Here is a 41,917-nt window from a genome sequence, read left to right on the forward strand (position 1 = left end):
TTCTCCAACAGCCTCACCGAGACGATGATATAGCCGAGCGGGATCGAGATCACCGCTGCCATCAGGAAGCCGAGCACGATCTCGTTGGCCGTGACCAATGTGTGCTGGAAGATCAGGGCGCGGTCGGTCCAGAGCCGCTCGAAGAAGGCGCTCGGCACGGGCAGGATGTATTCCGGCACGCCGGCCAGCGGCACCAGCCATTCCCAGGCGAGCAGCAGCACGGCGAAGCTCGCCAGCGGCCAGGCGATGGCCGAGGCCCATTCGGCGGCCTGGCTCGGAGCGGCATCGGGCCCCATGACGGGCCTTGTCGCAGGAGTGGGAGCGGCGTTGTCGGTCATGAGATCGTTCCCGGCCGGGTTTCGGGCTGAGGCCGCCCTTTCGGAACGAGGCCCAACGGGGATTGCATCTGCCGCCGCCGCAACGGCCAGATCTCGGCCATGTCCCGCGCCGCGTCCCGCAAGGCGTCGGCAATCGGCCCGCGCCGGTCTTCAGTCATGCGCGGCAGCGGGCCGGCGACGCTGAGCGTCCCGGCGATGGCCGCATCGGGCGCAGGCCCGGCGCGGAAGGCGATGGCCATGGCGACGGTCCCGATCTCGCCCTCCTCGACCGCCAGCGCGACGCCGCGCTGCCGCGTCTGCGTGAGATGGGCACGCAGCGCATCGACATCCGACAAGGCGTTGGGCCCCCCCGCCCGGAAACCCCGGGCACAGACGATCCGCAGCGCGTCCGACTCGGGCAGGGAGGCCAGCCAGGCCTTCCCGGTCGCGGTCGCATGCAGGACGATCTCGGCGCCCATGGGCGGGTCGTAGCGCAGGCCTGCGGTCGCGCCCTGCGCGCGGGCGATCCAGACGAGGTTCTCATCCTCGACGACCGCGAGCCGGCAATATTCACGGGTTCGCTCGGCCAGGGCATCGAGCACGATCTGTCCTGCATCGGGCAGGCCGCGCAGATCCAGGTCGCGGAAGGCGAGCTGCGCCAGCTTCAGCGTGAGCCCATAGGCGCCGGTCGCGCCATCCTGGCTGACGAAGCCGCACTCGCTCAGCGTCGCGAGCAGCCTGTGCGTGGCGCTGACGGGCAGGCCGAGCCGCGCCGACAGCACGCCGAGATCGACGCCACCCGGCTCGCCCGACAAGGCCTCCAGCACTCTGAGCACACGCTCCGCAGCCGCGATCGTCACGCTTCCCGTCCCCGCTTCTCTTATTTTGGAAATCATTTCCAATTCGGAATTGGATTTCGTATATGAGCCCTCAGCGGCGGAGTCAACGCGCTGTGCCGAGCGAGCCGGGAGGGACCATCGTGAGTTTGTCTGGAGAAGGCGCGGTTGCCATCTGGCACGATATCGCGGCCGAGGGGCGCGACGAATTCTATGCCTGGCACGGCCAGGAGCACATGCCGGAGCGCGTCGGCATCCCCGGCTTTCAGCGCGGCCGGCGCTATGTCGCGATCGAGGCCGATCTGGAATTCTTCAACCTCTACGAGGCGCTGAGCGTGGAGGTCCTCAAGAGCCAGGACTATACGGCTCGGGTCAATGCGCCGACGCCGTGGACGCTGTCAGCCGTGAAGCATTTCCGCTCGGTGGCACGCTCGATCTGCCGCGTCGCCCATAGCGCCGGGCCGGCTCAGGGCGGGCTGATCGCGACCTTGCGCTACGATGTGGCCGTTGCGGATGCGGCGCGCCACCTGGCAAACCTCCGGCGCAAAGCCATCCCCGATCTGCTGGCGCTGCCAGGAATCGCGGCCGTGCATCTGCTGACGGCGGATGCCGAGGCGAGCGGCGTCGCAACCGCCGAGCAGAAGGCGCGCGGCGTCGCCAATGCCGTGCCCCGCTGGGTGCTGCTGGTCGAGGGCTGGGGCGACGAGTCAGCGTTCGTCGCGACGGCGAAAGCCGAACTCACGGCCACCCGTATCGACGCCATCGGCGGCCAGGGTCCCTATTCGCTCGGGCTTTATCGCCACCAGATCACCCGCACCAAGACGGCCTGGAGCGCCGGCTGATGAGCGCGCGCTATGATCTGTCGGGCCGCCTGGCGATCGTCACCGGCGGAGCGGGCGGGCTCGGGCGCGGCATCGCCGGCGCATTCATCGACGCCGGGGCAAGGGTCGAACTCTGGGACGCCAACGCCTCCGCGCTGGCAGACTCTGCCGCGGCGCTGGGACCGCACGCCACGACCCGCACGGTCGATATCACCGACGCGGCAGCCGTCGAGCAGGCGGCCGATGCAGCTTTCACCACCCATGGCCGTGTCGACATCCTCGTCAACAATGCCGGTGTGCTTGGCGAGGTGAAGCCGATCTGGGAGACGTCGCCGGAGAACTTCCAGCGCGTGCTGCAGGTCAACCTGTTCGGCTCCTATCTGGTCACGCGCGCCGTGGTCGGGCGCATGCGCGACCAAGCTCCTCGGCCTTCCAAGCTGACACCGCATCCCCTACGCGGCCATGTCGTCAACATCGCCTCGATCCAGGGCAAGGAGGGCATGGCCCGGGCCGCGGCCTACAGCGCCTCCAAAGCCGGATTGATCGCGCTGACCAAGAGCGTCGCCAAGGAAACCGCGCAGGACGGCATCATCGTCACTGCGATCACCCCGGCAGCGGCCGAGACCGCCATGGCGAAGGAAATCTCGGCGGAACGCCGCGCCGACATCCTCGGCCGCATCCCGATGGGTCGATTCGTCGAGGTCGAGGAGGTGGCGCGCATGGTGCTCTGGCTGTCCAGCGACGAGTGCTCGTTCTCGACCGGCGGCATCTTCGACCTGTCCGGCGGTCGGGCGACCTATTGACGGCTCGCTGCGCTTGACCTGCCATCTGACAGGATCGTGAAAGACGCGACTGGGGAACTCTTCCAAAACAGAGGCAAGGCTTCATCATCGCACCTTGCGGCTCTGCCGATCTCTGCGGCGGGCGAATGATGGACGATCGCTACGGGAGAGCCCGGCTTGGGCAGGCACAGGATGAGATGGCTGCATGCGCGGCGTCCCGCAGAGTTCGCCCTGACGGGCGTTGCGGCCTTGCTGATGGCCGCCGCACCCGCCGGGGCTGCGGGCGACCGGGCGCTTGGCGCGTATCTCGCCAGCGAATGTACCGGCTGCCATCAGATTTCGGGCCGCAGCAGCGGCGGCATTCCGCCGATCATCGGCTGGCCCGAGGAGCAGTTCGTCGCCGCGCTCGACGCCTATGGCCGCAAGCAGCGCGACGGCACGACCATGCAGACCATCGCCGCAAGGCTGAGCCGGGACGAGATGACCGCGCTCGCCGCCTATTTCGGCGCGCTGGCGGCAAAGCCGTGACCGCGTGGAGGAGAGCCCGATGACAGCGACGCGACGCGACCTGATGGCAGGCTTCGGCACGGCACTGGCGGCGGGAACGCTGTCCGCACCCGCCGTTCTCGGTCAGGGCCGGCCGCGCGTGGTCGTCGTCGGCGGGGGGCCGGGCGGCGCCACGGCCGCCAAATACCTCGCCCGCGACAGCCGAGGCGCGATCGCCGTGACGCTGGTCGAGGAGAACGAGACCTACCAGAGCTGCTTTCACTCCAACCTCTATATCGGTGGGTTCAAGCGCTATGAGGAGATCGTCCATCGCTACGACGCACTCGCCTCAGCCTATGGCATCGCGCTCGTGCGCAGCCGCGCCACCCAAATCGACCGCGACCGCAAGGAGGTCGTGCTGGGAGATGGCCGCCGGCTGCCTTACGACCGGCTCGTGCTCTCGCCCGGCATCGACCTGAAATACGACTCGGTTGCCGGCTGGTCGAAGGAGGCGGAGGAGGCCATGCCGCATGGCTGGAAGCCCGGCCGGCAGACGCAGCTGATCCGCGAGAAGCTCGACGCGGTGCCAGACGGCGGCACCATCGTGATGATCGCCCCGCCCAATCCCTATCGCTGCCCGCCTGGGCCCTATGAGCGCGCCTCGATGTTCGCGCATGTGCTGAAGCAGAGCGGCCGAAGCAAGGCCCGGATCGTCATCCTCGATCCCAAGGAGAGCTTCTCCAAGCAGGGCGTGTTCATGCCCGATTGGGAAAAGCGCTACGGTGCCATGATCGAATGGCTCGGCCCCAAGGTGCATGACGGCATCACATCGGTCGATCCCAAGACCGGTACCGTCGTCACCGGTTTCGAGACCTATGAGAACTGCGCCTTCGTCAACGTCATCCCGGCGCAGATGGCCGGTGCGATCGCGCGCGATGCGGGGCTCGCCCCGGCCGGGGGCTATTGCACGATCGATCCCGCGACGATGAAATCCGTGGTGGACAGCGACATCATCGTGCTCGGCGATGCCTGCCATGCCGGCGACATGCCGAAATCGGCCTTCTCCGCCAACAACCAGGCCAAGGTCGCGGCGATGGTGCTGCGCGGCGAACTGACCGGAAGCCCGACCTTCCCGGCACGCTACTTCAACACCTGCTGGAGCCTGGTCGACACCGACGACGCGATCAAGGTCGGCGGCCGCTACGAACCCCGGGACGGGCGCATCGCCGCTGTCGAGACCTTCATCTCCCAGCCCGGCGAAAGCGCCGAGATCCGCCGTCAGACCCAGGCCGAGAACATCGCCTGGTACGACGCCATCTGCGCGGACATGTTCACCTGACGGCGGCGCCTTGTCTCCGCTTGCGCGTGACAATGCGGTCCACGCAACGCAGCGGGCTCCAGATCTAGCGCCGCATCCCAGGCGTCTCGACCGGCAGCCCCCTTGCCCGGCCGGCGAGATAGAGTTCCAGCGCGAGATACTCCGGCGAGCCATAATCGAACTGCGTCGCGCGCACGCCGAGCGAACAGGCGCGCAGGCGCCGGTGCAGCGAGCCGACATCGTTCCATTCGAGGCGGTAGGCCGGGTAGCCCGTGCCGGCGCCGTGGCTGACGGTATCGCCGCGCAGCTTTTGGCCGACGAGCCCGTCATGGCATTGCTGGCAGGACAGGTTGAGCTGGCCCTGCCGGCGTTCGAAGAAGGCCTTGCCCGCCTCGTAGTAGGGCTTGGCCGCACCGTCGGTCTTCACATCGACAGGCAGCCCGCGCGAGAGCGAGCCGAGATAGGCGGTCATCGCCAGAAGCTCGGAGCTCTCATAGCCGAAGGCGGGCTGTCCCTGGCGCTCGACACGGCATTGCTCGATGCGGCCTTCGAGGTTGAGCAGCTTGCCGGTGGCCGCGTCGACCTGCGGATAATGCGTCGCGGCGCCGCGCAGGCTCTGCTGCGGCTCGGCATGGCAGGAGGCGCAGGCCTGCCCGTCCGGTGAGGGCTTGCGGCTGAACAATTCGCGGCCCTGCTCGACCCAGAAGAAGGCCGGGTTGCGGGTCTCGTCTGCCTGCTGCCGGCGCATCTCGGGGGAAAGGAATTCGGTGCCGGACTTGATCTGCGCCTGCGCAGGCGCGGGCTGGACGACGAGGCATGCGAGCGCGACGGCCAGCTTGATGACCCCTGAGATATGTGGGTCATCCCGGACGCAGCGAAGCGGAGATCCGGGATCCATTCCGGAACCTTTCCGGGCAGGCGTTCCGGCATGGATCCCGGGTCTCCCTGCGGTCGCCCGGGATGACCCGCGAGGTGAGGGAGCGAGCGTGACCAGGGATGCCTTCTCCCTCACGTCACGGTCAGCCGGCTCGTGCGCGTGTAGGTTGCGCCGCCGTCCTCGCGCCATTCGAAGACGATGTCGCCGGTCGCCACCGCCCGCGTGGTAAAGGAGACGAAGGGGTTGGCGGCGACGCCGGTGTGCATGTCCATGCGGAAGACCTGATCGCCGGCATAGGTCGCGGTCAGACGGTTCAGGATCTTGCGTGGCACGGTGCCGCCCCGGCCGTCGGACTGGCCGCCGCGATCCATCGGGTGGCGGGTCAGCACCTTGATCTCGAGGATCTCGCCGGCGCGGGCCTCGGCAGGCATGGTGATGCGGGCGTTGAAACTCACAGCGTGTCTCCTCAGCCGCCGTCGATGCAGGCGCTCAGCGTCACGACGATGTCGGCGTCAGTCATGACGAAGCCGCCGCCGCTCAGCGCAGCCACCGCCGTGACCGTCTGCGACGCCGCCAGGCGCAAGGTGGTCGCGACCTCGGCGCGGCCGGCCCGGGGGCCGAGATGGAACCGGGCCATGTCGGGAAACGGGTTCTTCTCGGCGATCAGGTGAATCCAGCGGACATGATCGGCCTCGGTCATTGCGCTCTCGACGAGGATGCGGGTGTCGACCGAATTGCCGTTCTCGACCAGAGCGGGGATGTCGAGCGTGATGCGCGCGCGCTCCGGCACCGCGCCTTCGGTGATGCGCGCGATCAGTTGCGCCAGTTCGGGCGAGGGTTCGGTGGCCGCACGGGCGGGCAAGGCCGCGACCAGAAGCCCGGCCGTTGCGCCCGCAAGCACGCTGCGGCGGTCGAGGCCGGGTTCAGAAGGTCTTGAGCGAGGCGAGATAGCTGACGACATCCTCGATCTCCTGGGCCGAGAGGGCCGGCTTGCCCCGGTAGGCCGGGGCGACATCATGCAGGTTTTCCGTCCGGAAATAGGGCGGCATCACCGTTTGCGGGTTGAGCAGGGAGGCGTCGACCAGCCGCAGGCGGATCTGGCCTGCATCGAGGCGCAGCCCCACGCCGGCCAGCGGTGGCCCGATCGTGCCCTGGAAGGGCTCCGATGCGTCCGTGCCCCGGTGGCAGATCAGGCAGTTGCCGCGCTCGCGATCACGCACCAGCGCCGCCCCCCGCGCCGGGTTGCCGACGAGGCCGCCGAGAGGACGCGGGATCGCGTCGCCGACGACCGCATAGGGTTCGAGCGCCAGCGCTGTCGAGGAATACGTCCCCATCAGGCCAAACACGGTCAGAGCCAACCCAGCTTTGAGCGCAATGCCACCCTTCTCCCTCCCCCCGCTTGCGGTGGGGAGGGTTGGGGTGGGGGGCAGTCCCGCTCGGTGAGACGATGCACGACATCGCTCGGGCTTTCCGTCTCCCCATCCCGGCCTTCCCCACCGCAAGCGGGGGGAAGGAGTAGGTGCCGCCGCCCTCACGCCTTCTTGAGATCGGCGTGCTTGAGCGGCAGGCTGCGGATGCGCTTCCCTGTCGCGGCGAAGATCGCGTTCAGCACGGCAGGTGCCGCGACCGCGATCGTCGGCTCGCCGACGCCGCCCCAGAACCCGCCCGACGGCACCAGGACCGTCTCGACCGCCGGCATGGCTTCAAGGCGCATCACCTCATAGGTATCGAAATTCTCCTGCTCGACACGGCCGTCCTTGATGGTGATCTCGCCATAGAGCGAGGCCGAGAGGCCATAGACGAAAGAGCCCTCGACCTGGCGCTCGATCTGCGCCGGGTTGACCGCGTGGCCGGGGTCTGTCGCGGCGACGATGCGGTGGATCTTGAGCTTGCCGTCCGCGCTGACCGAGACCTCGGCGACCGCCGCGACATAGGAGCCGAAGCCCATGGTCTGGCAGATGCCGCGGAAGACGCCGTCCGGCAGCGGCTTGCCCCAGCCCGCCTTCTCGGCCACCGCGTTGAGAACGGCCAGGTGCTTGGGGTGGTTCTTCATCAGGGCGCGGCGGAATTCCAGCGGGTCCTTGCCGACGGAATAGGCGAGCTCGTCCATGAAGGATTCGAGATAGATCGTGTTCTGGTTCAGGTTGACGCCGCGCCAGAAGCCCGGCGGCACATGCGGATTGCGCATCGCGTGGTCGATCAGCAGGTTGGGCACGCCATAGCCGATCGAGGCCTCGGGACCGGGCGGGTTGAGGCCCTGGAACACCGCGGGATCGCGGCCGTTCTGGATGTTCTGCGGGAACAGGCCCGCCACGATCGATTGGCCGGAAATGCGCATGTGCAGCCCGGTCAGGTTGTTGTCCTTGTCGAAGGCGCCGACCATCTTGCACTGGGTGACCGGGTGGTAGCGGCCATGGGTCATGTCCTCCTCGCGCGACCAGATCAGCTTCACCGGCGTGCCGGGGATCTGCTTGGCGATGGCGACGACCTGACGGACCCAATCCTGCGAGGCGCCGCGCCGGCCGAAGCCGCCGCCGAGATCGATCTTGTAGGCCTCGCATTTGGCGATCGGCAGGCCCGCCGCCTCGGCGGTCGCGGCCAGCGCCGCCTCGCCGTTCTGCGTCGGCGTCCAGACCTCGCATTTCTCCGGGGTCCAGAGCGCCGTGGCGTTCATGGTCTCCATGGTGGCGTGGTTCTGGTAGGGGTAGCTGTAGACCGCCTCGACGGTCTTCGCGGCGGCGGCGATCGCAGCCTTCGCATCGCCGTTCTGGTTGCCGACCACGGCGGTCGGGGCATCGAGCCCTTCCTTGAGCCAGGCCGCGATGCTCTCGCTGGAGACCTTGGCGTGCTCGCCCTCGTCCCAGACGATCGGCAGCGCATCGAGCGCCGACTTCGCCTGCCACCAGGTCGCCGCGACCACCGCGACGGCGCTGTCTCCGACGGCCAGCACATGCTTGACGCCCGGCATGGCCTTGATCGCGGTGGCGTCGAAGCTCTTCACCTTGCCGCCGAAGACGGGACAGTCCTTGATCGCGGCGTTGAGCATCCCCGGCATCTTCAAATCCATGCCGTAGATCTTCTGGCCGTTGGTCTTGTCGACCGTATCGAGGCGCGGCAGCGGCTTGCCGGCGATGATCCAGTCCTTGGGGTCCTTCAGCGCGACATCCTTGGGCGCCTCAATCTTCGCGGCGGCGGCCGCGACCTGGCCGTAACGGATCGATCTGCCCGAGGCCTTGTGCGTGATCACGCTCTTCTCGGCAGAGCACTCGGCGGCTGGCACCTTCCATTCGTTCGCCGCCGCCTGGATCAGCATCATTCGCGCCGCTGCGCCGCCCTTGCGGACATACTCATGCGACTCGCGGATGCCGCGGCTGCCGCCGGTCGAGAAATTGCCCCAGACGCGGTTGCGCGCCACGCTCTGGCCCGGCGTCGGGTATTCGGTCGTGACCTTCGTCCAGTCGCAGTTCAGCTCCTCGGCGACGAGTTGGGCGAGGCCGGTCAGCGTGCCCTGCCCCATTTCGGAGCGGGCGATGCGGATCACCACCTTGTCGTCGGGATGGACCACGACCCAGGCGTTGATCTCAGGCACGGCGCCTTGCGCCTGCGCCTCGCCGGCGAAGGGAATCGTGAAGCCGAAGCTGAAGGCGCCGGCCGCGGCTGCCGAGCCTGCGAGCACACCACGGCGGGACAGGCGGATGGAGGTCTTGTCGGTCGAGACGGTCATGATCGTTCTCCCCTCAACCGCGACCAAGGGTGCCGCCGGCGACGACATCGAGGATCGCCGTCTTGACCCGTGCATAGGTGCCGCAGCGGCAGATGTTGGTGATCTCGGCGGCGATGTCGGCTTCCGTGGCCTTGGGGTTGGCCTGCAGCAACGCGGCGGTCGCCATGATCATGCCGCTCTGGCAGAAGCCGCATTGCGGAACATCATGCTTGATCCAGGCCTGCTGGACCGGATGCCTGCCGTCGGCCGAGAGCCCCTCGATGGTGACGATCTTCTGCTCGGCCGTCACCGCATCGAGCGGCAGCGCGCAGGAGCGCGTCGCGACGCCATCGATATGGACCGTGCAGGCGCCGCATTGGGCGACACCGCAGCCATATTTCGTTCCGGTCAGGCCGATCTGTTCACGGATGACCCAAAGCAGCGGCGTATCGCCGGCCGCTTCGACGTCGAGCATCTTGCCGTTCACATTGAGCTTCGCCACCGCAACCTCCCGGTTTCGATCAAGAAGGACGGCGAGAGAGCCGACGCGCCTCGCCGCGAATCCCGGCCTGCCATGCGGCGCGCCGGTCTGATTTTCATTGGAAGCGATTGAAACTCAGATGTACCGATGAGCCAACGGCGGATCCGAGACAGATCGCGCTGCATGATCGACCGCGCGACGTGGAATTTCGACATTTCACGTGGCCCGGCAACTGGTTTTGACTGTCTCCGCAACCCGTTGGCGGCCGATCGGTGCGACCAGAGTCAGCCGCAAGCCAGGGATGCAATCACGGCAACGTGATGGCCTATTACTTGGCAGCAACGGGACGTACCCCGCTTGCACCCATCCTGGGGCGTCACCGACAGGCATAGCTCGTCACAGGACGAGGCCGGTGCGATTTGGGTGGCCCGGCCCGTGGAATTAGCCGGCGCCTGTCGCAGGGCGCGCGGGAGCGCCGGGGTTGCTCCAGGCCGATGGCGCCTCATGGGCGACGTGGACCTCGCTCGTCGAAACGCCGCTCCAGAGCGATTGCAACTGGGCGACCACATGCCCACCGAAGCTCTCATAGGGGATGCGGATCGAGGTCAACCAAGGCGCGATCCAGGCGTTGATGGCGTTGCCATCGACGCCGACGAGCCGGCAGCGCTGCGGGATCGGCACGCCATGCTCGACCGCCAGCCGGTAGGCGCCATAGGCGATCATGTCGCTGACGCAGAGCGCGCCGCGCGGCCAGCCGCCCTCGCGCACCAGCATGCCGGCGGCAGCATAGCCGATCTCGATATGCGACAGGCCCGGCCCGATCGCCCGCCGGATCGCATCATTGGGCACGCCACGCGCCACCAGGCGCTCGATGAAGCCTGCGGCCCGCTCCGAGGTGCTGGAGGCATTCTGCTGAGCCATCAGCACGGCCGGTCGCTCGATACCGCAGCCGAGAAGAAAATCGGCGACGTCCGCTCCCGCCTGGCGGTTGTCGATCCCGACATAGGCGCCGCCTCCCAGCGGGTTGCGCCGCGCGACGAAGACGGTCGGGTCGCCGCGCTTGAGCGTCTCCTCCAGCCCCTTGCTCCTGACCGCGCTCACCATGACATAGCCGGCTACGAGCTGATCGCGCATCGCGCGCAGATAATCGTCCTGCAGTTCGGCGCGGTCATGGGTGTCGCAGAGGATCATGACGTAGCCGGCGTCGCGAAGCGCCGATTCGACGGAGACCGCGATAGCGGCCATCGCTGGGTTGTCGAGATTGGGCGCCAGCATCGCCACGACGCGGCTGGCGCGATGGCGCAGCGCGCGGCCGACGGAATTGGGCCGGTAGCTCAGCCGCGCAATCGCCTCCTCGACGCGCGCAATCGTTTCAGCGGAGGCACGCCCGATCTTGCCGTTGACGATGCGTGAGACGGTCGCGACCGAAACGCCGGCGTCGCGCGCCACCGTCGCCAGCGACGCCGCGTGCTTGCGCGCTCCGCCCGACGGCGATCTTCCCGGTTGCGGACTTGCCGGTTGCGGGCTTGCCGATTGGGGACTTTCCGATTGGGGACTTGCCGACTTGCCCTTCATCGCCTTGCCGGTTCTCCCCGGACGCCCCTGCGGCCCGCCCGTGCAAACGCCGGGCATGCCAGCAATGCTACTGAATGCGGGCGTTGACAACCCAGGCAAACGTTTGCCTTAGTGGCGGCAAGGCGTCCTGGAACGCCGGACAACATTCAGGGATGAACGCAGATGCAGAGCAAACACTGGATTTCCGCGCTCGCGCTGACGGCGGGCCTTTCGACGGGCCTCTTGGCCGGCGGCACGGCCTTCGCCCAGACCACGGTACGCATCGCCTGGTATTCGGACGGCAATGAAGGCGAGGTCGTCTCCGACCTGCTGAAGCGCTTCGAGGCTGAGAACAAGGACATCAAGGTCGTGCTCGACCAGGTGCCCTACAAGGCGATCACCGAGAATCTGCCGGTCCAGCTCGCCTCCGGCCAGGGCCCCGACATCGCCCGCGTCGTCGATCTCGGCGGCATCGCGCGCTATGCGCTCGACCTGCGGCCCTATCTCAAGGACGCCGGCTACTGGGAGAAGAATTTCGGCCCCTTCCTGCCCTGGATGCGGCCGGCAGGCGACGACAAGGCCATCACCGGCTTCATGACGCAGCTCACCGTCACCGGGCCGCTCGTCAACAAGACGCTGTTCGAACAGGCCGGCATCGCGATGCCCGGCGCCAAGGCGAGCTGGGACGATTGGGCCAAGGCCGCCAAGGCGGTCGCGACCAAGGTGCAGGCGCCTTTCCCGCTGGCGATGGACCGCTCCGGCCACCGCTTCTTCGGACTCGCCATTTCGGAAGGCGCCAAGGTGTTCGACGCCAAGGGCGAGCCGGCGGTGATCGATGACGGCTTCAAGCGCGCGGCCCAGCGCGTCTTCGACTGGCACAAGGACGGCGTCATGGCCAAGGAGCTCTGGGGCTCGGTCTCGGGCGCGGCCTATCGCGGCGCCAATGACGAGTTCAAGAACGCCCAGGTCGTGATGTATGTCTCCGGCTCCTGGCAGATCGCGCAGTTCGACAAGACCGTCGGCAACGCCTTCGACTGGGTGGCGGTGCCCTCGCCCTGCGGCGCGGCCGCCTGCACCGGCATGCCCGGCGGCGCCGGCCTCGTCGCGATCAAGCCGACGAAGAATCCCGAAGCCGTCGCCAAGGTGATGGAGTATCTGGCGAGCGAGCCGGTGCTGAGCGAGTTCTATGCCCGCTCGCTGTTCGTGCCGGGTCATCTCGGCATCGCCGCCAAGGGGCTCGATTACAAGGACGCCAGCCCCCAGGCCAAGGCCGCGCTGAAGGTCTTCTCCGACCAGGTCGCGAACCTCTCGCCCGTCGCCTACAAGCTCCAAGGCTACGTCAACAACCGCATCATCTTCAATGCGGTGATCAGCCGTGTCGGACAGGCGATCTCGGGCGAGACGACGCTGGAGGAGGCCTATAAGCGCATCGCCTCGGACGTCGAGCAGCAGATCGCCGAGCGCAACAAGAAGTAAGCTCGCATGGCCTCCGCCGACACAGCGGCGCCTCGCGGCGCCGCACGCCTCTTCGCCGCGCCGCTGTCTTTGCTGATGCGGCTCGTCGACTGGCCGATGAGCGCGCTGCAGCGCCTCATCGGCGAGCGGCGGATGGCCTATGCCTTTCTTCTCCCCAACATCGCCTTCTTCGGCCTCTTCGTCTTCCTGCCGCTGATCATCAACGTGGTCTTCTCCGTGACGGGCGGTGCGGAGCTGTTTCCCTCGCAGCGGCCTTTCGTCGGCGGCCAGCAATATTCCTATCTGTTCGATTGCGGCTCGTTCCTCGATCCCAACTCCTGCCGCGAGGACCATTTCTGGCGCGGCGTTTCCAATACCGCCCGCTTCACCGTCTTCCAGGTGACGGCGATGGTGCTGTTCTCGCTGGTGACGGCGGTGGTGCTGAACATGAAGATCAGGGCGCGCGGCTTCTTCCGGGCGGTGTATTTCTTTCCGGTGCTGCTCTCGCCGGTGGTGGTGGCGCTGACCTGGAAATGGATCCTGCAGCGCGACGGCTTGTTGAACGCGGGGATCACCTCGCTAGGCGGCGAGCGCATCCTGTTCCTGGTCGATCCGAGCTGGGCGATGTTCTGGATCGTCTTCGTCTCGGTCTGGGCCCATATGGGCTTCTACACGCTGATCCTGCTCGCGGGGCTCCAGGCGATTCCCGCCGATCTCTATGAGGCGGCCGAGATGGATGCGACGCCGCGCTGGCGCGTGTTCTGGCGCATCACGCTGCCGCTGCTCTGGCCCAACATGATCGTCGTGATCGTGCTGGCGCTGATCAAGGGCGTGCAGACCTTCGACGAGGTCTTCGTCTTGACCGGCGGCGGGCCCGGCACCGCGACGCTGATGGTCGTGCACTACATCTATGAGACGGCGTTCTCCAACCAGGTCCAGAATTTCGGGCTGGCGGCGGCGGCCTCCGTGGTGCTCGGCATCGTGCTCTTCGCGCTGACGCTGGCGCAGCTGGCGGCGAGCAACCGCAAGGGGGCTGCATGAGCGCCTTCCTCGTCATTGCGAGCGCAGCGAAGCAATCCAGAGGGATTGCGTGTTGCCCCTGGATTGCTTCGTCGGCTGCGCCTCCTCGCAATGACGCAGGAGCGAGCTGCGACCTATCGGCGGTCGTCCATCTAAACCGGTGGCCGGCATGAGCCTCGTCACCAAGCTGGCCACCGCGCGCCGCAAGCCCGGCCGCTGGCACTGGACCGATGTCGCGGCCTATGCCTATCTCGCGCTCGGTGTCGTGCTGATGTTCGGGCCGGTGCTGTGGCTGGCGCTGTCGTCCTTCAAGACGCAGGCAGGCCTGCTGGAATTCCCGCCCTCGCTTTTGCCGATGTCGCAGCAGGAGGTCGTGGTTCCCGGCCATCCGCAGCCGCTGCCGCTGTTTTCGGTGACGATGCCGGACGGCTCGACCCGCGTTCTGGCGCAGGTCCGGCGCATCGGCATCCAGGCGCAGATGGTCGATCCCGCCAATCCGGCAGAGGTGATCCGCGTGCCGATCGACAAGCGCAGCCCAGTGCGCGCTTTCAAGCTCGCGACCGAGAACTACACCGAGCCGCTGGAGCGCTTCGCCTTCACGCGCTTTCTGTGGAACTCCGTCTTCGTCACCGTGGTGGCGACGATCATCACGCTGATCATCAACTCGATGGCGGCCTATGCGCTGTCGATCTACGAATTCCGGGCTAAGAACACGGTGATGCTGATGGTGATCGGCACGCTGATGATCCCGATCACCATCATCCTCGTGCCGGTCTATCTCGTCGTCACCGAACTCGGGCTGGTGAACTCGCTCTGGGCGGTGATCCTGCCGGGCGCGGCGACGCCGACGGGCGTCTTCCTTTTGCGGCAATACATGCTGACCCTGCCGCGCGACCTGATCGAGGCCGCGCGCATGGACAAGGCCTCGGAGTGGCAGATCTACTGGCGCATCGTCATGCCGCTGGCCATGCCGGCGCTGGCGGTGCTGGCGATCTTCTCGGTGATGTGGCGCTGGAACGAGTTCCTGTGGCCGCTGGCCGTGCTGACCAAGACCGAGTCCTACACGCTGCAGATTGGTCTCAATGCCTTCCAGGGCGAGCTCCAGACGCAGTGGCACTACCTGCTCGCGATGACGGTGGTGACGCTGCTGCCGGTGGCGCTGGTTTTCGTCTTCCTGCAGCGGTTCATCACCACCGGCATCGCCAATACGGGAATGAAGTAGTCATGGCCGGCCTGACCCTTTCCGGCGTGCGCAAATCCTTTGGCGGCACGCACGTCCTTCATGGCATCGACCTCACCGTCACCGACGGCGAATTCGTCGTCTTCGTCGGCCCCTCCGGCTGCGGCAAGTCCACCCTGCTGCGGGTCATCGCCGGGCTGGAAGAGGTCACGGAGGGCGCGGTCGCGATCGACGGCGTCGACGTCACCGGCTTGCCGGCCTCCGAGCGCGGGCTCGCCATGGTGTTCCAGTCCTATGCGCTCTACCCGCATATGAGCGTCTACAAGAACATGGCCTTCGCGCTCGAGAACATGGGCCTGCCGCGCGACGAGATCGACCAGCGCGTGCGGCGCGCAGCCGGGATGCTGCGCCTGACCGACTATCTCGAGCGCAAGCCCCGCGCGCTCTCGGGCGGCCAGCGCCAGCGCGTCGCGATCGGCCGCGCCATCGTGCGCGATCCCAAGATCTTCCTGTTCGACGAGCCGCTCTCCAATCTCGACGCGGAGCTGCGCGTCGCCACCCGCAAGGAGCTGGCGGGCCTGCATGCCGAACTTGGCGGCACGATGATCTACGTCACCCACGACCAGGTCGAGGCGATGACGCTGGCCGACCGCATCGTCGTGCTGCAAGCCGGGCGGATCGAGCAGGTCGGCACGCCGCTGGAGCTCTACAATGCGCCTGACAACCTGTTCGTCGCCGGCTTCATCGGTTCGCCGCGGATGAATTTGCTGCCCGGTACGGTGGCGCGCGCCGGATTCGTGACCGTTGGTGAGGGCGGCCACGAGGTCGCCTGCGCGACGGGCGAGCTGGCTGCCGGTGCTCCGGTGACGCTCGGCGTGCGCCCCGAGCATCTGGCGCTCGCAGAGGGCGACGGCCTGCCGCTGGCGATCGATCTCGTCGAGCGGCTCGGCGGCGAGAGCTACCTTTATGGCGCCTCGCCCGGCCTGCCGCAGATCACGCTCAAGCTCGACGGCCAGAGCGCGCATCAGCGCGGCGAGACCGTGTTTCTGGCGCTGCCTTCGGAGCAGCTTCACCTGTTCGACGAGGCGGGCCAAGCGGTCAGAATTTAAGAATACGCGCCGTCATCCCGGGCGAAGCGAAGCGCAGACCCGGGATCCATTCCGGAACGGTTCAGGAATGGATCCCGGATCTCCCGTTGGTCGCCCGGGATGACGTTGCGGATGTGATGTCAGGTTTGGAGACAACGTTATGAAAGCCCTCACGCAAGGCCGCTATCTCGGCCGCGACGGAGAAGCCGCCCTGTTTGACGTCGGACTGGGCGCCACGCTCGTCGTGCGCATCCTCGACGGCGATATCGGCCGGGTCACGCTGAAGCCGCGCGACGGTTACCGGCTCGACCGCGGCTGGTCGATCGCGCCCGGCGGGCTGGAGCCGGCCTATGAGGGGCGTCCCCGCGACAGCCTCGAAGGCTTCGCCTGCCCGAAGGCGAGCGTCGCCGAAAGCGATGACAAGGTGGTGCTCTCGGCCGGCGGGCTGACGGCCGAGGTCACGCTGTCACCCTTCGGCATCGCCTGGCGGCGCGCCGGCGAGGACAAGCCCTTCCTGCAGGATCGCACGACGCAGGCCTATCTGATGTCGCCTCGCACCGGCGCGGTCGCGCATTTCATGGCCCGCGACTATACCGAGCGGCATTACGGCCTCGGCGACAAGGCCGGCCCGCTCGACCGCACCGGGCGGCGCTTTGCGATCGATGCCGTCGACCCTTGCGGCTTCGACGCGGAGCTGTCGGACCCGCTCTACAAGATGCTGCCCTTTTTCATCGTCGACGGGCCCGCTGGCGCGCATGGCGTGTTCTACGACAACCTCTCGACCGGCAGCGTCGATTTCGGCTGCACGCTCGACAATTATCACGGCCTGTTCCGCTCCTGGACAGGCGATGACGGCGATCTCGACTACTACGTCATGGCCGGCCCGAGCGTGCCCGAGGTGGTCAAGCGCTTCTCCTGGCTCACCGGGGGGCAGGCCTTCGCGCCGCTCTGGTCCTTCGGCTTCGGCGTCACCTCCATGGCGATCGCGGATGCGCCCGATGCCGATGCGCGCATCAGCGACTTCATCGGCAAGCTGACGACCCACCGCATCCCCTGCGACTCGTTCCATTTCGGCTCGGGCTATACGCAGATCGGCCATCGCCGCTACGCCTTCAACTGGAACCGGCAGAAGTTCCCGGACCCCAAGGCGACCATGACGCGGCTGAACGACGCCGGCATTTTCACCGTCGCCAATCTCAAGCCCTGCCTGCTCGACGACCATCCGCGCCTGCAGGAGACGCTCGATGGCGGCTTCCTGGTCAAGGACGGGCAGACCGGGGAACCGGCCGTCGCGCAGTTTTGGGACGGGCTCGGATTCCATCTCGACTTCACCAACCCCAAGGGCCGGGCCTGGTGGCGCGACGGCATCGAGACGGCGCTGCTCGATTACGGCTTCAGCACGGTCTGGAACGACAACAACGAATACGAGATCTGGGACGAGGACGCGCTCTGCAACGGCGATGGCCGACCCTACCGGCAGGCGCTGGCGCGGCCGGCGCAGGCCCTGCTGATGACCAAGCTCTCGCATGAGGCGCAAGCGGCGCGTGAGCCGGCCAAGCGGCAATATGCGATCACGCGCGGCGGCTGCGCCGGCATTTCACGCTACGCCCAGACCTGGTCGGGCGACAACGAGACGGCCTGGAAGACGCTGCGCTACAACCTGACGCAGGGCCTCAACATGAGCCTGTCGGGCCTGTTCAGCATCGGCCATGACGTCGGCGGCTTCCATGGGCCGACGCCGGACCCGGAGCTGTTCTGCCGCTTCAACGAGTTCTGCAGTTTATGGCCGCGCATGGTGATGAACTCATGGAACGATGACGGCGTCGTCAACCTGCCCTGGATGTATCCGGAGATGGTGCCGCAGGTGCGCGAGGCGATCTTGCTGCGCTACCGGCTGATGCCCTATCTCTATACGCAGATGTGGCGCGCCAGCCGCGACGGCATCCCGGCCGTACGCCCGCTCCTCTATGATTTCCCGCAGGATGCGACCGCGGTGAAGACCGACGACGCGTTCATGCTCGGCCCCGACCTGCTCGTGGCCCCCGTGCTCGAACAGGGCGCCAGCGAGCGCAGCGTCTATCTGCCGGCGCACAAGGGCGGCTGGTATGACTGGCATGAGAAGAAGCACCATGCAGGCGGCGCGATCGTGACCGTCGCGGCCCCGCTGGGGCGGCTGCCGCTCTTCGTCAGGGCCGGCGCGCTGATCCCGCTGGGGGACCCGGCCGGCATCAGCGAATTCCGCGAACTCCTGGTCTGCGGCCTGGTCGAAGGTGCCAGCGGCGAACTCTACGAGGATGACGGCGACACCGCCGACTGGCGCGGCGCGGGTGCGTCGGTAATGCGTTTCGAGGTTTGCGACGGCGAAATCGACATGACGCAGGAGGGCAGCGCGGCCCTGCCCTTCGACCGGATCGCGATCCGGCACATCGGCGACTGACGGCGGCCTGCCGCCTGCGCAGGGGCTTCCTCGGCCTCCATCGATCGTCCTATGGTCGGCGGACGGGGGGCCGCGCCGGCGCGGGGCTTCAGGGGAACGCTGCATGACGACCATCGATCTGAACTCGGACCTCGCCGAGGGCTTCGGCGCCTATCGCTGCGGCGACGACGAGGCGATGCTTTCCATCGTCACTTCGGCGAATGTCGCCTGCGGGCTGCATGCGGGCGATCCCGAGATCATGGCGAATGCCTTCACGGTGGCGCGCGAGCGTGGCGTCGCGGTCGGCGCGCATCCGGGCTTCCCGGATCTCTGGGGCTTCGGCCGCCGACGGATTCCGTTCTCCACCGGGGAGATCGAGCGCCTCGCTGCCTACCAGATCGGCGCGGCGGCTGCGCTTGCGGCCTATGCCGGCCACCGCATCACCTATGTCAAACCCCATGGCGCGCTCGGCAACATCTCCTGCGAGGAGCGCCCCGTGGCCGATGCGATCGCGCGCGCGATCAAGGCCGTCGACCCCAGCCTCTCCTTCCTGGCGACAGCCCTGACCGCCCAGGTCGCGGCGGGCGAAGCGGCGGGCCTCACAGTCCGTCAGGAGATCTTCGCCGATCGCGGCTATACCGAAGAGGGCCTGCTGGTCTCGCGCAGCCTGCCTGGCGCGATGATCACCGACTCGCAGGAGGCGGCGGAGCGCGTCGTCGCCATGGTCCGCGAAGGCGCCATCATCACCCTGTCGGGCGCGCGCCTGCCGACTGCGATCGACTCGATCTGCGTGCATGGCGATTCGAGCCACGCAGTCGCCATGGCGCGACAGGTCCGCGCGGCGCTCGAAAAGGCCGGCGTCCGGCTCGCAGCCTTCGCATGACGCTCGAAGGCGCGCGCCCGCTTTTCCTCGACGCCGGAGAGGCCGCGCTGGTGGTCGAGTTCGGCCGCATCGTCGATCCCGCGATCAGCGACCGGGTGCTGGCGCTCGATGCCGCGCTGGCCGCGGCGCCTCCCGAGGGCCTGCGCGAACTCGTGCCGACCTATCGCTCGCTGATGATCCATTACGATCCGCTGCGGCTCGACCGAGCGGCGCTGATCGCACTGGTCGAGGAGCGGCTGGCGGTACCAGCGACGCTCAGCCGGGCGGCAGCGCTGTGGACACTGCCTTGCTGCTACGAGGCGCCTCATGGCGAGGATCTCGCCGAGATGGCCGCGCTGATGGGGCTCAACGCTCCCGAGGCCGCGGCCATCCACGCATCGGCCCTGTACCGGGTCTATATGTACGGGTTCTCACCGGGCTTCACCTATCTCGGCGGCCTGCCAGAGGCGATTGCGATCTCGCGTCGGAGCCAGCCGCGCCCGCCTCATGAGAGCAAGGCCGTGCTCGTCGGCGGAGGCCTGAGCGCCGTCGCCAGCTTTTCGATGCCGACGGGATGGTATGTCGTCGGCCGCACGCCGGAACGGCTCTATGCGCCGGAGCGGCCGAGCGCCTTCCTGTTCGAGCCGGGCGACAGCCTGCGCTTCGAACCGATCGATCCCGCGACCTTCACGGCGCTGGAGGCGCGCGCCGAGGCGGGCGAGATCGTGGCGCGGCGGCAGGCGGCATGAGCGCAGCGCTGCGCCTGTTCTCGGCTGGCCCCGGTGTCACCGTCCAGGATGGCGGCCGGCACGGTTTCCTTCGCTATGGCGTCACCGGCGCCGGTCCGATGGACCCGCTCGCGCATGCGCTGGCGAACCGCGCGCTCGGCAACCCCGCCGGCGCTGCGGCGATTGAGATTTCGCTCGGCGGCACCGAACTCACGGTCGAGGGCGCGCCCGTCACCATCGCGCTCGCCGGCGGCGAATTTCAGGTGACGCTGGACGGTCAGGCGCTGCCCCCGGCGGTCGTCACGCGGCTGGAGCCCGGCGCGCGCCTAAAGGTTCGGGCGGGATCGGCCGGCGTCTGGTGCTATCTCGCTGTCGCGGGCGGGCTTCGCCTGCCTGACGTGCTCGGCTCGCGCGCGACCCATACGCGCACCGGCATGGGCGGGCTCGATGGGCGCATGCTGCAGGCCGGCGACATCCTGCCGGTCGGCATGGCAGCGGGTGAAATCGCGACCGGACGCATCGTCGCGCCGCTGCTCGACCGCCCGACCGAGAGCATCCGCGTGCTGCTCGGGCCACAGGACGACTATTTCGCGCCGGACCAGATCGCGACCTTTCTTGCCGGGCCCTGGACGATCGGGTCGCGGAGCGACCGGATGGCCTGCTTCCTCGAAGGCCCCAGGCTGAGCCACAAGCTGGGCTTCAACATCCCGTCGGACGGCGTCGCGATGGGCGCGATCCAGGTGCCGGGCGAAGGCCTGCCGATCGTGCTGATGGCCGACCGGCAGTCGACCGGCGGCTATCCCAAGATCGCGACCGTGATCGGAGTCGATCTCGGTCGCCTCGCTCAGGCGAGGCCGGGAACATGTATCGGCTTCCGTGCTGTCTCCCACGCCGAGGCTGTGCAGGCCCGGGCGGAGGAGCAATCCTTCCTCTCCGGCGCGATCACCATCGAGCGCCTCCTGCGCAGCCTGTTCAGCCCGGAATTCCTGCTCGGCCTCAACCTGGTCGATGGCTGGGTCGATGCCCGCGCGCCGGCCTGATCGCCGCAGAGTGCCTGCGTTCAGGCCGCCTCCTCGATGAAGGTCGCGACGAAGCGGACGAGTTCGCTCTGGCGGGCCGTGCCGGTCTTGGCGAAGAGGCGCTGCAGATGGGTGCGTGCCGTGGTCCGGGCGATGCCGAGCTTCTTGGCCGCGACGACGGTGTCGAGCCCCTTGACGATTAGGCCGAGCATGCGCGCTTCCGTCGGCGTCAGCCCGCAGGCCTCGGCAACCTCGTCGACATTGCGGTCGATCGCGCGCTGGGGATCGTCGACCGTCAGAACGAACAGATCCATTCCTGCCCCGCCGAGATGAACCGCGTCGACCACGGTCTGACGGCCGCAGCGCATGGACAGCGAGAGGCGGATTTCTTCCGGGGCGGAGCCGGCGCAGCGGCGCTTGAGCCAGGTCTGGAGCTTTGCGGCGAAGAGCTTGTCGGCGCAGACGAGGCGGCCTGCCGCCCCGAGGCCTTCGCGCGCTAGGGCGGCGGCGCCCTGATTGCTGAAATGGACCCGCAGATCGGCGTCGATGATGAAGAGCGGCTTGGCGCTGCGGCCTGCATCCTGCGTGTGGGACGTGCAGGGCGGCAGCGGGGCGGCATAGCCGGATGAGGGGGGAAGCGAAAACATCGTCATGCGAGAAGTGTCAACAAGTGCGAGCATCTTCGCTGTCCCTCATGTAACAGTCTGCCGGAACCGGCCGTGACAGACTGTGATGTCCTGTCTCCTCTTGGTCGCGCTGCGGCCGCGAATGGTTCAACGTTCGTTCAGGAATTGTCTGAACGACGGCTCATCGCTTTTGGTATGCATATGGACTGGGCGCGCGTCGCCGAAGCGGGAGTCCTTGACCAGCCAGCCGGGCGGCGGCCGTCAGATGCGCAGCGACAGCTTGTAGGTGTAGGCGTCGCCGCGAAACAGGCCCTCGACATATTCGAGCATGTCGCCGTCGCGGCCATAGCTGCGGCGCTTGATCAGGAGGCAGGGCAACGGCACGGGAAAGCCGAAGATAGCGCATTCGTCGGCTGTGGGCGCTGCAGCTTCGATGGTCTGCTCGCAGTGCTGGAGCGGCGCCCCCAACCGCTCGAGTTCGGCATAGACGGAGCGGGAAAGGTCGGCGTGCTCCAACTCCGGGGCGCGTTCGAGATTGTACCAACCGACCTCGCGCGACATCGGCGTGCCGTCGCCGCTGCGGACGCGGACCAGCTTGAGGAAGCGGGCATGGGAGGAGAGGCCGAAGATCGACGCGATCGAGCGGTCGTTCACAACGCTCTGCTCGAGGATACGCGAGGACGGCACGCGTCCGAGTTCCCGCATCTCCTCCGTGAAGCCCTTGAGCCGGTCCATGCCCGAATGGAGACGCGAGCCCGGCCCCTGCACGATCGACCCCAGACGCCCCTGCGCACTGAGCAACTTGCGCTCGCGCAGCGCGTTGTAGGACCGCTGCACCGTCGCGCGGCTGATCTTCAGCCGTTCGGCAAGCTGTCGCTCGGCCGGGAGTGTGGTACCCGGAGGCAAGGTTCCGTCGCCGATCAGCCGTGTCAGCTGATCTTCAAGCTGCTGGTATAGCGGCTTTGCGGTGTCGTCTCGCAGTTCCAGCAGATCCTGGAACGGCGGCTTCGACGGAGCGTTCGATACTGGTGTCGTTGGGTGCATGAGGGTGCGCAGCGGCTGTCCACCTGCCGGAAACATCAAGGGAATCGAACGCAATGCCCGACGGGTCGATCTTCGTACTTGGTAGCTTCGTCGTCTCGTGCTCGGCAAAGGTCGAGCGTTTCCCGCGCCCCGGAGAATCGCTTGCCGCCGATATTGTGACAATCGAGCCCGGAGGCAAGGGACTGAACCTGGCGGTCGCGTCGAGGCGCCTCGGCGCCGAGGTCGACGGCCTGCTGGCTGTCGGCGACGACATCGCCGCCGCTTTCGCGGCGCCGGCGCTGGCGAAGGCAGGCCTGCCCGCGACGATGCTGGTCGCGCTGCCCGGCAAGACCGGCAGCGGCGTCGGATTCACCGATGCGCAGGGCGAGACCTGCCTTGCCGTCGATGCCGGCGTCAATCGCGCGCTGTCGGCCGCGCATGTGCGCGATCGCGCTGAAGCGATCGCTGGTTGCGCGATCGTGATGGCCCAGTTCGAGATTGGTGACGAACCCATTCGCGAAGCCTTCACGCTGGCACGGCGCGCCGGCATACCGACGCTGCTCAACCCGTCGCCATTCCGTCCGATCCCGCCGGAGCTGCTGGCCGATACGCATATCCTCGTCGTCAACCAGACCGAGGCGCAGGGACTGGCCGCCGATATCCTGCCCGACGCCAGCGAGCCGGCAGAACCGAGCCGCTTCGTGGCGGAACTGGGCCCGGCCCTGCTGACGCGGGGACCCAGGCTCGTCGTGCTGACGCTGGGCGCGGCCGGCGCGGTCGCCGTCACGGCCGAGGGCGCGATCGGACAGGCCGCGTTTCCCGTAGAGGCGATCGATGCTCTGGGGGCCGGCGATGCCTTCGCCGCGGCGCTCGGCGTCGCCCTCTCGCGCGGTTCCGACACCGCCGCAGCGCTGCGACAGGCTGCCGCCGCAGGCGCGGTCGCAACCCGGCGGACAGGGGTCTTCGAGGCGCTTGGGACCCAGGCCGACATCGACCAGTTGCTCGGACAACAGCCCTGATCGACGTTTTGTTTTATGGATTGTTTTTGGACTTTCCGTAAGCAGTCCACATTGCTAATCTCCCTCTCGCGAAAGTGCCGTGGAAGGCGCCATGAGGGCGAGGAGCAGTCATGTCGGGTCCCAGCGTCGATGCCGTGATCTCTGCCGTCGACAACCTGCTTGCAGGCGCACTCGACGCCGACCGAATGCCCTTGGCGGTCGAGCAGTTGCGCCAGCTCTTCAACGGCTCGAAGGCCTGCTTGTCGCGAATCGGCCCCAACATGACGGCGGCCGACTCGGTCAGCACCAACAGTGACGAAGCCATGCAGCGCCGCTGCTACGAAGACCTGGCCGAGGATTTCGTCAGGTTGGGCGAGACATTGCGCAGCGTCCCGATCGGTTCCGTCTACCGCGACAGCGATCTGTTGGGTGAGGAGACCCTTCGGGCCAGCCGCCCCTGGCGAGAATGGATGGCACCACAGGACATGTATGGCGGCATCGCCTGCCGCCTCGCGGAGACCGGCTCCTCCTCCTGGTTCTTCGACGTCCAGCGCGGGAAGAACCAGGAATCCTTCGACGCAGCCGAAGCTGCCCTGCTGGGGCAATTGGCGCCACTGCTGCGCAAGGTCACGGAACTGAGCCGGCAGGTCGGGCATCTGAAACTGCAGCGCGACGAGGCACGCGGCGCACTTGATGCACTGGCCATGGCAATCGTGATCGTCGATCGCGATCTGCAGGTTTCCTATGCCAATGAAGGGGCGGACGAGATCCTCTCCGATCCCGAAGGCGCCATCGGCCTGCGTCAGGGCCGTCTGTTCGCCCGGCAGCCGAGCGACCAGCGCCAGCTCAAGCGGCTGGTCGAAGCCGCGTTGCGCAGCGCCACAGACCCGCTGGAAGAGCACCGCAGCAGCATGATTGTCCGAGGCAGCAGCGACGGCGCTCATGCGCTTTCGGCCTGCGTCATGCCCGCCGCTCCCACCCGCCCTGGCGAGGCTGCCCCGGCAAAGGTGATGATGGCGCTGAGGCCTCTGGGCATGGCGACCGACCTCGTGGTCAGCAGCCGCCAGCTCTTCAACCTGACCGAAAGCGAGGCGCGCTTCGCCTCGGCCCTGGCCAGCGGCCTGTCGCTGACGCAGGCGGCGGAAGCGCAAGGCGTGCGCATCTCGACCGCGCGGACCCATCTCGCCCGCATCTTCCAGAAGACCGATACGCGCCAGCAGAGCCAGCTGGTTTCGTTGCTGCGCGGCGCCGTCCTGCCGCTGCGTGCGCGCGCCTAGGCCGCTCGCTGCAATTGGGTCGATCACCTGCGGCGGCATGCGACGCGGTTGTGTCAGGTCGATGCCGATTCGCGCTTCGATTGCTCCGACGCCAGTCCGCACAGTCAAAGCGGCATTTGTCGCCACACCTGTCGCTTGCGCTGCGGATGCAGCCATCGATCTACCCCCCCAAGCCGATCGAGGCCATGCTAGTGCCGTTGCCGAGCGGCCATCGTCATCCAAATGACGGAGGGGCACATGAACAGCACCTGCGGCACATCCTGGCGACGTCGAGGCGGCGGAACCGCGACGGATCTGCGGCGTTGTTCCCGCGCGAGGAAGCGGCTATGGCTGTAGAAAATCGAGCCTGCATCAGCGGTGTGACAACATCTCGCCGATGACACAAAGTCTGGATCACGCCATTCTGACGGGCGCGCGCCTTTATTACCAACCTCAGGTCAGCTCCGACGGCAAAACCTTCGTCGGCGTGGAATGTCTGTTGCGGTCTGTGGATGGTGATGGCCAGGTATCTGGCCCGCAGTCTATTCTGGGCGGCATAGACGGCGTCGAGCAGGCTGACGCCGTCGATTGGTGGGTGATCCGGCAGGCCTGCACGGACGGGCTGCGCTGGCCGAAGCTGACGATCTCGATCAATGTCAGCGCAAGGCAGTTTCAATCGCCGGATTTCGCCCGGCAGTTGCTCTCGCTGACCAGCGAGATCGGGAATGCACCGGCCCAGATCGAACTCGAACTGCTCGAAGGCGGCATCATCGAGAATTTCGAGCGCGCGATCGAGACGATGACCGTTCTGCGGCAGAGCGGCATCGGAATCGCCCTAGACGATTTCGGCACGGGCTATTCCAGCCTCGCCTATCTGCAGAAGCTGCCGATCGACAAGCTGAAGCTCGACAAATCGCTGGTCGACGGAACCGGCGAACTCAAGTCCGCCGCCATCGTCCAGGCCGTCACCGCCCTCTCGCGGGCGCTGGGAATGAAGGTCGTCGCGGAAGGCGTGGAAACACAGGCGCAGCAGCAGTTCCTGCGCGTGGCTGGCTGCCATCTTCTGCAGGGCTATCTGTTCTCGCCCGCGGTCGAGGCAGACAGGATCGACGCCTTCATCCGCGACGGCTGGCCCGCCAATCGCTGATGGCGCCATGGCCGCCTGATGGTCAGCGAGCGAGATGCGCGGCCGTCGATCCCGGGCCGACACCATCGGGCACCGGAATATTCGTCGATGCGTACTTCGCATTGAGGACCATGGTCGGCCCTGCCGAGAGCGTGAAGCGCCGCGCCACCACGATCGTGTAGGCGGATTCGGCCGCGACCGGCTTGGTGGCGCCGATGTTGAGTTCGCCCTGCGGCAGATAGAGCGTACCCAGCAGCACCTTCGCGTCGTTGCTGAGAACTTCGTGTTTCTGATTGATCGGCGAATTCCGGTCCTCATAGAACAGAATGCCCGCCAGGACCCCGTCCTTAGGGGCGGTCAGGTCAATTTTGGTGTCGGTATCGAATCGGATCACGGCGCCCTTGCCATTGAGATAGATCCCGACATTCGCTCCCTTCAGCGAAGCGCCGCCGGAGACGTCGAGAGGGCCATCCTTGAAGACGTAGATGCCCGGATTCAGGTTGACGACGACCATCTTGCTGATCCGGATGCCACCGCAGTAGGTCCCGGGACTCAGCGTCATGCTGGTGGTGACTTTCAGGTCCGTGGCGCTGCAGCCTCCGGTCGGCGGTGGCGCCCGTGACGCCAGTGGATCGGTCAGGACAGGACAGTCGAGCGTCGGGCTAGGGCTGAAGCTGTCGTACTTGTCCTTGTAGCTTCCGCCGGCCGAACAGATGAAGCGGGCCCGGATCGACGAATTCTGCTTCGCCTTGAGGCCCTCGGCCTTTTTGGAATTCGAGTACACCGCGCATTCGGGAGCCTCGAGCTTTGCATCCTTCTCCAGATAGATGGTTTCGTTCTTGTTTTGCTCGAGCCCGATCACGCAGATCGCCGCGCTGCCGAGCACGCGCGCGGTCGCTCTTGCACCGACGGCGACCATCTCCGAGCCGAACAGATGCATGATGTTCGTTTTCGCGATCGTGTTGATCTCGACCGTGACGGTCATCTTCTTGAGATCGACTGACGCCGCGATCGTGCCGGAATGGTTGACGGCCTTCAGCGACGTGGCCGCAAATTTCTCCGCAACCGACTGCACCGTCGTCGGGTTGGCGTTCGCCAGCCGGAACTCGCGGGCCGCCGCCAAAGCGGAAGCGTCGGCGGCCGCCTGGAAGGCGGTTCGCTGCTCAGACAGGATGCCGTAGTCGATCACCACCCCGGCGCCCATCAGCAAGGCCGGCAACGCCGCACCAAAGATGATCAGCACGCCGCCGGTTTCGTCGCCGCGAAAGCGTGCCACAGCCTTTTGGATGAGCGCCGCGATCATATCAAGCCGCCACGAGCGCGCGGTGCGCCCGGACCAGAAAACGGATCTGATGGCCCAGGAGTCGCCAGTTCACGGGCTTGCACATGAAGGAGGTGGCGCCGGCGGCATAGGCCTGGTCTATCGAGACGATATCCTCGCGCCCGGTGATGACCATCACGGGCAAGTCGTCGAAGCGTTTCTCGGCACGAATCCGGCGCACCATTTCGATGCCGTTCATTCCGGGCATATCGACATCGATGAGCGCCACGTCGTATCGAGCCTGATCCAGGAGAGCGAGACCTTCCTCAGCCGAACCGGCCGTCGTGATCTCGGCATGCGGCGTCGATAGATAGACCGCGCAGAATTCCCGCTGAATGGGGTCGTCATCGACCGCGAGGATCGCCAGTTGATCGCACAGCACGTAACTGAACGGGATGCAGTTCTCGCCCGCCATCGTCATCGCATCACTCCGGGAGCACTGTTCTGGTGTCCAACTCCATGACCCTCGACCAGAAATCCAAATAAACAGTTCCGCGGCTTTCAAAAAAAAGGCGAGGTTGTTTGTCTTTGGGAAAGCATAGCCTGCCTATCGTGGCACCATGTCCTTGCGCCCTCACCTTTCCATCCGCGTCCGGTTGATCCTGCTGGTCGTTGCATCGACCTTGCTGGCAAGTGGGATCCTGGTCGGTGCGTCCGTCTGGCGCGAGACCGAAAGCTACGGCCAGTCGCGACGCGACGCGCTGCTGAGCACGGCCCAGGCGATCGCCGCTGCCGCATCCCGCCCGGTCGCTGACTCTGATTCCAGCGCGACCTATGAGGCGATCACTGCGATCGCTCGAATGAAGGGCATCAGCTTCGCCGGCATCGAAACCAGCGACGGGACGTCGTTGGCCGATATCGGTGCAGCCGAACAACTTGCCGGCGACCTCGTCGTGCTGGGACCGGACACGCGCTGGTCCCTGCCCGCGATCCTGCGCAGCCGCTCCATGGAGGCCGTGGTCCCCATCGTCCATGGCGGCGTGCAGGTCGGCAGCCTGCGCGTCATCGCCGATACGCAGGATCTGCCGGCGCTGATCCGAAGCTCGGTGGAAAACACGTTGCTGACCGGCGCCATCGCGACGCTGTTCGCGGTGGCGCTGGCGCTTCGCCTGCAGCGGCGGATCACCGGGCCGCTGGGCGCGCTGACGCAGACCATGTCGCGCGTGCGCCGAGAGCACGACTACGCCATTACACTCAAGGCCGAGTCCAGCGACGAGATCGGCTTGCTGGTCAACAGCTTCAATGGGATGATCGGCGACATCCGCGAGCGCGACCGCAGGCTCGCTGACCATCGCGACCGGCTGGAGCGGGAGGTCTCGGACCGGACGGCGGACTATCAGCGCGCTGCGTTGTCGGCCGACAGGGCAAACCAGGCCAAATCGGATTTCCTGGCGACAATGAGCCACGAAATCAGGACGCCGATGAACGGCATCCTGGTCATGGCGGAGCTTCTGGCCGCGGGCGAACTGCCGAAGCGCGCGCGCAGGCAGGCCGAGGTCATCGCGCGGTCCGGCACCAGCTTGCTCGCGATCATCAACGACATCCTGGACATCTCGAAGATCGAGGCGGGCAAGCTCGAGGTCGAAACCCTGGAGATCGACCCCGAGGACCCGGTCGAGGCCGTGCTGCAACTGTTCAGCGACCGGGCGCGCTCCAAGGCGCTGGACCTCTGCGGCGCGATCGCGACCCCGCCGGGTCTGAGGGTCAAGGCCGATCCGGTCCGCCTCGGTCAGGTGTTGGGCAACCTCGTCAACAATGCGCTAAAGTTCACCGAGACTGGAGGCGTCACCGTCCATGTCGTCCAGGAGGGCCTGGACCGGCTCCGCTTCTCGGTCCGCGACACCGGGATCGGCATTGCCGCCGACAAGGTCGACACGATCTTCGAATCCTTCTCGCAGGCCGATCAGTCGACGACGCGCACCCATGGCGGCACCGGTCTGGGCCTCTCGATCGCGCGGCAACTCGTCGCCGCGATGGGCGGGACGCTGAGCGTCGACAGCGAAGTCGGCCACGGCAGCACATTCTCCTTCGCACTTCCGCTCGCCGCTTCGTCCGACGCCGCAGGGGCTGAGGCTTCGGAGGCCGGCTCCGGCAAGACCGCCATCATCGCCCTGCCGCAGCGCCAGACTGCGGCGATGATCAGGGATGCGCTGGCCGCTGCCGGATTCGCGGTGCGGCAACTCGACGGCGCCCTGCCGACAGGCGTCGACAAGGCCGATCTCGTCATCGCCTCGCCCGATCGGCTGGCTGCCTTCAGGGAGTTGGGCCACGCCCTCATCGTCCTGGCCGGCGCCCACGAGGATGTCGACGGGTTGATCGAGGCTGGTGCCGACGATGTCCTGCCCTGGCCCGTCCAGCGACGCGACGTTGCCGCGCTGATTCATTGCCTGCAGACAGGCCAGCCCTTGGGGCAATCCTGGCGCCGCACCGACGCCGCCCAGGCCGAAACGAGCGAGAGCGCGCAGTTCCCGCAGATGCGGGTCCTCGTCGCCGATGACAGCGAGGTCAACCGCGAGGTCGCCGATGCCGCGCTGCGCCGCTTCGGCATCGTCGCGCGCTTCGTCGGTGACGGTGCCCAGGCCGTCGCGGCTGTCGAGCGCGAGCCCTTCGATCTCGTCCTGATGGATGGGAGCATGCCCGTCCTCGACGGCTTCGACGCTGCGCGCGCCATCAGGGCGCGCGAGGCGCAGACCGGCCGGCCGCGCGTCCCGATCGTCGCGCTGACCGCCCATGTCGTCGGCTCGGCCGCTACGGCCTGGCGCGAGGCGGGCATGGATGGTGTCGTCTACAAGCCCTTCACCCTGGTACAGCTCGGCAGCACGATCGCGACCTTCACCTCCGCTTCGACGGAGCAGGCGTCCACGCCGGCGCCATCGGCCTCGCCAGCGGAGGTCGAGGAGGACTATCTCGACGAGGCGGTGCTGCGCGACCTGATGGAAATGACCAATGGATCGCTGGAGACCGTGCGCCGCATTACGGATCTCTACAGGGTGACCTCGCTCAAGGAGATCGAACGCCTGGGCTCGGCGACCATGTCGGGCGACAGCGACCTGATCGCCAAGTGCGCCCATGCGCTGAAGTCGATGAGCGCCAATCTCGGTGCAAGACGCGTCGCCTCCGCCGCGGCCGAGATGGAGCGGTCCGCTCGCGACGGTTTCGCGCCGGTCGGGGAAGACGCGTTCCGGAACCTCCACGACATTCTCCAGCAGACGCATTCGCGGCTGAACGAGGCCATGGCCAAAGCAGCCTGATCCATGACGGCGTCATCGTAAGACGCGATATGACCAGGCGCCGACGCTGAAGCGCCATATCAGGCTGCGCAGAGTACGGGGACGTCTGCAACCACGGGATGCGGCGCGCCTCGACGCGGCGCCCCTGTCGCCAGCCCTATGGCTTGCGCCCGTCATTTCCCGCGCACTAGGATCAGCCGACGACATCGCGGCGACGCTCCATCCGCGACCATTCCCTCGGTTCGAACGGAAGGTTCAAAGGCATGAAGCGTCGTACATTTCTGGGCGTCGCGGCGGGTGCCGCCGTCTCCACGCTCGCAAAGCCAAGCATCGCGCAGCCGGCGAAGGTGCTGAAATTCGTGCCCGAGGCGGATGTCGCGATCGTCGATCCGGTCTGGACGACGGCGACGGTGACGCGCAACCATGGCTATCTCGTCTTCGATACGCTCTATGGGCAGACGGCCGACTATAATTTCGAGCCGCAGATGGTCGCCGGCCACACCGTCGAGGATGACGGCAAGCTTTGGAAGTTGACGCTGCGCGAAGGCTTGCGATTCCATGACGGCGAGCCGGTGCGGGCGCAGGACGTCGTGCCGAGCATCAAGCGCTTCTCCGCCCGCGACGCCTTCGGGCGTGCCTTGATGGATGCAACCGACGAGCTCTCGGCGGAATCCGACCGCGTCGTGAAATTCCGCCTGAAGCGACCCTTCTCGCTGCTGCCAGCCGCGCTCGGCAAGACGGGCACGTCGATGCCCTGCATCATGCCGGAACGCTTTGCGGTGACCGACGCCAACAAGCAGGTGACGGAGATGATCGGCAGCGGCCCCTTCCGGTTCAAGACGGACGAGCGGGTACCCGGCGCGCTGACCGTCTATGAGAAATTCGCCGGCTACGTCCCACGCTCCGATGGCTCCGCCACCTTCACGGCCGGCCCCAAGCACGTTCATTTCGACCGCGTCGAATGGCGCATCATGCCTGACCCGTCGACGGCGGCGAATGCGCTGAGCAACGGTGAAGTCGACTGGTGGCAAAACCCGACGCCGGACCTGCTGGGTGTGCTCAGAAGCAAGGCCGGGCTGAAGGTCGAAGGCCTCGATCCGGCCGGCGGCATCGGCTGCCTGCGCTTCAACTGCCTGCATCCGCCTTTCGACAATCCGGCGATCCGCCGTGCCCTGCTCGGCGCCATCGACCAAACCGAGTACATGACCGCGGTCGCCGGCGACGAGCGTTCGATGTGGAAGGACCATGTCGGCGTGTTCAGCCCCGATACGCCGCTGGCGACCACGGCCGGGACCGATGTGCTGGTCGGCAAGCGCGATTTCGAGAAGGTCAAGCGCGAGCTGATCGCGGCCGGCTACAAGGGCGAGCGCGTCGTGCTGCTCGATCCGACCGATTACCCTTCGACCCATGCGCTGGCGATGGTGGCAGCGGATGCGCTGCAGAAATGCGGCATGAATGTCGACCTGGTCTCGACCGATTGGGGCACCGTGGTGCAGCGGCGCGCCAGCCGGCAGCCCAACGACAAGGGCGGCTGGAACATCTTCTTCACCTATCTCAACGGCACCAACAACTTCGATCCGGCAAGCCAGCTCGGCATTCGCGGCAATGGCGACCAGGCCTGGTTTGGCTGGCCGACATCGCCACGGCTGGAGGAACTGCGCCTCGACTGGTTCGCCGCCAAGGACATCGCCACACAGAAGGCGATCTGCGCCGAGATCCAGAAGCAGTTCTTCGTCGAGGTGCCCTATATTCCGCTGGGGGCCTATTACGAGAAAACCGCCTATCGCGGGCTGACCGGCCTGCGCAACGGGTTTGCGCAATTCTACGATGTGAAGCCGGCATGACCCGCCAGACCATGCGTATCGCCGTCCTGCAATTCGCCCATGAGACCGTCACCTTCCTGCCCAACGACACCACGCGGGAGGACTTCATCTATCCGGGCTCGCCGGCCGGCGGCGAGGCGCTGCTGGCGACCGACCCGAAGGGCTATATGGGCGGCTTCGTGCAGGTCATCAGCGAATATGACGATGTCGAGCTGATCGGCATCACCTCGCCGCTCTGGCCGAAGACCGGTACCGGGTCCGGCTGGATCACCGCGGAGGCTTACGAGCATTTCCTCGGCATCATCATCGCGGAGCTGAAGGCGCAACCGAAGCTCGATGGCGTCTACCTCGCGCTTCACGGGGCGCTGGCCGTGCGCGGCGTGGCGCGGCCGGAGGCCGATATCGCGCGGCGCGTCCGCGAGGCGGTCGGTCGGGACGTCGTGCTGTCGGCGACCTTCGATCCGCATGGCAATGAGGACGAGGCCTTCCTCGAGCAGGCCGACATGGCCTTCACAGTGAAATACTTCCCGCATTACGACATGCATCTGCAGGGCGAACGCGCGGCGCGCATGCTGGTCAGGACGATCCGCGGCAGCTTCACGCCGGTACACCGGACCCTGCGCATCCCGATCATCGCTCCGACGGTGGTGATGTGGACCGGCGCCTCGCCCTGGTCCGATTTGATCCAGCGGGCGCTGATCTGGGAGGCGCGCGAGCCCGACGTCTTCGTCAACGTGTTCTTCGGCTTCCCGTGGTCGGACGTGCCCGATGCCGGCATGGGGCTGCAGGTACTGACGAACAACGACCCAGAGCTTGCCGACCGCGTCATCCGCGACATGGCCGAGTGGATGTGGCGCCGGCGCGAAGCGCTGCTCGACACGGTCAAGATCCACCCCATGAAGGACGGCGTCGCGCTGGCCCGGCAGGCCGTGAGCGCCGGCAAGGCGCCCGTGCTGCTTGCCGACTACAGCGACCGCTCGGGCTATGCCACCTGGCTGCTCCAGGAGATCATCGCGCAAAATCTGGAACGGACGCTGATCGCCACGATCGCTTCGCCCGATGTCGTTCGCTCGGTGCTGGCTGCGGGCGCCAAGGCCGGCGATGCGTTCAATGCTGAGATCGGCGGCCTGTTCGACGAATCGGCCGGCGACGCCGTTCGCATCCGCGGCACGATACGATCGGTGAGCGGCGCCAGGACGGCGCATGGTGGGAGCAGCGAATGGGTCTGCGTCAATTTCGGGATCGGCAACGTGCTGGTGCTCAGCCCCAATCTCGTCCAGATCGTGGAGCCCTCGGAACTCCGGCAGGTCGGGCTCGATCTCGAGGCGTTCGACGTGATCGCAATCAAGTCCCGGGCGCATTTCCGCAGGGGCTTCGACGATAGCGGCTTTGCCCCGACGATCCTGCTGGTGGAGCCGCCGCAGCCTTTCATGGGCACGGTCCATCTCGAAGCGCTGCCCTATGAGAACCTGAGATTGACCGACTACTATCCCTACGGCGATCCGAGCTTCCCGCCGGCTGACTGGACGAAACCTCACGATCACTGACCGATCCGCGGGTATCCGCGCCGATTGGACAGGCCAGCCCATTGACCGGCGGCTCTACCCCTCAGCGCGTGTCGCCACGCCGTTTCCGCGCAGCAATGCCAGCGTGGTGCCATCGCGCTCCCCTGCGCAGAAGCGCTTCAACGCAGCCTCGCAAAATTCGGCGGCATCAGGTGAGGCCGCGGCGAAGAGCGTCATGGACGAGCGGAATTTGAGGTCGTCGGGCGAGCCGAAGATGGCGGTGAGGGACTGACCCGGCCCAGCCAGAACCGCCTGTGTCGCGCTTTCGAGGCGGGGGCCGGGCAAGCCGGGGGCAAGGGAGGCGCGCGCTTCGCCGATCGAGGCGATGCCGAAATGGCGGGCCGTCGGCGAGTGCCCGAGACCGCGCAACTGCGGGAAGATGAACCACATCCAGTGGGTTTGTTTCCTGCCGGCCCGAAGTTCCGCCATGGCGATGTCATAGACGCCTGTCTGCGCCTGCACGAAGCGATCAAGGTCGAACAGCTGTGCGGCAGTCATCGGCGGCGGCCCAGCCCGTACGCCGTCTCGGGAACGGGAGGGACAGGTCGCCGCCTTCGGTTGCTTTGCGGCGGCCCAGCCATATCGCTGATGGAGCGCTCATGCGTCTTCCCGCGAAACGACCCGCGCCTCCCTCGCGATCGCACAGAGCTGCCGGGCCAGCGCCCGCCCGATGAGCTGTCGCTGATTGTAGCCTTCGCGTCCGAGCTGGCGGCGGATGTCTTCGATCCCAGCGCAGCGGCCTTGCCGGGCAATCTCGAAGGCACGTTCCAACGCCGTCTTCTGGGCGTTCAACGGGTTCATCATCTCACGCATCACCGGCGCTCCTGCCTCACGTCGATCCTCTGCCGGTCGTCCGCTTGCCGACGATCGACGCACAGGATCGATTGAGGAGGCGTAGGCTTCAATGTCATTTGATGTGGATGCGGTCGGGTCGATGGAACCATGCCGACAACGGAGGCGCCGGTATTCAGGTCGCGCCGATCTCGCCTGGCCCCGCTCCAGCCCCCACGGCTGCCAGCGGCCATCGCCCCCCTGGTCAACGGCTTCGACGGGTCAGCCGGACGAAACGGCAGCCGACGGACCGCCGCCCATCTGGAAGACACCCATCGACGAACGAAAGCGGCCCCGCATCACTGCGGAGCCGCCTTCCGTCGGGAGCTTTTCAGCTCAACCAGAGGTGTCGCAGGTCCGCCCCGAAAGGTCGGTCGCGAGCGACTGCGCTGCCTTACTCGCTTTCCAGACCGAACGCCACAGAGATGCGGTCGATGGCAGGATCGCACGCGACTGGCTTTGGACCGAACGAGGCTTCGATCGGCAATTGAGAGCCCCCGGCGAAGCCGCAACGAGCGGCGAAAACCGCCAGCGCCCCCCCGACCGCAGCCATCGCCCTCCTATGAAATCCGGCTGGCGAAGAGCTGCAGCAATTGGCGAACGGTCACGCATTTCTCCAGTTCGTCATCGCCCAGAATGTCCCTGTCGAACTCACGTTCGATGGCGTTCCCGATCAGGACGAGGTCATCGGCAGACACGCCGATCTCATCGAGTTGGGCTTGCGGCAAGAGCTTGTTGCGATCGACCAGGCCTTCATCAGCGATAATCTGAAGAAGGCGATCAAGGATGCCAGCCTCTTCGACGCTGAGTTCAGCCATCCCCGCATCCTCTCCGTTCGACTCCCGTGACATCGCGTCCCGGCAAGCGGGCGCGAGCAATGAACTCGTCGGGGGGGGCAATGGTTGCGTTGCGATCACGCTGATCGAGGTCTCCGATGAACGGCCTGATCGCGATCCGCTCGTCTCAGGCACCCACCGGGGTCCTTGTCGCAGCAGTCACCTCCGCAATCGCCTTTTCAAGATCGGCCTGCCAGAAGGGTTTGCCAAGACGCCGAACACCGGGCGGAAGGCCGTCAGGCATCTCGGCATAGCCGGTCGCGAGAATGATCGGGATATGGGGCCAGCGCGTGCTCGCCTCGGCGATCAGCTGACCGCCGGTCATGTGGGGCATGGCGTGATCGGTGATGATCAGATCGAACGACTGACCGCTTTCGAGCTGCTTGAGAGCCTCGCGACCGGAATTGGCCTCGACGACGGTGTGCCCCAGATCCTCCAGGAGAGCGACCGTGTTCATCAAGATGAGCGCGTCGTCATCAACCGCGAGGATTGCCAGCGGCAAGGCGGTCGTCGCGACACTCGCAGGGTGGCTCTCGATGGTCGCGACATCGGGTCCCTGTTCGCTAGTGCGCAGCCACAGCGTCGCGGTCGTGCCCCGGCCGACCTCGCTTTGAAGCGTCAGGCTCCCACCCAGCTGCTCGGCCGTGCCCAGGACCATGGGCAGGCCAAGCCCCGTCCCTTTGCCCACTCCCTTCGTGGTAAAAAACGGTTCGGACGCTTTGGCGAGCGTTTGGGGGTCCATGCCGGTTCCCGTGTCGGTCACGATGATCTGGACGTAGCTGCCGGGCGCGAGTGGGGAATGGCTGTCTTCCGTCACCAGCGCGTTCCTGGCCGTGAGCGTGATTCTGCCCCCGTCGGGCATGGCATCGCGCGCATTGACCACCAGGTTCAGGATGGCCACTTCAAGCTGATTGCGATCGGCGAACACCGGGTGGAGCCCCGTCGGAAACAGCGTCTCGAGCCCGATCGAAGGCCCGACCGAGCGAGCCAGGAGGTCGCTCATCCCACCGATCAGCTCGGGAAGGTTCACCGGCCCCGGTTGCAGTTCCTGCCGTCTGGCGAATGCGAGCATGCGCTGGGTCAACGTCACCCCGCGCGTCGCCCCCTGCAGCGCGTTACCGATCAGTCCCAGCAAGCGCTCATCCGTCACCTGCTTGCGCAGAAGTTCGAGGCTGCCGATCACGGTGTTGAGCAGATTGTTGAAATCATGCGCGACGCCGCCGGTGAGCTGCCCCAGCGATTCCATCTTCTGCGCCTGGTAGAGCGCCTCGCGAGCCGATTGAAGCGCCTCGTCGGAGTGTCGGCGCTCCGTCAAGTCGCGGGTCAGCTTGGCGAAACCGATGATGTGACCGCGATCGTCATGGATGGGATCGATGACGACGCTGGCCCAGAACCTCTCGCCGTTCTTGCGAACCCTCCAGCCTTCGATTTGAAAGCCGCCGCCGCTGCGCGCGCTGGCCAAGGCCCGCTCGCATTCGCCCCGCGCCTGGTCTTCATCGGTATAGAAGATCGAGAAATGGCGGCCGATGATCTCCTCCGGCCGATACCCCTTGATGCGCTGCGCACCCGCATTCCAATTGGTGACGGTGCCGTTCTCATCGAGCATGCAGATGGCGTAGTCGGTCACGGCCTGAACCAGCAGCCGAAACGACTGCTCGCTTTGCCGCAACGCTTCCTCCTGCCGCTTGCGCTCCGTCAGATCGCGGGTGATCTTCGCATAGCCCAAAGCCTTGCCGCTCGTGGGGTGAACGATGGGATCGATGACGACGTGAGCCCAGAAGCGCGTTCCGTCCTTGCGGACACGCCAGCCCTCGTTCTCGAAGCGCCCCTCGCGGCTGGCGGTGTCCAGTGCCCGAGCCGGCAGTCCCGCAGCCTGATCATCGACCGTGTAGAAGCGGGAAAAGTGACGCCCGATGATTTCATGGTCCTGATACCCCTTGAAGCGGCGCGCGCCGGGGTTCCAGCTCGACACAAATCCTGCGGGATCGAGCATGTAGATGGCGTAGTCGGTGACCGATTCCACCAGCAGCCGATACTTGTCGTCGGCCAGATTGTCGTCAGACGTCATATCCCCAGACACCCCCATCCCCTGCGATCAAGGGCAACCCAAGCGAACCCCGCAGCCGGATTTTTGTTCCCCGGGGAATTGCGTTTCGCGCGGGCAGCCGTCGTCGGGCTGTTTCATACCCAGATCAAGCCGAGTTCAGCACAGCCGCCAGCATCGCAACGCCACGACGCAGCATGTCGACGTCGAGAGCCGCGTAGCCGAGAACGAAGCCTGCCGTACCGGGTCTCGGTAGGTTGGGATCGTACAGCGACGACACCGGATAAAGACCAAGCCCCACGGACCGCGCCGCATCGACGATTTCGCCCTCGCGGGACGCATCGACGTCGTCGACCCAGATCACGACATGGAGCCCCGTTTCCGCTCCCTCGATCGAAACCGCCGGCCCGCATTCCGCCGACAAGGCCTTGAGCAACACGGCGCGCCGCTCGGCGTTCTTCCGGCGGATGCTGCGGACATGGCGTTCGTAGCCCCCGCTGGCCAGCATCTGGGCCAGCGCCTCCTGCTCCAGCAGCGGGGCGTGGCGGTCCGTCAGCCGCTTGGCCTCGCTGAACACGCCGGCCAATCCGGAGGGAACGACGAGATAGCCCAGTCGCAGGGTTGGCGAGAGCGTCTTCGAGACGGTGCCGACATAGATCACCGACTGCGGATCGAGCGTTTGCAGCGGCGGGATCGGCGCAAGGCCGTGTCGATACTCGCCGTCGTAGTCGTCCTCGATAATGCAGGCGCCTGAGGCCGCAGCCCAAGCCAGCAGCGCACGGCGGCGCGTTGCGGAGAGAACCCCGCCCAGGGGGAACTGGTGCGAGGGCGTGACGTAGACCAGACGCCCCGATGGGAGGCTGTTTGTGCAGAGGCCTTCATCATCGACCGGAACAGGAACAGCAAGGCCACCGGCGGCAGCGAAAGCATGACGGGCGAGAACATAGCCGGGGTTCTCGATCAGGAAGGTGTCGCCGGGATCGAGCAACAGCCGAGCGCACAAGTCGAGCCCCTGCTGCGAGCCGTTAACGACGATGATGTCGTCCGGCGAGCAGCTGATGCCACGAGCCCGCCAGAGATAGCCTTGCAGGGCCGCGCGCAGATCGGAGGAACCTTGAGGGTCGCCATAGCGCAGTCGCGCGCTCCGCCGAAGGCTGACCGCGTTCAGCGCTCGCCGCCAAGCCAACACCGGAAAATCGTGACCGGCCAGGTCACCGTAGCGGAAGTCCGCGAGCTTGACCGCTTGACGCGGTGGCACGGGCGGCAAGCCGAGCAGGCGTTTTGCGAAGCCCGAGAGATGTCGTGCCGCCGCCCTTGGGACAGGCGCCGATGTCGGCTGGGCAGCGAGCCCCTGGGCCACGACCGGCCGGGCCCCCGCGCGCGTGATCAGATAGCCCTCCGCGATCAGCTGACCATAGGCCGCCGTCACCGTCGTGCGGGACGCTCCCCACTCTGCCGCGAAGGTCCGCGACGACGGCAGCCGATCGCCCGGTTGATAGGCGCCACTGTGGATCTGGTTCTTGATCGCGGCGATGATCCTGTGTCCGACACCTTCCAACTGGACCACCTCAATCCCTTGCAACTGGCTATTCCAGGCAAGCCAGAATGGTGTCATCTGTCTAGGCGACACAAGGGAGTTCCGAGATGTACACGCCCCCAGCCTTCCGCGACGAGGACAGGGACAGCATTCGCGCAACCCTGCGTGCGGCCCGTCTCGCCCACTTCATCACCGCTACGGCGGAAGGGGTGATGGCGACGCCGCTGCCGCTCTACATCGACCAGAAAGAGGGTGAGCATGGCGTGGTGTATGGCCATCTCGCCAAGGCCAACCCGCAAGGCAGGACGGCTGCAATCGGCGACGGGCTGGCCATCTTCATGGGGCCTGACGCCTATATCACGCCGTCATGGTACGCGACCAAGCAGGAGACCGGGAAGGTCGTCCCGACCTGGAACTACGTCGCAGTCCACGCCCATGGCCCCGTCGAGTTCTTCGATGACCCGGCCAGGCTGCTGCAGGTCGTGACCCGCCTGACCGACGTCCATGAGGATGAGCGTGCGGCGCCCTGGCGCGTATCCGATGCTCCGGCCGATTTCATCCAGGCCCAGCTGCGGGGGATCATCGGCATCCGGATGCCGATCACGCGGCTCGAGGGCAAGCGCAAGATGAGTCAGAACCGAAGCCTGGCAGATCGAAGCCAGGTCGCCGCCGGCCTGGCCGAAAGCCCCCGGCCGTCGGAACGGGAGGCTGCAGCGCTGGTCCCGATCGCCTGAAGCCGCGCTCAAGCAACAGGCCGTTTCCAGCCAGCTGCAATGCTCGCCTGCAGTCGCGCCGCCCCCTTCATGCTGGTCTCTCCTGATGCCGCAGGAGCCCGAGGAGCCTGCCGGCAAGCTGGAGCGTGGGGTGTGAGCGCACAATCGTAACCGTCCGGTCTTGGCCGCCTTGCGCGGTAGGCGGCATTTCCCGGACGGTATGACCTTAAGTCTCGCTTTAAGGTCATGGCGATGGTTCGGGCGGAGGTTCTGGGCGCGATCGAGCGGCGGCGGCGCTGGCACTATGAGGACAAGGTCCGGATCGTCGAGGAGAGTTTCGCGGCTGGCATGACGGTGACGGATGTCGCGCGGCGCAACGCGTCGCTGCGAGCCTGGTTTTCACATGGCGTCGACAGGCGAAGCTGGGACAGTTGGGAGGGGGCAGCCTGGCGTCGCTTCTGCTGCCTGTCGAACTGGCTCCTGTCGTGACCGACGTCACGCCCCCGCCGGTTGCCGAGGTCGCCGTCGCGGAGCCCGCGCGCCGGAGCCATCGTTTGTCCGGCATGATCGAGATCGCGCTCGGCTCGGGCCGCAGGCTGCGGGTCGATCGCGATGTCGACGCGGACGCGCTGCGGCGGGTGCTCGACGTGCTGGACCGGCGATGATCGCGATCCCCGCCGGGATGCGGGTCTATCTCGCCATGGGCCCGACCGATATGCGCAAAGGCTTCGACGGCCTGGCGGCGCTGGCGCAGGGGGCCCTGGAGCAGGATCCGTTCTCTGGTCACCTGTTCGTCTTTCGCGGCCGCCGAGGCGATCTTCTGAAGGTGCTGTACTGGGATGGACAGGGCTTCTGCCTGTTCGCCAAGCGGCTGGAACGGGGTCGCTTCATCTGGCCGGTGACGACCGACGGCGTGGTGCGGTTGACGCCGGCGCAGCTCTCCATGCTGCTGGAGGGGATCGACTGGCGCGCGCCGATCCGAACCGATCGCCCCAGCTTCGCTTTGTAAAGCGAAGGGCTTCGAGCCGATTCAGGACTGTGGCCCGCGGTCAAGATCGACCATGATTCAATGGCTTGGCCGCCGGTCTCGCGATAATCTTAAGACCATCATGGCGAGCGCCTCCGCAGACCTTCCCGATGACGTCGCGACGCTCCAGGCGCTGCTGATCGCGGCGCGGGCGCAGAGCGCCGCCCATCTGCTCATGATCGAGAAGCTGAAGGCACAACTGGCGAAGCTGCGCCGGATGCAGTTCGGGCAGTCGTCGGAGAAGCTCGACGCCGCCATCCTCCAGCTGGAGCTGGCGCTCGAGGATGTCGAGGAGGGCACGGCGACGCGCACGGTTCTGGAGCGCGCGGTCATGCCGGCAGCTCCCGATGCCCGTCAGCATCCGGTTCGTCGTCCCTTGCCCGATCACCTGCCGCGCGAGGAGGTCATCCACTGGCCGGTGGGTATCGCCAGTGGCGATCTCGGCTGTGGCTGCCTTGCTTGCGGCGGACAGTTGCGCCGGCTCGGCCAGGACGAGACCGAGGTGCTTGAGCGCGTCACCCTGTTCAAGGTCGTCCGGCATATCCGCCCCAAGATCGTCTGCCGTGTTTGCGAGGCGATCGTGCAGGCGCCGATGCCCTCCCTGCCGATCGAGCGCGGGCGGCCAGGCCCTGGATTGCTCGCCCATGTGCTGGTGGCCAAGTACGCCGACCACCTGCCACTTTACCGACAGTCCGAGATCGATGCCCGCGAAGGCGTCGATCTCGACCGTTCCACCCTGGCCGACTGGGTCGGATCGGCGGCGGCGCTGCTGACGCCCCTGGCCGAGGCGATCGGCAGGCATGCCATGGCCGGGCCCGCGCTCCACGCCGACGATACCCCCGTGCCGGTGCTCGCTCCCGGGTTCGGCAAGACCGCGACTGGGCGGCTTTGGGTCTATGTCCGCGACGAGCGCCCCCATGCCGGTGATGCAGCGCCCGCCGTCCTCTATCGCTACACCCCGGATCGCAAGGGCATCCGCCCGCAAGGCCATCTCCAGGGCTTTGCGGGATATCTCCAC

At 66.7% G+C, this 41,917-nt stretch carries 41 protein-coding genes (1 of these 41 running past the window's edge); 23 read left to right on the forward strand and 18 right to left on the reverse strand.

The genetic code is table 11. The features are described 5' to 3' along the window. Both AE618_RS06225 and AE618_RS06230 read right to left on the reverse strand, forming a co-directional pair. Positions 1–338, reverse strand: partial view of an ABC transporter permease gene (locus AE618_RS06225; RefSeq protein WP_054208170.1) — the 5' end (the start) only. The gene continues 487 nt to the left of window position 1, outside the view; 338 of the gene's 825 nt are visible here — the first part of the coding sequence; it begins with the start codon at positions 336–338; the stop codon falls past the left edge of the window. Continuing rightward, positions 335–1,177 (reverse strand): IclR family transcriptional regulator, encoded by an 843-nt coding sequence (locus tag AE618_RS06230; RefSeq protein ID WP_082365033.1) that lies wholly within the window; start codon positions 1,175–1,177, stop codon positions 335–337. The genes AE618_RS06225 and AE618_RS06230 overlap by 4 nt, the downstream gene beginning before the upstream one ends. Positions 1,178–1,296: 119 nt before the next feature. Between AE618_RS06230 and AE618_RS06235 the strand changes: the two genes are divergently transcribed. The 4 genes from AE618_RS06235 (at position 1,297) to AE618_RS06250 (ending at position 4,581) form a co-directional block, all read left to right on the forward strand. Beyond that, entirely contained in the window at positions 1,297–1,995 is a 699-nt protein-coding gene (locus AE618_RS06235; protein WP_054208226.1) for a hypothetical protein, read from the forward strand. Continuing rightward, positions 1,995–2,777, forward strand: a complete 783-nt coding sequence (locus AE618_RS06240) for an SDR family NAD(P)-dependent oxidoreductase (protein ID WP_054208171.1) — start codon at positions 1,995–1,997, stop codon at positions 2,775–2,777. Before AE618_RS06235 ends, AE618_RS06240 begins: the two co-directional genes overlap by 1 nt. A 234-nt stretch (positions 2,778–3,011) precedes the next feature. Next, a complete protein-coding gene (locus tag AE618_RS06245; protein WP_248310773.1) occupies positions 3,012–3,284 on the forward strand; it encodes a c-type cytochrome in 273 nt (90 codons plus the stop codon). A 19-nt stretch (positions 3,285–3,303) separates the two neighbouring features. After that, complete coding sequence (locus tag AE618_RS06250; RefSeq protein WP_054208173.1) at positions 3,304–4,581, forward strand: NAD(P)/FAD-dependent oxidoreductase; 1,278 nt, start codon at positions 3,304–3,306, stop codon at positions 4,579–4,581. Positions 4,582–4,645: 64 nt separating this feature from the next. Here AE618_RS06250 and soxA read toward each other — a convergent pair whose 3' ends face one another. From soxA to AE618_RS06285, 7 genes are all read right to left on the reverse strand, one after another. Further along, positions 4,646–5,458, reverse strand: coding sequence for a sulfur oxidation c-type cytochrome SoxA (gene soxA / locus AE618_RS06255; protein ID WP_054208174.1), 813 nt, complete (start codon positions 5,456–5,458; stop codon positions 4,646–4,648). 110 nt (positions 5,459–5,568) lie between these two features. Then, entirely contained in the window at positions 5,569–5,892 is a 324-nt protein-coding gene (locus AE618_RS06260) for a thiosulfate oxidation carrier complex protein SoxZ (RefSeq protein WP_197280686.1), read from the reverse strand. A gap of 11 nt (positions 5,893–5,903) precedes the next feature. Next, positions 5,904–6,398, reverse strand: coding sequence for a thiosulfate oxidation carrier protein SoxY (locus AE618_RS06265; RefSeq protein WP_054208175.1), 495 nt, complete (start codon positions 6,396–6,398; stop codon positions 5,904–5,906). Continuing rightward, complete coding sequence (soxX, locus tag AE618_RS06270; RefSeq protein WP_054208228.1) at positions 6,361–6,771, reverse strand: sulfur oxidation c-type cytochrome SoxX; 411 nt, start codon at positions 6,769–6,771, stop codon at positions 6,361–6,363. The genes AE618_RS06265 and soxX overlap by 38 nt, the downstream gene beginning before the upstream one ends. A 197-nt stretch (positions 6,772–6,968) precedes the next feature. Continuing rightward, positions 6,969–9,161 carry a xanthine dehydrogenase family protein molybdopterin-binding subunit gene (locus AE618_RS06275; protein ID WP_054208176.1) on the reverse strand — a complete coding sequence of 731 codons (2,193 nt, stop codon included), beginning with the start codon at positions 9,159–9,161 and terminating at the stop codon, positions 6,969–6,971. A gap of 13 nt (positions 9,162–9,174) precedes the next feature. Next, on the reverse strand, positions 9,175–9,642 hold the full coding sequence (locus AE618_RS06280) for a (2Fe-2S)-binding protein (protein WP_054208177.1): 468 nt from the start codon (positions 9,640–9,642) through the stop codon (positions 9,175–9,177). Between the two features lie 420 nt (positions 9,643–10,062). Further along, on the reverse strand, positions 10,063–11,070 hold the full coding sequence (locus tag AE618_RS06285) for a LacI family DNA-binding transcriptional regulator (RefSeq protein ID WP_248310774.1): 1,008 nt from the start codon (positions 11,068–11,070) through the stop codon (positions 10,063–10,065). Positions 11,071–11,358: 288 nt separating this feature from the next. On the opposite strand from AE618_RS06285, the gene AE618_RS06290 reads away from it, so the two are divergent. The 8 genes from AE618_RS06290 to AE618_RS06325 all read left to right on the forward strand — a co-directional run bounded on the left by AE618_RS06290 (position 11,359) and on the right by AE618_RS06325 (position 20,964). Then, positions 11,359–12,651, forward strand: a complete 1,293-nt coding sequence (locus tag AE618_RS06290; protein ID WP_054208178.1) for an ABC transporter substrate-binding protein — start codon at positions 11,359–11,361, stop codon at positions 12,649–12,651. A 6-nt stretch (positions 12,652–12,657) separates the two neighbouring features. Then, positions 12,658–13,671, forward strand: a complete 1,014-nt coding sequence (locus AE618_RS06295; protein WP_054208179.1) for a carbohydrate ABC transporter permease — start codon at positions 12,658–12,660, stop codon at positions 13,669–13,671. A gap of 148 nt (positions 13,672–13,819) precedes the next feature. Continuing rightward, positions 13,820–14,872, forward strand: coding sequence for a carbohydrate ABC transporter permease (locus AE618_RS06300; protein ID WP_054208230.1), 1,053 nt, complete (start codon positions 13,820–13,822; stop codon positions 14,870–14,872). 2 nt (positions 14,873–14,874) lie between these two features. After that, complete coding sequence (locus AE618_RS06305; protein WP_054208180.1) at positions 14,875–15,939, forward strand: ABC transporter ATP-binding protein; 1,065 nt, start codon at positions 14,875–14,877, stop codon at positions 15,937–15,939. Between the two features lie 139 nt (positions 15,940–16,078). After that, entirely contained in the window at positions 16,079–18,355 is a 2,277-nt protein-coding gene (locus AE618_RS06310; protein WP_054208181.1) for a TIM-barrel domain-containing protein, read from the forward strand. A 103-nt stretch (positions 18,356–18,458) separates the two neighbouring features. Then, positions 18,459–19,217, forward strand: a complete 759-nt coding sequence (locus AE618_RS06315) for a 5-oxoprolinase subunit PxpA (protein ID WP_054208182.1) — start codon at positions 18,459–18,461, stop codon at positions 19,215–19,217. Further along, positions 19,214–19,945, forward strand: a complete 732-nt coding sequence (locus AE618_RS06320) for a 5-oxoprolinase subunit B family protein (protein WP_054208183.1) — start codon at positions 19,214–19,216, stop codon at positions 19,943–19,945. The genes AE618_RS06315 and AE618_RS06320 overlap by 4 nt, the downstream gene beginning before the upstream one ends. Then, the gene (locus AE618_RS06325) at positions 19,942–20,964 is read left to right on the forward strand and encodes a biotin-dependent carboxyltransferase family protein (RefSeq protein ID WP_054208184.1); all 1,023 of its coding nucleotides are present in this window, start codon (positions 19,942–19,944) and stop codon (positions 20,962–20,964) included. The genes AE618_RS06320 and AE618_RS06325 overlap by 4 nt, the downstream gene beginning before the upstream one ends. 20 nt (positions 20,965–20,984) lie before the next feature. Here AE618_RS06325 and AE618_RS06330 read toward each other — a convergent pair whose 3' ends face one another. Both AE618_RS06330 and AE618_RS06335 read right to left on the reverse strand, forming a co-directional pair. Continuing rightward, positions 20,985–21,596 carry a helix-turn-helix transcriptional regulator gene (locus AE618_RS06330; protein ID WP_054208185.1) on the reverse strand — a complete coding sequence of 204 codons (612 nt, stop codon included), beginning with the start codon at positions 21,594–21,596 and terminating at the stop codon, positions 20,985–20,987. 234 nt (positions 21,597–21,830) lie between these two features. Then, complete coding sequence (locus AE618_RS06335) at positions 21,831–22,613, reverse strand: GntR family transcriptional regulator (protein WP_082365045.1); 783 nt, start codon at positions 22,611–22,613, stop codon at positions 21,831–21,833. Between the two features lie 53 nt (positions 22,614–22,666). Here AE618_RS06335 and AE618_RS06340 point away from each other — a divergent pair, with 53 nt between their 5' ends. The 3 genes from AE618_RS06340 to AE618_RS06350 all read left to right on the forward strand — a co-directional run bounded on the left by AE618_RS06340 (position 22,667) and on the right by AE618_RS06350 (position 25,993). Then, positions 22,667–23,611, forward strand: coding sequence for a PfkB family carbohydrate kinase (locus AE618_RS06340; RefSeq protein WP_054208186.1), 945 nt, complete (start codon positions 22,667–22,669; stop codon positions 23,609–23,611). Positions 23,612–23,721: 110 nt separating this feature from the next. Next, positions 23,722–24,867, forward strand: a complete 1,146-nt coding sequence (locus AE618_RS06345) for a helix-turn-helix transcriptional regulator (RefSeq protein WP_054208187.1) — start codon at positions 23,722–23,724, stop codon at positions 24,865–24,867. A 376-nt stretch (positions 24,868–25,243) separates the two neighbouring features. Then, a complete protein-coding gene (locus AE618_RS06350) occupies positions 25,244–25,993 on the forward strand; it encodes an EAL domain-containing protein (protein WP_054208188.1) in 750 nt (249 codons plus the stop codon). A 22-nt stretch (positions 25,994–26,015) separates the two neighbouring features. Here the strand turns inward: AE618_RS06350 and AE618_RS06355 are convergent, their stop codons facing one another. Both AE618_RS06355 and AE618_RS06360 read right to left on the reverse strand, forming a co-directional pair. After that, positions 26,016–27,275, reverse strand: a complete 1,260-nt coding sequence (locus AE618_RS06355; RefSeq protein WP_054208189.1) for a pilus assembly protein TadG-related protein — start codon at positions 27,273–27,275, stop codon at positions 26,016–26,018. A 1-nt stretch (position 27,276) separates the two neighbouring features. Continuing rightward, the gene (locus tag AE618_RS06360; RefSeq protein ID WP_054208190.1) at positions 27,277–27,714 is read right to left on the reverse strand and encodes a response regulator; all 438 of its coding nucleotides are present in this window, start codon (positions 27,712–27,714) and stop codon (positions 27,277–27,279) included. 139 nt (positions 27,715–27,853) lie between these two features. Between AE618_RS06360 and AE618_RS06365 the strand changes: the two genes are divergently transcribed. The 3 genes from AE618_RS06365 (at position 27,854) to AE618_RS06375 (ending at position 33,893) form a co-directional block, all read left to right on the forward strand. After that, positions 27,854–30,544, forward strand: coding sequence for an ATP-binding protein (locus tag AE618_RS06365; protein ID WP_054208191.1), 2,691 nt, complete (start codon positions 27,854–27,856; stop codon positions 30,542–30,544). Between the two features lie 242 nt (positions 30,545–30,786). Beyond that, positions 30,787–32,367, forward strand: coding sequence for an ABC transporter substrate-binding protein (locus tag AE618_RS06370; RefSeq protein ID WP_054208192.1), 1,581 nt, complete (start codon positions 30,787–30,789; stop codon positions 32,365–32,367). Further along, entirely contained in the window at positions 32,364–33,893 is a 1,530-nt protein-coding gene (locus AE618_RS06375; protein ID WP_248310776.1) for a M81 family metallopeptidase, read from the forward strand. The genes AE618_RS06370 and AE618_RS06375 overlap by 4 nt, the downstream gene beginning before the upstream one ends. Positions 33,894–33,947: 54 nt before the next feature. Here the strand turns inward: AE618_RS06375 and AE618_RS06380 are convergent, their stop codons facing one another. The 5 genes from AE618_RS06380 to AE618_RS06400 all read right to left on the reverse strand — a co-directional run bounded on the left by AE618_RS06380 (position 33,948) and on the right by AE618_RS06400 (position 39,204). After that, entirely contained in the window at positions 33,948–34,409 is a 462-nt protein-coding gene (locus AE618_RS06380; RefSeq protein ID WP_054208193.1) for a DUF1810 domain-containing protein, read from the reverse strand. A gap of 99 nt (positions 34,410–34,508) precedes the next feature. Continuing rightward, positions 34,509–34,724, reverse strand: coding sequence for a hypothetical protein (locus tag AE618_RS06385; protein ID WP_054208194.1), 216 nt, complete (start codon positions 34,722–34,724; stop codon positions 34,509–34,511). Positions 34,725–35,302: 578 nt separating this feature from the next. Next, complete coding sequence (locus AE618_RS27835) at positions 35,303–35,560, reverse strand: hypothetical protein (protein WP_156330134.1); 258 nt, start codon at positions 35,558–35,560, stop codon at positions 35,303–35,305. Between the two features lie 145 nt (positions 35,561–35,705). Further along, entirely contained in the window at positions 35,706–37,646 is a 1,941-nt protein-coding gene (locus tag AE618_RS06395) for a hybrid sensor histidine kinase/response regulator (RefSeq protein ID WP_156330135.1), read from the reverse strand. Between the two features lie 124 nt (positions 37,647–37,770). After that, on the reverse strand, positions 37,771–39,204 hold the full coding sequence (locus tag AE618_RS06400) for a PLP-dependent aminotransferase family protein (RefSeq protein WP_054208197.1): 1,434 nt from the start codon (positions 39,202–39,204) through the stop codon (positions 37,771–37,773). A 62-nt stretch (positions 39,205–39,266) separates the two neighbouring features. Here AE618_RS06400 and AE618_RS06405 point away from each other — a divergent pair, with 62 nt between their 5' ends. From AE618_RS06405 to tnpC, 5 genes are all read left to right on the forward strand, one after another. After that, positions 39,267–39,893, forward strand: coding sequence for an FMN-binding negative transcriptional regulator (locus AE618_RS06405; protein ID WP_054208198.1), 627 nt, complete (start codon positions 39,267–39,269; stop codon positions 39,891–39,893). A gap of 225 nt (positions 39,894–40,118) precedes the next feature. Continuing rightward, on the forward strand, positions 40,119–40,361 hold the full coding sequence (locus tag AE618_RS27210; protein WP_082365037.1) for a transposase: 243 nt from the start codon (positions 40,119–40,121) through the stop codon (positions 40,359–40,361). Further along, positions 40,358–40,537, forward strand: a complete 180-nt coding sequence (locus AE618_RS27215) for a hypothetical protein (RefSeq protein WP_082365038.1) — start codon at positions 40,358–40,360, stop codon at positions 40,535–40,537. The genes AE618_RS27210 and AE618_RS27215 overlap by 4 nt, the downstream gene beginning before the upstream one ends. Then, entirely contained in the window at positions 40,534–40,881 is a 348-nt protein-coding gene (gene tnpB / locus AE618_RS06415; protein WP_054208199.1) for an IS66 family insertion sequence element accessory protein TnpB, read from the forward strand. The genes AE618_RS27215 and tnpB overlap by 4 nt, the downstream gene beginning before the upstream one ends. A gap of 52 nt (positions 40,882–40,933) precedes the next feature. Then, positions 40,934–41,917, forward strand: a 984-nt coding sequence (gene tnpC / locus AE618_RS06420; protein WP_156330136.1) for an IS66 family transposase, incomplete at its 3' end; no start/stop codon positions are given.

It is taken from the genome of Allobosea vaviloviae (genome assembly GCF_001298265.1).
Lineage (GTDB): Bacteria > Pseudomonadota > Alphaproteobacteria > Rhizobiales > Beijerinckiaceae > Allobosea > Allobosea vaviloviae_B.

Coding starts and splice junctions, on each gene's coding strand:
- AE618_RS06240 (WP_054208171.1), top strand. CDS start 1,995: ATGAGCGCGCGCTATGATCTGTCGGGCCGCCTGGCGATCGTCACCGGC.
- AE618_RS06245 (WP_248310773.1), top strand. CDS start 3,012: ATGGCCGCCGCACCCGCCGGGGCTGCGGGCGACCGGGCGCTTGGCGCG.
- AE618_RS06250 (WP_054208173.1), top strand. CDS start 3,304: ATGACAGCGACGCGACGCGACCTGATGGCAGGCTTCGGCACGGCACTG.
- soxA (WP_054208174.1), bottom strand. CDS start 5,458: ATGGATCCCGGATCTCCGCTTCGCTGCGTCCGGGATGACCCACATATC.
- AE618_RS06265 (WP_054208175.1), bottom strand. CDS start 6,398: ATGTCGTCAGCTATCTCGCCTCGCTCAAGACCTTCTGAACCCGGCCTC.
- soxX (WP_054208228.1), bottom strand. CDS start 6,771: ATGGGGACGTATTCCTCGACAGCGCTGGCGCTCGAACCCTATGCGGTC.
- AE618_RS06275 (WP_054208176.1), bottom strand. CDS start 9,161: ATGACCGTCTCGACCGACAAGACCTCCATCCGCCTGTCCCGCCGTGGT.
- AE618_RS06290 (WP_054208178.1), top strand. CDS start 11,359: ATGCAGAGCAAACACTGGATTTCCGCGCTCGCGCTGACGGCGGGCCTT.
- AE618_RS06295 (WP_054208179.1), top strand. CDS start 12,658: ATGGCCTCCGCCGACACAGCGGCGCCTCGCGGCGCCGCACGCCTCTTC.
- AE618_RS06300 (WP_054208230.1), top strand. CDS start 13,820: ATGAGCCTCGTCACCAAGCTGGCCACCGCGCGCCGCAAGCCCGGCCGC.
- AE618_RS06305 (WP_054208180.1), top strand. CDS start 14,875: ATGGCCGGCCTGACCCTTTCCGGCGTGCGCAAATCCTTTGGCGGCACG.
- AE618_RS06310 (WP_054208181.1), top strand. CDS start 16,079: ATGAAAGCCCTCACGCAAGGCCGCTATCTCGGCCGCGACGGAGAAGCC.
- AE618_RS06315 (WP_054208182.1), top strand. CDS start 18,459: ATGACGACCATCGATCTGAACTCGGACCTCGCCGAGGGCTTCGGCGCC.
- AE618_RS06320 (WP_054208183.1), top strand. CDS start 19,214: ATGACGCTCGAAGGCGCGCGCCCGCTTTTCCTCGACGCCGGAGAGGCC.
- AE618_RS06325 (WP_054208184.1), top strand. CDS start 19,942: ATGAGCGCAGCGCTGCGCCTGTTCTCGGCTGGCCCCGGTGTCACCGTC.
- AE618_RS06330 (WP_054208185.1), bottom strand. CDS start 21,596: ATGACGATGTTTTCGCTTCCCCCCTCATCCGGCTATGCCGCCCCGCTG.
- AE618_RS06335 (WP_082365045.1), bottom strand. CDS start 22,613: ATGCACCCAACGACACCAGTATCGAACGCTCCGTCGAAGCCGCCGTTC.
- AE618_RS06340 (WP_054208186.1), top strand. CDS start 22,667: ATGCCCGACGGGTCGATCTTCGTACTTGGTAGCTTCGTCGTCTCGTGC.
- AE618_RS06345 (WP_054208187.1), top strand. CDS start 23,722: ATGTCGGGTCCCAGCGTCGATGCCGTGATCTCTGCCGTCGACAACCTG.
- AE618_RS06350 (WP_054208188.1), top strand. CDS start 25,244: ATGACACAAAGTCTGGATCACGCCATTCTGACGGGCGCGCGCCTTTAT.
- AE618_RS06355 (WP_054208189.1), bottom strand. CDS start 27,275: ATGATCGCGGCGCTCATCCAAAAGGCTGTGGCACGCTTTCGCGGCGAC.
- AE618_RS06360 (WP_054208190.1), bottom strand. CDS start 27,714: ATGACGATGGCGGGCGAGAACTGCATCCCGTTCAGTTACGTGCTGTGC.
- AE618_RS06365 (WP_054208191.1), top strand. CDS start 27,854: ATGTCCTTGCGCCCTCACCTTTCCATCCGCGTCCGGTTGATCCTGCTG.
- AE618_RS06370 (WP_054208192.1), top strand. CDS start 30,787: ATGAAGCGTCGTACATTTCTGGGCGTCGCGGCGGGTGCCGCCGTCTCC.
- AE618_RS06375 (WP_248310776.1), top strand. CDS start 32,364: ATGACCCGCCAGACCATGCGTATCGCCGTCCTGCAATTCGCCCATGAG.
- AE618_RS06380 (WP_054208193.1), bottom strand. CDS start 34,409: ATGACTGCCGCACAGCTGTTCGACCTTGATCGCTTCGTGCAGGCGCAG.
- AE618_RS06385 (WP_054208194.1), bottom strand. CDS start 34,724: ATGCGTGAGATGATGAACCCGTTGAACGCCCAGAAGACGGCGTTGGAA.
- AE618_RS27835 (WP_156330134.1), bottom strand. CDS start 35,560: ATGGCTGAACTCAGCGTCGAAGAGGCTGGCATCCTTGATCGCCTTCTT.
- AE618_RS06395 (WP_156330135.1), bottom strand. CDS start 37,646: ATGACGTCTGACGACAATCTGGCCGACGACAAGTATCGGCTGCTGGTG.
- AE618_RS06405 (WP_054208198.1), top strand. CDS start 39,267: ATGTACACGCCCCCAGCCTTCCGCGACGAGGACAGGGACAGCATTCGC.
- AE618_RS27210 (WP_082365037.1), top strand. CDS start 40,119: ATGGCGATGGTTCGGGCGGAGGTTCTGGGCGCGATCGAGCGGCGGCGG.
- tnpB (WP_054208199.1), top strand. CDS start 40,534: ATGATCGCGATCCCCGCCGGGATGCGGGTCTATCTCGCCATGGGCCCG.